The organism is Halomonas shengliensis, from assembly GCF_900104135.1.
Lineage (GTDB): Bacteria > Pseudomonadota > Gammaproteobacteria > Pseudomonadales > Halomonadaceae > Halomonas > Halomonas shengliensis.
Window position 1 is genome coordinate 112241 of sequence record NZ_FNIV01000006.1, and the last position, 54434, is coordinate 166674.

General features: G+C 69.4%; 51 protein-coding genes, 1 other RNA gene and 1 pseudogene (1 of these 53 cut by a window edge). 21 read left to right on the plus strand and 32 right to left on the minus strand.

Features of this window, described 5'->3' with window-relative positions:
• Positions 1-253: the beginning of a TIGR02444 family protein gene (locus tag BLP95_RS10640; protein ID WP_245678738.1), read on the minus strand. The gene continues 284 nt to the left of window position 1, outside the view; 253 of the gene's 537 nt are visible here — the first part of the coding sequence; the start codon lies at positions 251-253; its stop codon lies beyond the left edge, outside the window.
• 50 nt (positions 254-303) lie between these two features.
• Between BLP95_RS10640 and BLP95_RS10645 the strand changes: the two genes are divergently transcribed.
• Positions 304-2247, plus strand: coding sequence for an ABC-F family ATP-binding cassette domain-containing protein (locus BLP95_RS10645; protein ID WP_089679068.1), 1944 nt, complete (start codon positions 304-306; stop codon positions 2245-2247).
• Here the strand turns inward: BLP95_RS10645 and dtd are convergent.
• The 4 genes from dtd to thiD all read right to left on the minus strand — a co-directional run bounded on the left by dtd (position 2244) and on the right by thiD (position 5120).
• Positions 2244-2681 carry a D-aminoacyl-tRNA deacylase gene (gene dtd, locus BLP95_RS10650; RefSeq protein ID WP_089679070.1) on the minus strand — a complete coding sequence of 146 codons (438 nt, stop codon included), beginning with the start codon at positions 2679-2681 and terminating at the stop codon, positions 2244-2246. The genes BLP95_RS10645 and dtd overlap by 4 nt on opposite strands.
• 49 nt (positions 2682-2730) lie before the next feature.
• Entirely contained in the window at positions 2731-3291 is a 561-nt protein-coding gene (locus tag BLP95_RS10655) for a chalcone isomerase family protein (RefSeq protein ID WP_089679073.1), read from the minus strand.
• Between the two features lie 67 nt (positions 3292-3358).
• A complete protein-coding gene (locus BLP95_RS10660) occupies positions 3359-4204 on the minus strand; it encodes a universal stress protein (RefSeq protein ID WP_089679076.1) in 846 nt (281 codons plus the stop codon).
• A 91-nt stretch (positions 4205-4295) separates the two neighbouring features.
• Complete coding sequence (gene thiD, locus BLP95_RS10665) at positions 4296-5120, minus strand: bifunctional hydroxymethylpyrimidine kinase/phosphomethylpyrimidine kinase (protein ID WP_089679080.1); 825 nt, start codon at positions 5118-5120, stop codon at positions 4296-4298.
• A 66-nt stretch (positions 5121-5186) separates the two neighbouring features.
• Between thiD and BLP95_RS10670 the strand changes: the two genes are divergently transcribed.
• Entirely contained in the window at positions 5187-5621 is a 435-nt protein-coding gene (locus BLP95_RS10670) for a YqaA family protein (RefSeq protein WP_089679344.1), read from the plus strand.
• A gap of 64 nt (positions 5622-5685) precedes the next feature.
• Here the strand turns inward: BLP95_RS10670 and BLP95_RS10675 are convergent, their stop codons facing one another.
• The 6 genes from BLP95_RS10675 to BLP95_RS10700 form a co-directional block, all read right to left on the minus strand.
• A complete protein-coding gene (locus BLP95_RS10675) occupies positions 5686-6789 on the minus strand; it encodes a TRAP transporter substrate-binding protein (protein WP_089679083.1) in 1104 nt (367 codons plus the stop codon).
• A 97-nt stretch (positions 6790-6886) separates the two neighbouring features.
• Positions 6887-8290, minus strand: a complete 1404-nt coding sequence (locus BLP95_RS10680; RefSeq protein ID WP_089679086.1) for a TRAP transporter large permease — start codon at positions 8288-8290, stop codon at positions 6887-6889.
• Positions 8290-8850 carry a TRAP transporter small permease subunit gene (locus BLP95_RS10685; RefSeq protein ID WP_089679089.1) on the minus strand — a complete coding sequence of 187 codons (561 nt, stop codon included), beginning with the start codon at positions 8848-8850 and terminating at the stop codon, positions 8290-8292. Before BLP95_RS10685 ends, BLP95_RS10680 begins: the two co-directional genes overlap by 1 nt.
• A gap of 115 nt (positions 8851-8965) precedes the next feature.
• On the minus strand, positions 8966-9775 hold the full coding sequence (locus BLP95_RS10690; RefSeq protein WP_089679092.1) for an endonuclease/exonuclease/phosphatase family protein: 810 nt from the start codon (positions 9773-9775) through the stop codon (positions 8966-8968).
• A gap of 1 nt (position 9776) precedes the next feature.
• Positions 9777-10409, minus strand: a complete 633-nt coding sequence (locus BLP95_RS10695) for a thiol:disulfide interchange protein DsbA/DsbL (protein WP_089679095.1) — start codon at positions 10407-10409, stop codon at positions 9777-9779.
• Positions 10410-10568: 159 nt separating this feature from the next.
• The gene (locus BLP95_RS10700; protein ID WP_089679099.1) at positions 10569-11189 is read right to left on the minus strand and encodes a c-type cytochrome; all 621 of its coding nucleotides are present in this window, start codon (positions 11187-11189) and stop codon (positions 10569-10571) included.
• A gap of 233 nt (positions 11190-11422) precedes the next feature.
• On the opposite strand from BLP95_RS10700, the gene yihA reads away from it, so the two are divergent.
• Positions 11423-12040, plus strand: a complete 618-nt coding sequence (yihA, locus tag BLP95_RS10705) for a ribosome biogenesis GTP-binding protein YihA/YsxC (RefSeq protein ID WP_089679102.1) — start codon at positions 11423-11425, stop codon at positions 12038-12040.
• 64 nt (positions 12041-12104) lie between these two features.
• Here the strand turns inward: yihA and BLP95_RS10710 are convergent, their stop codons facing one another.
• The 7 genes and pseudogenes from BLP95_RS10710 to argH form a co-directional block, all read right to left on the minus strand.
• Positions 12105-12827: an HAD family hydrolase gene (locus BLP95_RS10710; protein WP_089679105.1), complete on the minus strand. Its 723-nt coding sequence runs from the start codon at positions 12825-12827 to the stop codon at positions 12105-12107.
• Positions 12824-13744 (minus strand): tyrosine recombinase XerC, encoded by a 921-nt coding sequence (locus BLP95_RS10715; protein WP_089679108.1) that lies wholly within the window; start codon positions 13742-13744, stop codon positions 12824-12826. The genes BLP95_RS10710 and BLP95_RS10715 overlap by 4 nt, the downstream gene beginning before the upstream one ends.
• Positions 13737-14453 carry a DUF484 family protein gene (locus BLP95_RS10720; RefSeq protein WP_089679111.1) on the minus strand — a complete coding sequence of 239 codons (717 nt, stop codon included), beginning with the start codon at positions 14451-14453 and terminating at the stop codon, positions 13737-13739. The genes BLP95_RS10715 and BLP95_RS10720 overlap by 8 nt, the downstream gene beginning before the upstream one ends.
• A 50-nt stretch (positions 14454-14503) precedes the next feature.
• The gene (gene dapF / locus BLP95_RS10725; RefSeq protein WP_089679114.1) at positions 14504-15352 is read right to left on the minus strand and encodes a diaminopimelate epimerase; all 849 of its coding nucleotides are present in this window, start codon (positions 15350-15352) and stop codon (positions 14504-14506) included.
• Positions 15352-16638, minus strand: a complete 1287-nt coding sequence (lysA, locus tag BLP95_RS10730; protein WP_089679117.1) for a diaminopimelate decarboxylase — start codon at positions 16636-16638, stop codon at positions 15352-15354. The genes dapF and lysA overlap by 1 nt, the downstream gene beginning before the upstream one ends.
• Before the next feature lie 77 nt (positions 16639-16715).
• Positions 16716-16832, minus strand: a pseudogene (gene lptM / locus BLP95_RS17240) (LPS translocon maturation chaperone LptM); the annotation flags it as partial.
• Positions 16832-18250: an argininosuccinate lyase gene (gene argH, locus BLP95_RS10740; protein WP_089679122.1), complete on the minus strand. Its 1419-nt coding sequence runs from the start codon at positions 18248-18250 to the stop codon at positions 16832-16834. The gene argH and the pseudogene lptM, both read right to left, overlap by 1 nt.
• A gap of 434 nt (positions 18251-18684) precedes the next feature.
• On the opposite strand from argH, the gene hemC reads away from it, so the two are divergent.
• Genes hemC through BLP95_RS10760 form a run of 4 tightly spaced genes read left to right on the plus strand, consistent with a single transcriptional unit; the run spans position 18685 to position 23162 of the window.
• Positions 18685-19626: a hydroxymethylbilane synthase gene (gene hemC / locus BLP95_RS10745; protein WP_089679126.1), complete on the plus strand. Its 942-nt coding sequence runs from the start codon at positions 18685-18687 to the stop codon at positions 19624-19626.
• A complete protein-coding gene (locus tag BLP95_RS10750; protein ID WP_089679130.1) occupies positions 19626-20423 on the plus strand; it encodes a uroporphyrinogen-III synthase in 798 nt (265 codons plus the stop codon). The genes hemC and BLP95_RS10750 overlap by 1 nt, the downstream gene beginning before the upstream one ends.
• A gap of 7 nt (positions 20424-20430) precedes the next feature.
• Positions 20431-21909, plus strand: coding sequence for a uroporphyrinogen-III C-methyltransferase (locus BLP95_RS10755; RefSeq protein ID WP_089679133.1), 1479 nt, complete (start codon positions 20431-20433; stop codon positions 21907-21909).
• Positions 21906-23162 (plus strand): heme biosynthesis HemY N-terminal domain-containing protein, encoded by a 1257-nt coding sequence (locus tag BLP95_RS10760; RefSeq protein WP_089679137.1) that lies wholly within the window; start codon positions 21906-21908, stop codon positions 23160-23162. The genes BLP95_RS10755 and BLP95_RS10760 overlap by 4 nt, the downstream gene beginning before the upstream one ends.
• Positions 23163-23544: 382 nt before the next feature.
• Here BLP95_RS10760 and ybiO read toward each other — a convergent pair whose 3' ends face one another.
• Positions 23545-25854, minus strand: coding sequence for a mechanosensitive channel protein (ybiO, locus tag BLP95_RS10765; RefSeq protein ID WP_089679139.1), 2310 nt, complete (start codon positions 25852-25854; stop codon positions 23545-23547).
• Positions 25855-26097: 243 nt separating this feature from the next.
• Between ybiO and BLP95_RS10770 the strand changes: the two genes are divergently transcribed.
• Together BLP95_RS10770 and BLP95_RS10775 are read left to right on the plus strand one after the other, a co-directional pair.
• The gene (locus BLP95_RS10770) at positions 26098-26490 is read left to right on the plus strand and encodes a CrcB family protein (RefSeq protein WP_089679142.1); all 393 of its coding nucleotides are present in this window, start codon (positions 26098-26100) and stop codon (positions 26488-26490) included.
• Positions 26487-26879, plus strand: coding sequence for a fluoride efflux transporter FluC (locus tag BLP95_RS10775; RefSeq protein ID WP_089679145.1), 393 nt, complete (start codon positions 26487-26489; stop codon positions 26877-26879). The genes BLP95_RS10770 and BLP95_RS10775 overlap by 4 nt, the downstream gene beginning before the upstream one ends.
• A gap of 15 nt (positions 26880-26894) precedes the next feature.
• Here the strand turns inward: BLP95_RS10775 and pgi are convergent, their stop codons facing one another.
• The 3 genes from pgi to pyk are packed head-to-tail and all read right to left on the minus strand — an operon-like array spanning position 26895 to position 30533.
• Positions 26895-28556 (minus strand): glucose-6-phosphate isomerase, encoded by a 1662-nt coding sequence (gene pgi / locus BLP95_RS10780; protein ID WP_089679148.1) that lies wholly within the window; start codon positions 28554-28556, stop codon positions 26895-26897.
• Positions 28557-28591: 35 nt separating this feature from the next.
• Positions 28592-29071, minus strand: coding sequence for a methylglyoxal synthase (locus tag BLP95_RS10785; RefSeq protein ID WP_089679150.1), 480 nt, complete (start codon positions 29069-29071; stop codon positions 28592-28594).
• Between the two features lie 4 nt (positions 29072-29075).
• Positions 29076-30533, minus strand: a complete 1458-nt coding sequence (gene pyk / locus BLP95_RS10790; protein WP_089679153.1) for a pyruvate kinase — start codon at positions 30531-30533, stop codon at positions 29076-29078.
• A gap of 375 nt (positions 30534-30908) precedes the next feature.
• Between pyk and gap the strand changes: the two genes are divergently transcribed.
• Positions 30909-31913 (plus strand): type I glyceraldehyde-3-phosphate dehydrogenase, encoded by a 1005-nt coding sequence (gene gap / locus BLP95_RS10795; protein ID WP_089679154.1) that lies wholly within the window; start codon positions 30909-30911, stop codon positions 31911-31913.
• Positions 31914-32027: 114 nt separating this feature from the next.
• Here the strand turns inward: gap and BLP95_RS10800 are convergent, their stop codons facing one another.
• From BLP95_RS10800 to BLP95_RS10820, 5 genes are all read right to left on the minus strand, one after another.
• Complete coding sequence (locus BLP95_RS10800) at positions 32028-33317, minus strand: aspartate kinase (protein ID WP_089679156.1); 1290 nt, start codon at positions 33315-33317, stop codon at positions 32028-32030.
• 128 nt (positions 33318-33445) lie between these two features.
• Complete coding sequence (gene nspC / locus BLP95_RS10805) at positions 33446-34624, minus strand: carboxynorspermidine decarboxylase (protein ID WP_089679159.1); 1179 nt, start codon at positions 34622-34624, stop codon at positions 33446-33448.
• A 3-nt stretch (positions 34625-34627) separates the two neighbouring features.
• Positions 34628-35827 (minus strand): saccharopine dehydrogenase family protein, encoded by a 1200-nt coding sequence (locus BLP95_RS10810; protein ID WP_089679163.1) that lies wholly within the window; start codon positions 35825-35827, stop codon positions 34628-34630.
• 263 nt (positions 35828-36090) lie between these two features.
• Complete coding sequence (locus tag BLP95_RS10815; protein ID WP_089679167.1) at positions 36091-37260, minus strand: M20 aminoacylase family protein; 1170 nt, start codon at positions 37258-37260, stop codon at positions 36091-36093.
• An 82-nt stretch (positions 37261-37342) separates the two neighbouring features.
• On the minus strand, positions 37343-38803 hold the full coding sequence (locus BLP95_RS10820; protein ID WP_089679170.1) for an MFS transporter: 1461 nt from the start codon (positions 38801-38803) through the stop codon (positions 37343-37345).
• 274 nt (positions 38804-39077) lie between these two features.
• On the opposite strand from BLP95_RS10820, the gene BLP95_RS10825 reads away from it, so the two are divergent.
• The 5 genes from BLP95_RS10825 to torD all read left to right on the plus strand — a co-directional run bounded on the left by BLP95_RS10825 (position 39078) and on the right by torD (position 44370).
• Complete coding sequence (locus tag BLP95_RS10825) at positions 39078-39569, plus strand: MarR family winged helix-turn-helix transcriptional regulator (protein ID WP_089679173.1); 492 nt, start codon at positions 39078-39080, stop codon at positions 39567-39569.
• Between the two features lie 209 nt (positions 39570-39778).
• Positions 39779-39955, plus strand: coding sequence for a periplasmic nitrate reductase, NapE protein (locus BLP95_RS10830; protein WP_089679176.1), 177 nt, complete (start codon positions 39779-39781; stop codon positions 39953-39955).
• 27 nt (positions 39956-39982) lie between these two features.
• Complete coding sequence (gene torC / locus BLP95_RS10835) at positions 39983-41167, plus strand: pentaheme c-type cytochrome TorC (protein ID WP_089679179.1); 1185 nt, start codon at positions 39983-39985, stop codon at positions 41165-41167.
• Positions 41168-41185: 18 nt separating this feature from the next.
• Complete coding sequence (torA, locus tag BLP95_RS10840; RefSeq protein ID WP_089679182.1) at positions 41186-43681, plus strand: trimethylamine-N-oxide reductase TorA; 2496 nt, start codon at positions 41186-41188, stop codon at positions 43679-43681.
• Positions 43678-44370, plus strand: coding sequence for a molecular chaperone TorD (torD, locus tag BLP95_RS10845; RefSeq protein ID WP_089679185.1), 693 nt, complete (start codon positions 43678-43680; stop codon positions 44368-44370). The genes torA and torD overlap by 4 nt, the downstream gene beginning before the upstream one ends.
• Positions 44371-44564: 194 nt before the next feature.
• Here torD and ssrA read toward each other — a convergent pair.
• Together ssrA and smpB are read right to left on the minus strand one after the other, a co-directional pair.
• Positions 44565-44945, minus strand: a transfer-messenger RNA (tmRNA) gene (ssrA, locus tag BLP95_RS10850).
• 40 nt (positions 44946-44985) lie between these two features.
• The gene (gene smpB, locus BLP95_RS10855) at positions 44986-45477 is read right to left on the minus strand and encodes an SsrA-binding protein SmpB (RefSeq protein ID WP_089679188.1); all 492 of its coding nucleotides are present in this window, start codon (positions 45475-45477) and stop codon (positions 44986-44988) included.
• A gap of 128 nt (positions 45478-45605) precedes the next feature.
• Between smpB and BLP95_RS10860 the strand changes: the two genes are divergently transcribed.
• Together BLP95_RS10860 and BLP95_RS10865 are read left to right on the plus strand one after the other, a co-directional pair.
• Positions 45606-46040 carry a type II toxin-antitoxin system RatA family toxin gene (locus tag BLP95_RS10860; RefSeq protein WP_089679191.1) on the plus strand — a complete coding sequence of 145 codons (435 nt, stop codon included), beginning with the start codon at positions 45606-45608 and terminating at the stop codon, positions 46038-46040.
• 3 nt (positions 46041-46043) lie between these two features.
• Positions 46044-46340, plus strand: coding sequence for an RnfH family protein (locus BLP95_RS10865; RefSeq protein WP_089679194.1), 297 nt, complete (start codon positions 46044-46046; stop codon positions 46338-46340).
• Between the two features lie 61 nt (positions 46341-46401).
• On the opposite strand, the gene BLP95_RS10870 is transcribed toward BLP95_RS10865, so the two are convergent.
• Positions 46402-46827, minus strand: a complete 426-nt coding sequence (locus BLP95_RS10870) for an outer membrane protein assembly factor BamE (protein ID WP_176760273.1) — start codon at positions 46825-46827, stop codon at positions 46402-46404.
• A gap of 72 nt (positions 46828-46899) precedes the next feature.
• Here BLP95_RS10870 and fur point away from each other — a divergent pair, with 72 nt between their 5' ends.
• Entirely contained in the window at positions 46900-47346 is a 447-nt protein-coding gene (gene fur, locus BLP95_RS10875) for a ferric iron uptake transcriptional regulator (RefSeq protein ID WP_023005325.1), read from the plus strand.
• A gap of 98 nt (positions 47347-47444) precedes the next feature.
• Here fur and recN read toward each other — a convergent pair whose 3' ends face one another.
• Positions 47445-49118 (minus strand): DNA repair protein RecN, encoded by a 1674-nt coding sequence (gene recN, locus BLP95_RS10880; RefSeq protein ID WP_089679200.1) that lies wholly within the window; start codon positions 49116-49118, stop codon positions 47445-47447.
• Positions 49119-49343: 225 nt separating this feature from the next.
• On the opposite strand from recN, the gene grpE reads away from it, so the two are divergent.
• The 3 genes from grpE (at position 49344) to dnaJ (ending at position 53264) form a co-directional block, all read left to right on the plus strand.
• Positions 49344-49970 (plus strand): nucleotide exchange factor GrpE, encoded by a 627-nt coding sequence (grpE, locus tag BLP95_RS10885; RefSeq protein ID WP_089679203.1) that lies wholly within the window; start codon positions 49344-49346, stop codon positions 49968-49970.
• 120 nt (positions 49971-50090) lie between these two features.
• Complete coding sequence (dnaK, locus tag BLP95_RS10890; protein ID WP_089679206.1) at positions 50091-52022, plus strand: molecular chaperone DnaK; 1932 nt, start codon at positions 50091-50093, stop codon at positions 52020-52022.
• A gap of 90 nt (positions 52023-52112) precedes the next feature.
• Complete coding sequence (gene dnaJ, locus BLP95_RS10895) at positions 52113-53264, plus strand: molecular chaperone DnaJ (protein WP_089679209.1); 1152 nt, start codon at positions 52113-52115, stop codon at positions 53262-53264.
• Positions 53265-53354: 90 nt separating this feature from the next.
• Here dnaJ and BLP95_RS10900 read toward each other — a convergent pair whose 3' ends face one another.
• On the minus strand, positions 53355-54311 hold the full coding sequence (locus BLP95_RS10900; RefSeq protein WP_089679212.1) for an HNH endonuclease: 957 nt from the start codon (positions 54309-54311) through the stop codon (positions 53355-53357).
• Positions 54312-54434 lie beyond the last annotated feature (123 nt).

Sequence of the window (54434 nt, forward strand, 5' to 3'; positions counted from 1 at the left end):
CGGTGACCTCGCGCTGCCAACGGTGCACCGCGGCGAGGCCGGCCTCGGCGGCCTGGCCCGGCAGGGCGCCGTGGGTCAGCAGCCAGCAGCGCCACAGCAGCTCGCAGACGTCGATACCGGCCTGGTCCTGGAGCCCGAGACAGGCGCCTTCCACTCCCGGGCGGGCGTAGAACGCGAGGGCGAACTCCCACAGGGGATCGCTGGCGAGCCGGGCCCGCAGATCGGCGTGCATTTCGGTAGAATCGTCGCTCATCGTCTTCCCGCCGTCGCCGCCCGCGGCGGCCGCACCCTCGTGGAGCCCGCATGATCGCACTGCGCCAAGTTTCCCTGCAACGCGGCACCCAGGCCCTGCTGGAGGGGGCCGACCTGACCCTGCACGCCGGCCACAAGGCGGGTATCGTCGGCCCCAACGGGGCCGGCAAGTCGAGCCTTTTCAAGCTGCTGCTGGGCGAGCTAGCCCTGGATCGCGGCGAGGTGGAGATGAGTGGCGGGCAGCGCATCGCCCATATGGCCCAGGAGGTGGAGGCGCTGGAGCGCTCGCTGCTCGATCATGTGCTCGACGGCCATGCCGAGCTGCGCCGCGCCGAGGCGGCCCTGGCGGCCGCCCGGGAGGCGGGCGACGACCACCGCGAGGCGGAGCTGCACGGGGTGATCGAGGCGCTGGACGGCTACAGCGCGCCGGCGCGGGCCGCCCAGCTGCTGGTGGGGCTGGGCTTCGACCAGGGGGACCTGGAGCGGCCGCTGTCGGCCTTCTCCGGCGGCTGGCGGATGCGCGTCAACCTGGCACGCACCCTGTTCATGCCCTCCGACCTGCTGCTGCTGGACGAGCCCACCAACCACCTGGACCTCGACGCCCTGCTGTGGCTCGAGCAGTGGCTGACCCGCTACCCGGGCACCCTGCTGCTGATCTCCCACGACCGCGACTTCCTCGACGCGGTGTGCGACCACATCGTCCACTTCGACCGCCGCCGCCTGGTGCTCTACCGCGGCAACTACTCCACCTTCGAGCGCACCCGGGCCGAGAAGCTGGCGCTGCAGCAGGCCGAGGCCGCCAAGCAGCAGGCGCGCCGCGAGGAGATCGAGCGCTTCGTGGCACGCTTCCGTGCCAAGGCCACCAAGGCCCGCGCCGCCCAGAGCCGCCTGAAGATGCTCGAGCGCATGGGCGACATCGCCGTGGCCCACGCCGACTCGCCCTTCCACTTCACCCTGCCCGCCGCGGACAAGACCTCGCACCCGCTGCTGGTGCTGGACGAGGCGCGGCTGGGCTATCGCCACGCGGACGGCGGCGAGACGGTGCAGCTCGACGACGTCAGGGTGACCCTGCAGCCGGGAAGCCGCATCGGCCTGCTGGGCCCCAACGGCGCCGGCAAGTCGACCCTGATCAAGTCGCTCACCGGCGAGCTGCCGCTGCTGGCCGGCAAGCGGGTGCCCGGCGAGCACCTGGCGATCGGCTACTTCGCCCAGCACCAGCTGGAGGGGCTCGACCTCGCGTCCACCCCCTTCATGCATGTGCAGCGCCTCTCGCCCACCGCCAGCGACCAGGCGATCCGCAACTTCCTGGGGGGCTTCGGCTTCCCCGGCGACGACGTCTTCGGCGAGGTGGGACGCTTCTCCGGCGGCGAGAAGGCGCGCCTGGCGCTGGCCCTGGTGGCCTGGCAGAAGCCCAACCTGCTGCTGCTGGACGAGCCCACCAACCACCTGGACCTGGAGATGCGCGAGGCGCTCACCGAGGCGCTGGCGGCCTTCGAGGGCACCGTGATCCTGGTCTCCCACGACCGCCACCTGCTGCGCGCCACCGTGGACGAGTTCTGGCGCGTCGCCGACCACCGCGTGGCGCCCTTCGACGGCGACCTGGAGGACTATCGCGCCTGGCTCAAGGCGCGCCTGGAGGGCGCACGCCGCGAGGCCCGCGACGACAAGGCGGAGCGCCAGGCGGAGCAGGGCGCGCCGAAGGAGGACCGCAAGGCGTCCCGCCGCGCCGCCGCCGAGCTGCGCGAGAAGCTACGCCCGCTGAAGAAGCGCCGCGACCGCGCCGAGCAGGCCATGGAGAAGATCCAGGCCGAACTCGCCGAGGTGGAGGAGGCGCTGGGCGAGGCCGAGCTCTACACCGACCCGGCACGTAAGGAGACCCTGACCTCGACCCTGGCGCGCCAGGGCGAGCTCAAGTCGCGCCTCGACGACCTGGAGGCGGAGTGGCTCGCCGCCGAGGAGGAGCTGGAGGCCAGGGAGGCCGAACTCGGTTCCTAACTTTCCAGCAGGAAGGTCACCGGTCCGTCGTTGACCAGCGCGACCTGCATGTCGGCGGCGAACTCGCCGCTGGCCACCTTCGGCCAGGTCGCCTCGGCACGTTCCAGCAGGAGGTGGAAGAGGCGGTCACCCTCGGCGGGTGGGGCCGCGCTGGAGAAGCTGGGACGCAGCCCCTTGCGGGTGTCGGCGGCCAGGGTGAACTGGGAGACCAGCAGCAGGCCGCCCTCCACCTGCTGCAGGTTGAGGTTCATCTTGCCTTCGGTGTCGCCGAACACCCGGTAGTGCAGCAGCTTGTGCAGCAGCCGCTCTACCGCGACTTCGTCGTCTCCCTTCTCCACCCCCACCAGGGCCAGCAGGCCATGGTCGATGGCGCCCACGGTTCGCCCCTCCACGGTCACGCTGGCGCGGGTCACGCGCTGGATCAGTGCCTTCATCCTCTCTCTCCCGGCGATCTGCAACGCGCGCAGGGTAGCATGTCGCGGCTCAGCGGCGCCCCAGCAGGTCGTCACGGAAGCCCGCCTTGAGCGGCGAGTCGCCGAGCCAGATGGCGAAGAGCGCCTCGGCCAGGGCCGGGTCGCCGCCTTCGAAGAGGGTCTCGCCGTTGAGCGCCAGGCTCAGTCCGGCCTCGCTCCAGGTCAGGGCGTAACGGTCGCCGGGCTCGACGCTGCGGTAGGCGCGGGTGAAGGCGTTGAGCCTCGGCAGCAGCTGGCGGTAGCCGGCCTCGCCGAGGTCCTCGCGGACCTGGTCACGGGTCACCCCGGTGAAGTCGTCGGCCTCGATGGCGTGGAAGTACTCGAGCTCCAGGCGCCGCGGGATCGCCTCCAGGGGCGCGGGCGTCGAGGCCCCGGGCGCCTGGTAGTAGGCGCCGGCGTAGGCGTCCCAGATCATGTAGCGGAACAGGCCGTGGCCGACCAGCTCGAAGGGCTGGCCGTCCGCCTCCAGGCTGGTGGCGAAGCGGGCGCCGTTGACCTCCACGCGCTCCGCGGCCGGGGCGGTGGCCGGGAGCGCCAGCAGGAGCAGCAGGGCGAGAATTCGGGGTCGCATGGCGAAGCCTCCTGACGGGATTCGCCTATACGGACACCGTTGTTTCGTACAGGTTCTGTCTGATGTCCTACCAGGCGCGGCACAGCATGATGTCGCAGTGGGGCTCGGCCAGCAGCGACTCGGTGATCTGGCTGTGGCGGCCCAGCTGGCCCCGGCTGCCCAGCGCCAGCAGGTCGGGCGGCTGGCGCCGCAGGCGGCGCATCAGCACCTCCAGGGGGGCACCCTGCTCCAGCACCAGCTCCACCTCCGGCACGTCGTCCAGCTCGGCCATCAGCCGTTCGACTTCGGCCTCCAGCTGGGTCTGCAGTCGTGCCACCTCGCGATCGCGCCAGCGGGCGAAGTCGCCGCGGGAGCCCAGCTCGCGCTCACCGGGGATGTCCCAGGCGTGGAGCAGGGTCAGGCGGGTGTCGGGGAAGCGGCGCAGGGTCTCGCGCAGGGTGTGGCGCGAGGTCAGCGAGAAGTCCATGGGCAGCAGGATCTCCTCCCAGCCCTGGCTGGCGGTGTGGCTCACCGAGAGCACCGGGCAGGGGGCGCTGCGCAGCACCCGGGCCAGGGTGGTGCCGGCCACCAGGTCGGGCTGGCCGCGCTTGCGGTGGGCCCCCAGCACGATCATGTCCACCTCGCGCTCATGGGCCTCGCGGATGATCTCGGCATAGGGAGCGCCGGTGGTCGTCTGCATCAGCACCGGCGGCTCGGGCAGGGCGTAGTCCTCGCGGATATCGGTGAGGGTCGCCTGCATGTCCGCCACCACCGCCTCCTCCAGGTCATGGAGCACGCGGCGTGGCAGGTAGGGATCGAGCACGTGGATGACGTCGAGGCGGGCGCCCTGCTCACCGGCCAGGCGCACCGCCCTGGCGAAGGCGGCGCGGTTCTCGGCCGAGAGGTCGCAGGCGAACAGCAGGGTCTGGGTCATGACGGCTCCTTGGCGTGGACGCCGCGGTGGGGGTGTCCTTCAGCATGGGAGGCCCCGCGCCGGGCTGCAAGGGCGAGATGCGCGACCCGCGCTACCACCAGGCGTGGAAGTGGTGCACCGGGCCATGACCCTGACCCACGTCAAGCCGCCGGCTCTCGGCGAGCGCCGTCCCCAGCCAGGCCTTGGCCGACGCCACCGCGGCGGTGAGGCTGTCGCCGCGTGCCAGGCGGGCGGTGATCGCCGAGGAGAGGGTGCAGCCGGTGCCGTGCAGGTTGGACGTGTCGACCCGGGCCCCCTCGACCCAGCTGGCCGCCTCGGCGGTGACCAGCAGGTCGGGGCATGCCTCGCCACGCAGGTGGCCTCCCTTGAGCAGGGTGGCCCCGGCGCCCAGCCCGCGCAGCGCCGGGGCCATGGCCAGCATGCCGGCGCGGTCCACCGGCGCCGGGGCGTCCAGCAGCACCGCCGCCTCGGGCAGGTTGGGGGTCACCAGGTCGGCCAGCGGCACCAGCACCTCGCGCACCGCGCGGATGCCGGCGTCGTCCACCAGCACGTCGCCGCTCTTGGCCACCATCACCGGGTCCAGCACCACCCAGCGTGGGCGGCGGCGGATCAGGGCCTCGCGGATCACCTCGGCGACCTCGCGGCTGGCCACCATGCCGATCTTGACGGCGTCGAGGCGCACGTCCGCCAGCAGGGCCTCGAGCTGGGCGGCGATGAAGTCGGCGGGCACCGGGTGCACCCCGGCCACGCCGCGGGTGTTCTGCGCGGTCAGCGCGGTGATCACGCTGGTACCATAGGCGCCGAGGGCCGAGAAGGTCTTGAGGTCGGCCTGGATGCCGGCGCCGCCGCTGGGGTCGGAGCCGGCGATGGTCAGGGCATTGGGGATGGGGTCGGAAATGGTGTCGGGGAGGGTCATCGCAGCCATGTCGTCGGTGGATCGAACGCCAGGCGCCAGCCTACTCCAGGTGCGGAGGGCGACGCCATCCTGAGCCTCTTCCTGGTGGCCCTGGCCAGCGCCACCCTGCTGCCGGGCGGCTCCGAGGTGTGGCTGGCCCGGCTGTGGTGCCAGGGGGAGGCGGCGGTCGCGCTGTGGGCGGTGGCCACCCTCGGCAACAGCCTGGGCAGCCTGGTCAACGTGGCCCTGGGGCGCTACGCGCGGCACTTCCAGGATCGCCGCTGGTTCCCCGTCTCGGCCGAGGGCCTGGCCCGGGCCGAGCGCTGGTACCTTCGCTTCGGGGAGTGGAGCCTGCTGGCCGCCTGGGCGCCGGTGGTAGGCGACCCGCTCACCGTGCTGGCCGGTATCTTCCGGCTGCCCTGGTGGCGCGCCGCCCTGCTGATCCTGGTGGCCAAGGGGGCGCGCTACGCCCTGGTGCTGTGGCTCGCCGAGGCGTGGCTGGCGCCGCTGTGCCAGCCATGATGGATGACCCGAGACGACGAAGGCCGCCCGAGGGCGGCCTTGCTGTCGACGGCGCGGGTCGGGCTCAGTCGGTGCTGGCGTCCGGGTTGCGCGCGTTGTAGTAGGCCTGCTCGGAGATGGTGTGGTAGTTGACCACCTTGTCCTGGAAGGCGCGGTAGGAGTCGTGGATGCGCGTGGCCAGCTCGCTCTCCTCGGCGAGCTCGGCGACGACATCCGCGGAGTGCTCCTTGGCCTGGGCCAGGACGTCGTCGGGCAGGCGGCGCAGCTCGACGCCATGCTCGTTGATCAGCGTCTCCAGGGCGTCGTTGTTGCGCGCCGTGTACTCGTCGAGCACGTCCTGGTTCACGTCGCGCACCGCGGTGCGCAGGATCGCCTGGAGGTCGGCGGGCAGCGCGGCGTAGGCCTCCTCGTTGATGATCGCCTCGAACATCACGGTGGGCTCGTGCCAGCCGGGGTAGTAGTAGTAGTCGGCGGCCTGGTGCAGGCCGAAGGCCAGGTCGTTGTAGGGGCCGATCCACTCGGTGGCGTCGATGGCGCCGGACTGCAGCGAGGTGAAGATCTCGCCGCCGGGCATGTTGACGATGGCCACGCCCATGCGCTGCATCACCTCGCCGCCGAGCCCCGGCATGCGCATCTTCAGCCCGTCCAGGTCGTCGACGGAGGTGATCTCCTTGTTGTACCAGCCGCCCATCTGCACGCCGGAGGCGCCGGCGGTGAGCACGTCGACGCCGAACGGGTCATAGAGCTCGTTCCACAGCTCCAGGCCGCCACCATAGTGCAGCCAGGCGTTCATCTCCTGGGCGTTCATGCCGAAGGGCACGGCGGCGAAGAACTGGGCGGCGGGCGCCTTGCCCTTCCAGTAGTAGGAGGCGGAGTGGCCCATCTCGGCGGTGCCCTCGGAGACGGCATCGAAGACCTCGAAGCCGGGCACCAGCTGGCCGGCGCCGAACACCTCGATGGTCAGGCGGCCGTCGGACATCTCGTCCACCAGCCGGGCCAGGCGCTCCGGCCCCTGGCCGACCCCCGGGAAGTTCTTGGGCCAGGAGGTGACCAGCTTCCACTCGAAGGTCTCCTGGGCCTGGGCGGTATTGTCCAGCGCGGAGACGGCGACCAGGCCGCCGCTGGCGACGGTCATGGCGATGGCGGTGGTAAGCGTTCTGAGCTTCATGCGTGGCCTCTTGTCGGTGTCATATTGATGTTGTGTTGGCCCGCAGACTATAGCCCCCCGACCAGCGGGGGGCATAACGCTGCACTCACGCTACGGTTCAGAACGCCTCGGGTAGCCAGGTGGCGAGCCCGGGGAACCAGGCGAGGGCCAGCAGCATGCCCAGCTGCAGCACGATGAAGGGGATCACCCCCTTGTAGATCGCCGAGGTGGGCACCGAGGCCGGTGCGACCCCGCGCAGGTAGAAGAGCGCGAAGCCGAAGGGCGGCGTCAGGAAGGAGGTCTGCAGGTTGATGGCGATCATGATCCCCAGCCAGATGGGGTCGAGCCCCATGGCCAGCAGGATCGGCCCGACGATGGGCACCACCACGAAGGTGATCTCGATGAAGTCGAGGATGAAGCCGAGCAGGAAGATCACCAGCATCACGATCAGCGTCGCCCCGACCACCCCGCCGGGCATGTTGTCGAACAGGTGGGTCACCAGCTCCTCGCCGCCGTAGGCACGGAACACCAGCGAGAACAGCGCCGCGCCGATCAGGATCAGGAACACCATGGTGGTCACGTGGACCGTGGAGCGCAGCACCTCGCGCAGGGTGGTGAGGCTCAGCCGGCGGTAGGCCAGGGCCAGCACCAGGGCACCGAAGGCGCCCACCGCCGAGGCCTCGGTGGGGGTGGCGAAGCCGCCGATGATCGAGCCCAGCACGGCGATGATCAGCACGATCGGGGGCACCAGGCCCTTGAGCAGCAGCAGCCCCAGGCCACCCTCGTGGTGCTTCTCGGCCATCAGCTCGCGGCGGTCGACGGCCGGTGCCGAGGCGGGACGCAGCCAGGCCACCAGCGAGACGTAGGCGATGTAGAGCACCACCAGGATCAGGCCCGGCACCAGGGCGCCCATGAAGAGATCGCCCACCGAGACGGTCTTGGGGCTGAAGATGCCCATGGAGAGCTGGGCCTGCTGATAGGCCGAGGAGAGCACGTCGCCGAGCAGCACCAGGGCGATGGAGGGCGGGATGATCTGGCCCAGGGTGCCGGTGGCGCAGATGGTGCCGGTGGCCAGGGGCACGCTGTAGCCGCGCTTGAGCATGGTGGGCAGCGACATCAGCCCCATGGTCACCACGGTGGCGCCGACGATGCCGGTGGAGGCGGCCAGCAGCATGCCCACCAGCGTCACCGAAATGCCCAGGCCACCGCGCAGAGAGCCGAACAGCAGCGCCATGGCGTCGAGCAGCGTCTCGGCCACCTTCGACTTCTCCAGCAGCACCCCCATCAGCACGAACAGCGGCACCGCCAGCAGTGTCTGGTTGGTGATGATGCCGAACAGGCGGTTGGGGAAGGCCGCGAGGTAGCCGGCGTCGAAGTGGGCGTCGATGCCCAGCGACTCCAGCCCCAGGCCCAGGCCGGCGAAGGCCAGGGCGGTGCCCGCCAGCGACAGGGCCACCGGGTAGCCGGCCATCAACACCAGGCAGATGACCAGGAACAGGATCAGCGGCATGTACTCCAGCATCACAGCTTCTCCTCGGGCTGGTCATCGTCATGGGCGGGGGGCGCGAGGCGGCCGGTCAGCACCAGGAAGTGGCGGGTCGCCTCCACCAGCCCCTGGAGGATCATCAGGCCGGCGAAGAGCGGGATCAGCGTCTTGAGCAGGAAGACCGCGGGGATGCCGCCGGAGTCCGGCGAGCCCTCGAGGATGCGCCACGACTTGCCCACGTACCCCAGGCTGACGAGGATCACGAAGACCATCACCGGCAGCAGTAGGAAGAGGGTGCCGGTGAGGTCCACCAGCGCCTGGCGTCGGGGCGACATGGCGCGGTAGAAGATGTCGACGCGCACATGGCCGTCGTGCTTGAGGGTCCAGGCCGCGGCCAGCATGAAGACGGTGGCGTGCATGTACATCACCGACTCCTGCATCGGGATGCTGTTGATGCTGAACAGGTAGCGCAGCACCACGATCAGGAACTGGATCAGCATCATGGCCAGCACCAGCCAGGAGAGGCTGCGGCCGAGCCGCTCCGAGGCGCGGTCGAGCCAGGCGATGAGGCCTGGCAGCTCGCGGGATTGGGGCATGGGGAAGGGTCTCGCGTGGTTTCCGGACGACGTCAGGCGTGCCATGGTCGCACGGCGGGGGCGCCTCGCCATGCGTTCGGGCAAACGCTGACTATACGGTAGTCGCGGTCTGGCGTCAGTGTCGCGGCTCGAGGCTCGCCAGGCAGGCCGCCGGCAGGCGCACGTCCACGGCGATCGGCAGATGGTCGGAGAACAGGTGGTCGAGCACCCGCACCTCGTCGGCCTCCAGGGAATTGGAGAGCAGGATATGGTCCAGGGCGCGACGCGGCTGCCAGGAGGGGTAGCTGAGCGGTGGGCGCACCGGGTGCAGCGGCAACGAGGCGCAGAAGCGCTGGTGGCCGTGGAGCTGCTCAGGGGTGCAGTTGAGGTCGCCCATCACTACCACGTGGCGCAGCGGCTGGATGACCTCGGAGAGGTAGTCGAGCTGGCGCACCCGGGTGCGGTGGCCCAGCGCCAGGTGGGCGACGAAGAGGTGCAGGGCGTCCGGCCCCTCGCCGAAGCGGGCGTGGATGGCGCCGCGTCCGGGCAGGGTGCCGGGCAGGCGGTGCTCCTCGATGCGCGCGGGAGTGAGGCGCGAGAGCAGGCCGTTGCTGTGCTGGGCGATGCGCCCCAGGTTGCGGTTGAGCTGCTGGAAGTGGTGGGGGAAGCCGCCGCGGGAAGCCAGGTACTCGACCTGGTTGACGTGGCTGGAGCGAAAGCTGCCGCCGTCCACCTCCTGTAGGCCGACGACGTCGAAGCGGCCCAGCACCTCGCTGACCATGTCCAGGCGACGCAGCCGCCGGGGGTGCGGCAGCAGGTGCTGCCAGCTACGGGTCAGGTAGTGGTGGTAGGCCGAGGTCTGGATGCCCACCTGCAGGTTGAAGGTGAGCAGCCGCAGGTGGCCGCCCTCTAGGGGCGGCCGTCTGGCGTCGGCCAGGTGGGTCATCTCAGCCGTCACGCTCCGTGCGGACCTTCTCCACCAGCGCCCCGGCGATCTGCGGCATGTTGGCCAGGCTGCCGGCGCTGCTCGGGGTGACCAGGTAGCGGCCGTCGACGATCAGTGCCGGCACGCCCATCAGCCGCATCTGGCGCATGCGGGCATGGGCCTGGTTGACCTCGCCCTTGACCCCGAAGGAGCCCAGCGCCTCCTTGGCGTCCTCCTCGCTGACGCCGTAGTCGCTGAAGAAGGCGGCGATCGCGTCGGCGTCGTTCAGGCTGCGCCCCTCCTCGTGGATGGCATGGAAGAAGTCGTCATGCAGGTCGTCGAGGATCCCCAGCTGCTGGGCGGCATAGAAGGCGAAGGCGTGGGTGTTCCAGTCGCCGCCCATGGTGGCCGGCATGCGCCGGAAGCTGACGTCCTCGGGTTGCTCGGCGACCCAGGCGTTGAGCGGCTCCTCGAGGTTGTAGCAGTGCGGGCAGCCATACCAGAAGGCCTCGGTGACGGCGATCTGGCCCTCATCGACCTGTGTCTCCAGCGGCTCGGGCAGCACCTCATAGTGCTCGCCCTCCACCAGGCTCTGGGCACTGGCCAGGCCCGGCAGGGCGAGGCCGGCGAGCACGAGCATCAGGGACTTCAACATGTACTTCTCTCCTTGGAATGTGAATGAGCCGGCACGATCCGGGCACCGCTGTCTTTGAGCCGCCGGGCGCCGGCGGGTTCCCTCGGCGCCGTGGGCGGAGACGACAGGGGCGGCCCGCAGGCCGCCCCATCAGGCTACATCGAGGATCCCGAGGCGACCTCAGTGCAGGCCCAGCACGTAGTTGGCCACGGCCTCCATGTCCGCGTCGCTCATCTTGCCGGCGATGTCGCGCATGATGGCGGCGGGGTCGTTGGCCCGCTCGCCGGCGGCGAAGGCCTGCAGGGTCGACAGGGTATACTCGGGGTGCTGGCCGGAGAGCGCCGGGTAGACGGCGGTGCCGATGCCCTGGCCGGTGGGGGTGTGGCAGGCGGCGCAGGCCGGGATGCCCTTGGCCATGTCGCCGGCGCGATAGAGTTCGCGGCCGCGGGCGACCAGCGCCTCGTCCGGGTCGGCCTGGCCCAGGGCCGCGTCCTTGTCGGCATAGTACTTGGCCACGTCCCAGGCGTCCTGGTCGGAGAAGTTGTCGACCTGGCCGGCCATCTGCGGCACCACACGATTGCCGTCGCGGATGTCCATGATCTGCTTGGCCAGATAGGAGGCCTGCTGGCCCGCCAGGTTGGGGAAGGCGCCGGTGGGGCTGATACCCTCCTGGCCGTGACACGCCGCGCAGGCGGTGGCCTTGTCGCGACCCGCGGCCGCATCGGCATCGGCCTCGAGGTCCGCGTGGGCGGCGCCGACGGCGCCCATGGTGATTGCCAGGCTTGCCAGTAACTTTCTCATCGCTAATCCACTATGCCGTTACGTTGTTGACCGGTACGTACCCTGGGTGCCGCCCGGATCGCGATACGGGCCAGCCTCTCCCTTGCCGAGCTGGCGAATCGCGGACGTCGAGGGCGCGGTGGTACACTAGCGTGCCCCGGGTCGCAGACAAAAGACACTGCATTATACCGAATCACCCTGGCGGCGGGAATGCAAGCCGCGGGGTCCTTGATCACTGTCAGGAAACCATGCCCATGGCGCGCCTCCACTACCCCGCTGCCCGCTTCCTCACCAGCGCCCCGACCCTGGCCCGCTGCCCCGACGACCGTGGTGCCGAGGTGGCCTTCGCCGGCCGCTCCAATGCGGGCAAGTCCAGCGCCATCAATGCCCTGACCCGCCAGAAGGCGCTGGCGCGGACCTCCAAGACCCCGGGGCGTACCCAGCTGATCAACTTCTTCGCCCTGGGCGAGGACCTCGAGCGGCGGTTGGTGGACCTGCCCGGCTACGGCTTCGCCAAGGTGCCGGAGAAGGTCAAGCTGGAGTGGCAGCGCCATCTCTCCGACTACCTGCAGCGCCGCGCCTCGCTCAAGGGGCTGGTGCTGGTGATGGACGTGCGCCACCCGCTCTCCGAGTTCGACCAGACCATGCTGGGCTGGGCCGACGACCAGTCGATGCCGGTGCATATCCTGCTGACCAAGGCCGACAAGCTGAAGCGCGGCGCGGCGGCCAGTGCCCTCCAGCAGGTGCGCTCGCGCCTGCGGGAGTGGGAGGACCTGGTGACCGTCCAGCTCTTCTCGGCCCTCAAGGGCCAGGGCATCGAGGAGCTCGAGGCCCGCCTGGATGCCTGGCTGCTAGGGCCCACAGAGGCGTAACGTCCGTTCGAGCTTTGCCGGGGACAGCCTTCATCGTCTCGTCCACGGTCCTCCTCGACGGCTTTCAGGCTTGTGCCTCCAGCCAGCGGACCAGCTCCGGCAGCTCGCGGACATGCGCTAGGCGGTGGATGCCGGGCGGCATCGGGCGGTCGTCGGGGCCGATCCACGCCGCCTGCATGCCGAGCCGGCGGGCGGGCAGGGCATCCTCCTCCCAGGCGTCGCCGACGTGCAGTGCCCGCGCCGGGTGGCTGCCGAGCCGCGACAGCGCCAGCAGGAAGGGGCGCGGGTCGGGCTTGGGGGCGAGCAGCTCGCCGGCGGCGATGGCCACCGGGAAGTGGCGCCCCAGCGGCAGGCGGGTGACCTCGACGTTGCCGTTGGTGATGCTGGCCAGCCGATAGCGCCGTCCCAGCGCCTCGAGTAGCGTCTCCACCTCCGGGTGCGGCTCCACCTCGTGCCTGAGCGCCATGAAGCGCTCCATGGCCCGGTCCGCCCAGTGGTTGGCGGGCTCGGCCGCCAGCCCGTGCTCGGCGAGCAGCTCGGCCAGCGCGCGATAGCGCAGCCAGGTGAAGTCGCCGCGACGCGGCGGGTGGGCGGCGGCCAGCGCCTGGCGGCGGGCGACGAAGGCCTCCAGCGGGAAGCGCTCGGCGAAGCGGCCGGCGGGGCCCTCGGCCGCGTCGGCCAGGGCCGCGTCGAGCCAGGCGTAGTGGCCCTGCTCGGTGCGCGCCATGACGCCGCGGTTGTCCCACAGGGTATCGTCCAGGTCGAAGGTGATCGCCTCGAGGGTCATGTCGGGGTGCCGTCGTCGTGGCGTCGCCGCGCCCGGGGGTGGGCGGCATCGTAGCTGGCCGCCAGGTGCTGCCAGTCGAGCCGGGTGTAGACCTGGGTGGTGGCGAGGTTGGCGTGGCCCAGCAGCTCCTGGACGGCGCGCAGGTCCTGGCTCGATTCCAGCAGGTGGCTGGCGAAGGAGTGGCGCAGGCGGTGGGGGTGCAGGTGTTCGTCGAGGCCGCGGCGCCTCGCCTCGCGGGCCAGGCGCTGCTGGATGGCGCGGTGGCCCAGGCGGTGGCCGCCGCGGCCCACGAAGAGCGCGCGCTCGCCGCTGGCGGCCAGGGTGGCGCGGACCCCCAGCCAGGCGGTCAGTGCGGCCCGGGCACGGCTCCCCACCGGCACCTGGCGCGGCTTGGCGCCCTTGCCCAGCACCCGGACCCGCTCGCCACGCAGGTCGGCCAGGTCGAGTCCGGCCAGCTCGGCGAGGCGCAGGCCGCTGGAGTAGAGCAGCTCCAGCATCGCCTGGTCGCGCACCGCCAGGGGCGAGCCGTCGTGGGGGGTGTCGAGGAAGCGCGCCAGGCGGTCGACGTCCACCGGGCTCGGCAGGTGGCGGGGCTGGCGGGGGGTGCGCACCAGCGCCACCGGGTTGTGGTCGAGAAGGCCCTCGGCCACCAGGTGGTCGGCCAGCCGCGAGCAGGCCGAGCGGCGTCGGGCCAGGCTGCGCGGCGCGAGCCCGCGGGCGCGCTCGCCGCCCAGGAAGCGGCGCACCAGGGCGGCGTCCAGGGCGTGCCAGTCGTGCACCCGCTGGGCGTCGAGGAAGTCGAGCAGGGCGCCGAGGTCGCGGCGGTAGGCGTCCAGGGTGGCGGGGCTGGCGGTGCGCGAAAGCGCCGCCAGGAAGGCCTCCACCGCGGCGGCCAGGGGGCTTGCGGCGTCAGTCATGGTGCGGGCCGAGGCGCATCAGCAGCCGCGCCACCACCTCGCCCACGTACTCGGTGAACAGGGTGTCCATGCTGGCGCGGAAGTGGTCCGGGTCGGGACTGGCCAGCACCAGGTAGCCCAGCGGCTCGCCCAGGGTCAGGCGGGTGATGGCGCAGCTGCCCGAGCGGCGCGGGGCACCGACATGGGGCAGCAGCCGCTTCCAGTCCGTGGGGGTCAGCCGCGTGCAGCGGCTGGCGCGGCCGTCGAGCAGGGCGGCGAGGCGCGAGCCAGCGTGCTCGTCGAGCACCTGGCGCGGCGCCTGGGGCGGGCGCGGCTCGTCGTCGGTGAGGCTGGCCGGGCACCACAGCGCCACCGCCGGGGTGGCGAAGTGCTCGGCGAGCTGGGTGGCCAGCGCCTGCCCGAGGGCGTCGCGGTCCGGCGCCTCCACCAGCGCCAGCACCAGCTCGCGGGTGCGCCGGTACTGCGCCTCGTTGTGGCGCGCCGACTCCAGCAGCTGCTCCAGGCGCCACTCGGCCTGCTCGGCGCGGGTGCGCAGGTCATGGACCAGCCGCTCGAGCAGCGAGGTGGCACCACGCGCCTCGGGGTGGGGCACGCGGAGCTGCTGCAGCAGCCCCTCGCGGCCGACGAAGAAGTCGGGGTGGGTGGCGAGCCATTCGGCGACCCGGTCCGGGTCGAGGGTCTTGCGCGGTTCTGGGGCGGCTCGTGACATGCCATCTCCTCGCGGGGGTCGCGGAATCGGATCTGCGCTTCAGCGGGTAATCAATAGAGTACCAGGCGGCCGTCGAAGACGCGCTCGGCGGGGCCGGTCATGAACAGGGGCCGGCCGGGGCCGGCCCACTCGATGGTCAGCTCCCCCCCGGGCAGGTGCACGGTGACCGGGCTCTCGAGCAGCCCCTGGCGGATGCCGCTGGCCACCGCGGCGCAGGCGCCGGTGCCGCAGGCCAGGGTCTCGCCGCTGCCGCGCTCGTACACTCTCAGGCGTATTTCATGAGCCGAGACGACCTGCATGAAGCCTGCGTTGACCCGCTTCGGGAAGCGCGGGTGGGCCTCGATGGCGGGCCCCAGGCGCCCGACGGGGGCCGTGTCGACGTCGTCGACCCGCAGCACCGCGTGGGGGTTGCCCATCGAGACCACGCCCACCTCCAGGCGCTCGCCGTCGACCTCCAGGGGGTGCAGCACGCGGTCCCCGTCCGCCTCGAAGGGCTCGGGGGTGAAGGGTAAGACCTCGGGCGCGAAGCGCGGCTCGCCCATGTCGACACGGATGCGGCCGTCGTCCTCCACCCTCAGCACCAGGGGACCGCCGGCGGTCTCCACGTGGATCTCGCGCTTGTGGGTGAGGCGCTGGTCGCGCACGAAGCGGGCGAAGCAGCGCGCGCCGTTGCCGCAGTTCTCCACCTCGCTGCCGTCGGCGTTGTAGATGCGGTAGCGGAAGTCCATCTCCGGGTCCCGGGGCGGCTCCACCACCAGCAGCTGGTCGAAGCCGACGCCGAAGCGGCGGTCGGCCAGGCGGCGCACCTGGTCGTCGGTGAAGCGGGCGCGCTGGGTCACCAGGTCGACCACCATGAAGTCGTTGCCGAGACCGTGCATCTTGGTGAAGTGCAGCAGCATCAGCGCGCACCCTCCGTCGCCTGGTCATCCGGCAGCAGGGCCTCGCCCGCCCAGAGCTCCTCGAGGCGCTCGCGGCGGCGTACCAGGTGGGCCTCGTCGCCGTCCACCATCACCTCGGCGGGGCGCGGGCGGCTGTTGTAGTTGGAGGCCATCACGAAGCCATAGGCCCCGGCGGAGCGCACCGCCAGCAGGTCGCCGGGAGCGATGGCCAGCTCGCGCTCCTTGCCCAGGAAGTCGCCGGTCTCGCACACCGGGCCCACCACGTCGTAGGTGGCGCTCTCCCGCGGGCGGCGGGTGTCCACCGGCAGGATCGCCTGCCACGCCTGGTAGAGGGCGGGTCGGATCAGGTCGTTCATGGCGGCGTCGACGATGGCGAAGTTCTTGGTCTCGCCGGGTTTGAGGAACTCCACCCGGGTCAGCAGCACCCCGGCGTTGGCGGCGATGGAGCGTCCCGGCTCGAAGAGCAGGGTCAGGCGCTCGCTGCCTTCCCAGTCGGCCAGGCGCTCGAGCAGGGCGGTGGCGTAGTCGAAGGGGGCCGGCGGGTGCTCGTCGCGGTAGGGCACGCCGAGGCCGCCGCCGAGGTCCAGGTGCTCCACCTCGATGCCGCGCTCGCGAAGCCGCTCGAGCAGCACCAGCAGGCGGTCGAGGGCGTCGAGGAAGGGAGCCAGCTCGGTGAGCTGGGAGCCGATATGGCAGTCCAGGCCGGTCACCTTCACATGGGGCAGCGAGGCGGCCAGCTCGTAGACCGCCAGCGCCTCGTCCACCGGGATGCCGAACTTGTTGTCCTTGAGCCCGGTGGAGATGTAGGGGTGGGTGCCGGCGTCGACGTCCGGGTTGACCCGCAGCGACACCGGGGCCACCTTACCCAGCCGCCCGGCCACCGCGTTGAGGCGCTCGAGCTCGGGGCGCGACTCGACGTTGAAGCACTTGATGCCCACCTCCAGCGCCCGAGCCATCTCGGCTTCCTGCTTGGCGACGCCGGAGAACACCACCCGGGCGGGGTCGCCGCCGGCGGCCAGCACCCGCTCCAGCTCGCCCACCGAGACGATGTCGAAGCCGGCGCCCAGCCGGGCGAGGAGCCCCAGCACGGCGAGGTTGGAGTTGGCCTTCACCGCATAACAGATCAGGTGGGGGTGGCTGCCCAGCGCCTCGGTGTAGGCGCGGAAGTGGCGGGCCAGGGTCGCCTTGGAGTAGACGTAGCAGGGCGTGCCGAATGCCTCGGCGATGCGGGTCAGCGGGACCTTCTCGCCGTAGAGCACACCGTCGCGGTAGTTGAAGTGGTCCATGGCTACTCCTCGCCCTCCTCGGCGTCGTCGTCCGCGTCGGTTTGCTCGTCACCCTGCGCGGCCTCGCGGGGGCCGTACTGCTCGGCGGCCTGCTCGTCACCGGGCAGGTAGAGCGGCCCCTTCTGGCCGCAACCGGCGAGCCCCAGGGCCAGGATCAGCGCCAGGCCGAACGCCGGGGTGGCAAGGCGAACCATCAGGCGCCTCCCGTCAGGCTGGCGAGGGCCTCGCGGGCCCGCTGGGCGGCGGCGCGCACCTGGTCGGGGGCGGTGCCGCCGATATGGTTGCGGGCGGCCACCGAGCCCTCCAGGGTCAGCACCTCGAAGACGTCCTGCTCGATGGTGTCGGAGAACTGGCGGAGCTCGTCGAGGGTCATCTCGGAGAGGTCCTTGCCCTCGCGGAGGCCGTAGGCCACCGACTCGCCGACGATCTCGTGGGCGTCGCGGAAGGCCACCCCCTTGCGCACCAGGTAGTCGGCCAGGTCGGTGGCGGTGGAGAAGCCGCGGCGGGCGGCCTCGGCCATCTGCGCCTTCTTGGGCTCGATGGCGGGGATCATGTCGGCGAAGGCCTTGAGGCAGTCCTTGACCGTGTCCACGGCGTCGAACAGCGGCTCCTTGTCCTCTTGGTTGTCCTTGTTGTAGGCCAGCGGCTGGGACTTCATCAGGGTCAGCAGGCCCATCAGGTGACCGTAGACCCGCCCGGACTTGCCGCGCACCAGTTCGGGCACGTCGGGGTTCTTCTTCTGCGGCATGATCGAGGAGCCGGTGCAGAAGCGGTCGGGCAGGTCGATGAAGTCGAACTGGGCGCTGGTCCACAGCACCAGCTCCTCGCTCATCCGCGACATGTGCATCAGCAGCAGGCTGGCGAAGGCGGTGAACTCGATGGCGAAGTCGCGATCGCTGACCGCGTCGAGGCTGTTCTCGGCGGGGCGCTCGAAGCCCAGCAGCTCGGCGGTGACGTGGCGGTCGATGGGGTAGGTGGTGCCGGCCAGCGCCGCGGCGCCCAGCGGCATCACGTTGACCCGGCGGCGGCAGTCCAGCAGCCGCTCGTGATCCCGGGCGAGCATCTCCTGCCAGGCCAGCAGGTGGTGGCCGAAGGTGACCGGCTGGGCGGTCTGCAGGTGGGTGAAGCCGGGCATGATGGTGTCGGCCTCGCGGTCGGCGAGCGTGATCAGCCCCTCACGCAGGCGGGCCAGCTCGGCGGCCACCTGGTCGATCTCGTCGCGCAGGAAGAGGCGGATGTCGGTGGCCACCTGGTCGTTGCGCGAGCGGCCGGTGTGCAGCTTCTTGCCGGTGATGCCGATCTTCGCCGTCAGCCGCGCCTCGATGTTCATGTGCACGTCCTCGAGCTCCACCGACCAGGGGAACTCGCCACGCTCGATCTCGCCGCGCACCTCATCGAGCCCGGCGATGATGGCGTCGCGCTCTTCGTCGCTGAGCACGCCGACCCGGGCCAGCATGGTGGCGTGGGCGATGGAGCCCTGGATGTCGTGGAAGGCCAGGCGGCGGTCGAAGGCCTCCGAGGCGGTGAAGCGGGCGACGAAGGCGTCGGTGGGCTCGCTGAAGCGGCCGCCCCAGGACTGGTTGGTGCCGGAGCTGGAAGGGGTCGAGGTCATCGGTCGGGATCCTGCCTGACGGGTTGCGGTTGGCTGGGGCATCGGCCCCCGCGGCCACCGCTCGCACGGCGGCCGACGCGATAGGGCAGGAGTGTACCAGAGTCGCCGGGCCAGGCGAGGGGCGCCCGGCAGGGCTATCGCAGATAGAAACAGCGCAAGGCTTTCCCGGCGACAGGCCTTCGAGGGGGCGCTGTAAACCCCTCCCTGGGCGCTACCGATGCCATCCCTGGCATAGGACCCCCTCTTCGACCTGTCCCCGGCGCCTTTCTATAATCACCGCACGGCCGACCGCGATGGCCCCGGGCGGGCGGAGCGTGGATTTTTCCTCCCCCGCCGGGTGCTTTATGATGAGGGCATCCGTGCGTCACGCATGCCACTTCGCCGGGCGCCGGCGCCTCCGCCGTCGACCAGGGAACCGGTACAGGGAGAACCTCGTGCAACCCATCACCAAGCTGCGTATCGCCACGCGCAAGAGCCAACTGGCCATGTGGCAGGCCGAACATGTCCGCGACCGCCTGCTGGCCCTGAACGAGGGGCTCGAGGTGGAGCTGGTGCCCATCGTCACCCGCGGCGACAAGATCCTCGACACCCCGCTGGCCAAGGTCGGCGGCAAGGGGCTGTTCGTCAAGGAGCTCGAGGAGGCGATGCTCGATGGCCGTGCCGACATCGCCGTGCACTCCATGAAGGACGTGCCCATGCACTTCCCCGAGGGGCTGGGCCTCTCAGTGATCCTCGAGGGTGCCGAGCCCACCGACGCCTTCGTCTCCAACCACTACGCCAGCTTCGACGCCCTGCCCGAGGGTGCTCGGGTGGGCACCTCCAGCCTGCGGCGCGCCCTGCAGGTGCGCGAGGCGCGCCCGGACCTGGAGGTGGAGAGCCTGCGCGGCAACGTCCAGACCCGCCTGGGCAAGCTCGACGACGGCGAGTTCGACGCCATCCTGCTGGCCACCTCGGGGCTCAAGCGTCTGGGGCTCGAGGCGCGCATCGCCCAGGAGCTGCCGGCGGAGGTGTGCCTGCCGGCCTGCGGCCAGGGGGCCCTGGGCATCGAGTGCCGGCTCCACGACCCCGAGCTGATCGGCCTGCTGGCCCCGCTGGACGACCCCACCACCGCCACCCGGGTGCGCGCCGAGCGGGCCATGAACACTCGCCTCGAGGGCGGCTGCCAGGTGCCCATCGGTGGCCATGCAGTGTTCGAGGACGACGGCCAGACCCTGTGGCTGCGTGCCCTGGTGGGCACCCCGGACGGCAGCCGCGTGCTGCGCGCCGAGGGCCGCGGCTCGATGCACGAGCCCGAGGCGCTGGGCATTCGCGTCGCCGAGGAGCTGCTCGAGATGGGCGCCGGCGAGATCCTCGACGAGGTCTACGGCGCCGGCTGATGGCCGCCTCGACGCCGGTGATCATCACCCGCCCCGGGGAGCGCGGCGACGTGCTCGCCACGGCGATCGAGGCCCGGGGCCATCCGGTGGCGCGCCTCGCGGCGATGCGTCTCGAGGCGCTGCCCGAGACCCCCGAGCAGCGCGCCGCCTGGCTCGACTTCGACCACTTCCGGCGGGTGGTGGTGGTGAGCCCCTTCGCCGCCGAGTGCCTGGCCGAGGCGCTCGACCGCTTCTGGCCCCAGCTGCCGCTGGGTATCGACTACTACGCCGTGGGGACGGCCACCGCCGAGGCCCTGCATCGTCGCCTCGGGGTGCGCGTCCATGTGCCGCCGACCGCGGCCGGCGAGGACACCAGCGAGGCGTTGCTGACCCTGGGCTCGCTGCGCACCCTCGACGACGAGAAGGTGCTGCTGGTGGCCGGTGAGGGCGGACGCCCCCTGCTCGCCGAGACCCTCGCCGGGCGTGGCGCCCGGGTGACCCGCCTGGCCCTCTACCGCCGCCGCCTCCTGCCCCCCACTCCCGCCCTGGCCGAGCGCCTGGCGGCGGGCGACTTCCGCGCGCTGGTGGTCAGCAGCGGAGAAATCCTCGAATATCTGGCAAGATGGTGCACGGGTGCCGCCTTGAACCAACCGCTAATCGTTTCCAGCGCCCGGTTGGCTACACTGGCCGGCAAGCTGGGGTTTCGTGCCCCCGTCGTGGCGCGCGGCGCCACCCCGACGGCGCTGGCGACGGCCGTGGCCGATGCCTGTGACCCGCAGGAAGCCGATGTCGATCAAGACGATCTCGAAAAGGGCTAGCGACAAGATGAGCAAGCAACCACACGAGCAGGAAGAGCAGAAGGCGTCTGACGGCGCACAATCGGCGACCTCGGGCGACGGGGCCGGCAAGGGAGGCACCGCCGGGCGGCGACGCTCCCGCCGTTACGACAAGGCCAACCAGGACAGGTCCCGCCAGGAGGGTACCAGCCAGACCGGCGCCCAGGGTGGCCAGGCGGCCGCCGCTTCGGCGACGAGTGGCTCCCACGACAAGGCCGACGCCAAGGCGGCGTCCGGCTCCGCCGGCGAGGCGGACAAGGGCAAGGAGACGGGCGGCAAGCCCGCCGCTTCCGGCGCCGATACCGCCGACAAGCCCGGCGCGAACGACAAGGCCGGTGCCAGCCAGTCATCCGCCAAGGCCGCTCCGTCTAACCGCGCCACCGGCGGCGGTAACGCCACCCCGGCCGCGCCAGCGGCAGGAGGCGGCGGCGGCAAGGGTGGCAAGGCCGGCGCCGTGGCCATCGCGCTGGTGATCCTGCTGGCCATCGCCGCGGCTCTGTTCGGCTGGCAGGCGTGGCAGAAGCTCGAGGCCCAGCAGGCGCGTATCGCGGAGCTTGAGACCCGCACCAGCCAGGCCGCCACCGCCAGCGACCTCGACGCCCTGCAGGCGCGCTTCGAGGAGGCCGAGGCCGAGCGCCAGGCCGCCCTGGAGGAGGCCATCGCCTCGCTGGAGAGCGACTTCAGCGACTACCGCGGCGAGGTCGACGAGACCCTCGACCGGGTGCTGGCCGAGCTCTCAAGCGAGCAGCAGACCGACGAGCGCGACTGGCTGCATGCCGAGGCCGCCTACCTGCTGCGCCTGGCCAACCAGCGCCTCCAACTGGAGCGCGACGTCGAGGGCGCCGCGGCGCTGCTGCGCACCGCCGACGCCCGCCTGAAGGAGGCCGACAACCCGGCGCTGGTGCCGGTGCGCCGCGAGATCGCCAGCGAGCTCGCCGCCCTGGAGTCGGTGCCCGAGGTCGACCGCACCGGCCTGTGGCTGGCGCTCAACGCTCAGCAGGAGCAGATCGCCGGCCAGCCGCTCTCCCAGGAGATCGAGGAGATCACCGCCCGCTCCAGCATGCAGGAGGCGCCCAGCGGCACCTGGCAGCAGCAGCTGTCGCGCTTCGGCCAGGAGCTCAAGGACCTGGTCACCGTGCGCCAGCACGACGAGGCGCTGGAGGCGCTGATCTCGCCGGAGCAGGAGTCCTACCTGCGCCAGAGCGTGCGCCTGGTGATCGAGCAGGCCCAGCTGGCGCTGCTCAAGGAGGAGCCGGAGCTCTACCAGGCCAGCCTCGAGAAGGCGATCACCCTGATCGAGGGCTACTACGACACTGGCGCCAGCGGTGTGCAGTCGGTGCTCGAGCGCCTCGCGGAGCTGAAGGGCGCGGCGGTGCGGCCCGAGCTGCCCGACATCAGCGCGTCCCAGCAGGCCCTGGCCGAATTCATCGAGCGGCGCTTCGAGTCGCGCCAGGGAGATGAGGCATGAGAAAGCTGATACTGATCATCGTCCTGGGGCTGGCCATCGGCGCGCTGTTCGGGCAGCTGATGATGTCGGTACCCGGCTACTGGCTGGTGCGGGTGGGCGACACCTCCTTCCAGACCTCCTTCTGGTTCGGCTTGGTCCTGCTGCTGGCGGCCTTCCTGGTGCTGCACTTCGCGCTGCGCCTGCTGATGCGTCTTAGCCGCCCGGTGTCGCGCTTCAAGGTGTGGAACAGCCGCACCCGCAACCGCAACGCCATGAAGCGCACCGTGCGCGGCCTGGTGGCCTTGGCCGAGGGGCGCTGGAAGCGGGCCGAGAAGTCGCTGGTCAAGGCGGCGGACGATTCCAGCACGCCGCTGGTCAACTACCTCTCCGCGGCCCTGGCGGCCCACTACCAGGGGCGCTTCGAGCAGGCCGACACCCTGCTCAAGCGCGCCCACCTCAGCACCGAGGGCGCCGACACCGCGGTGGGCATGATGCAGGCCCAGCTGATGCTGGACCGCCAGCAGTACGAGGAGGCCCTGGCCATCCTCACCCGCCTCGACCGCCAGCTGCCCAACCACCCCCAGGTGCTCAAGCAGCTCAAGCAGGCCTACCTCAGCGTCAGCGACTGGGACGGCCTGCGCCGCCTGATGCCGCGGCTGGGCGCCCAGCAGCTGATCTCCGCGGAGGAGCGCGACCAGCTGGAGCGGCGCGCCTACCGCGAGCTGATCGTGCGCGAGGCCCGCGAGGGCAGCGATATCGAGACGGTGCGCAGCCTGTGGGCGGACATGCCCGACCACCTGCGCGGCGACGTCGAGCTGATCGTGCTCTACGCCGAGGCGCTGGTGCGCGGCGGCCAGGAGCCCATCGCCGAGCGGCTGCTGCGCCACTCCCTCAAGGAGCACTGGGACAGCCGCCTGGTGCTGCGCTATGGCCTGCTCGGCGTGGATGCCTCGCGCCAGCTGGTCACCGCCGAGAAGTGGCTGCAGGAGCGCCCCAACGATCCCGACCTGCTGCTCACCCTGGGCCGCCTGGCACTGCGCAACGCCTACTGGGGCAAGGCCCAGGAGTACTTCGAGGCGAGCCAGCGCCAGCGTCCCAGCGGCGTGGTCTGCGCCGAGCTGGCGCGGCTCTTCGCCAACCTCGGCGAGCACCAGAAGAGCCAGCTCTACTACCGCCAGAGCGTCGAGCTGCTCGACAAGTCGCTGCCCTCCCTGCCCCAGCCCAGCGAGGACAAGGACGTGCTCGACGAGAAGCAGGCGAAGAAGGCCTCCTGACGGCGGTCCTAGCCTGCCACTCCACACTCCACCTCAAGGGGGCGCCTCGGCGCCCCCTTCGCGTATCCGACGCACGAAGACGGTGGAGCAGGAAAGAAAAGGGTAGCGTGAATGCAGCCTTGTGGGAGGCCGGCTCTGCCGGGCGAATGGCGCCGCCAGGCGCCCAGGCGATGTTGCCAATCGTTAAAGACATTACCGGGAGGCCCTTGGCCTCCATTCGCCCGGGGAACCCGGCCTCCCACCACTGCTGCCTGTCTGCCCGTGAAGTGCCGGCCGTTCATGGATCCTGTCGAACTGGCTCACGCCAGTCTGTGATGTATCGAAAAACAGCGGGGCCGCCCGAAGGCGGCCCCGCTGTGTGACGCCGGGTACTTGCCCCGGGTCAGGGCTCGTCCACGTCGTCACCGCTGGGCTTCTCGTGGTCCGCGTCGGCGGTCTGCTGAACCCCGTGACCGGGGTCGTCGTGGTGCGCCTCCCCGGCGGGCCTGCGCGCCGCCCGAGACTCCAGCACCCGCACGTTGGCGGCGGGCGAACGGCCCTCCTTGTCCTCGCCGAAGTAGAGGGTGGTATGCGGGAAGGGGATCTCGATGCCAGCCTCGTCGAAGCGCAGCTTGACCAGGCGGTTGTAGGCGCGGCCCACCGCCCACTGGTCGCCGGGGGTGGTCTTGATTACCACGCGGATGTTGACCGAGCTGTCGGCCAGGGCCACCACGCCGGCCACGTTGAGCGGCTCGAGCAGCTTGTGGCCGTGCTCCTCGCTGGCGCGCAGGTCCTCGAAGGCGAGCTGGAGCTGCTCGATCGCCTCGTCGATGCTCTCGCGGTAGGCGATGCCGTACTCGCCCACGTGGTTGCCGAACTCGCGCATGTAGTTGGAGACGGTGTCCACGCTGGAGAAGGGCACCAGGTGGTAGGTGCCGGAGAGGTCGCGGATGCCCACCGAGCGGATGCTGAGCTTCTCGGCGGTGCCGGTGACGCCGCCCACCGTGACCACGTCGCCGGTGTTCATGGCGTTCTCCACCTGGATGAAGATGCCGGTGATGATGTCCTGGACCAGCTTCTGGGCGCCGAAGCCGATGGCCAGGCCCAGCACCCCGGCACCGGCGATCAGCGGGCCGATGTTGATGCCGATCTCGGCCAGCACGATCATCGCCGTCATGGTCACCAGGGCGATGGCCAGGGCGTTGCGGAACAGCGATAGCAGGGTCTGGGCACGGGCCGAGGGCACGCCGCCGCCGGTCTCGGGGTTGAGCTTGTGCTCGATCAGGCTGGCCAGCGCCAGCCACACCATCACCGCGATGGCGAGGATCACCGCCACGCTGACCACCTTGCCGACCAGGCCGCGACCCGCCTCGGAGGCGTACCAGGCCGCCAGGTCGAAGGCACCCCAGGCGTTGAGCACCACCATCACCACCAGCACCACGATGACCGTGCGGATCACCCGCAGGGCATTGGGCACGTAGCTGTTGAGGCGCGGCTCGAGCAGCGGCAGCTTGCGCCGCAGGTCATCGGAGAGGCGGATGCGCCGGCCGATGGTCTGGGTCAGGAAGCTGGAGAGCAGCAGCCCCACCACCACCGCGGCGATGGTCTTGAGGGTGGCGAAGAGCACGAAGGGCAGGGCGTCCACCGGCCGCGTCAGGGTCACCGTCAGCACCATGACGAAGTAGGCCAGGGCGAAGAGGTGCCAGATGCGCGCGAACAGCTGCAGGGTGACGCGGCTCGCCGCCATGCTGGCCTGGCTCGCCTTGTGGTTGATGGCGTCACGCAGGCGCTTGCGGTTCCTGAGTACCACCACCACGGCATAGAGGAAGGCACCGACCATGATCAGAGTGCCCAGCCCCTGACCCACCGCGGGGGCCACGTAGGCGTTGACCAGCGGCACCACCACCATCAGGCCGTAGCCCACCAGGCCGATCAGCCGGGCGATCCAGCGGTTCCAGTAGGAGGCCTCGTCGGAGCCGATCGGCAGCAGGCGCAGCCCCTCGTAGCGCGAGGCGAACAGCATGCGCACGCCCGCCTTGAGCAGCTCGATCACCAGGAAGGCGTTGAGGAACAGCGAGGCGCGGGTGGAGAGCTCGCCGGTCTCGCCGATGGCGAAGGTGGCGATCAGGTTGCCGCCCAGGTAGGCGAAGGCCACCACCAGCACGTCCACCGCCGCGGCCAGGGCCACGCAGATCACCAGGCGCAGGATGGGGGTCAGTCCGCTACCGTTGAGGGACCACTGGCTGATGCCGGTGAACAGCGGCCGCGCCAGGCGGCGGAAGATCATGAACAGCGCCAGGGTGGCGAGGATCACCAGGCCGAGGTTGATGGCCGCCGTCATGAAGGCCGCGGTATCGAAGGTGCTCTCCAGGTCGCTCGAGAACATGCCGCCGATGGCGGAGACGATGGCATCGAACTGGGCGCCGACGTCGCCGGCCACGCGGCTGGTGACCTGGGCCAGCTGCCGCGGCAGCGAGGCCTCCTCCTCCACCGCCTCGGCGGGGACCGAGGCGGCGACGTCGCCGGCCATGCCGCGCAGCTGGTCGATCAGCTCCTGGCGGGTCTGCTCGTTCTCCAGCAGGTCGGCCAGGGTGGCGTAGGCCGGCGGGGCGTTCTCGCCGCCGTCCTGCTGGGCCTGGGCGGGAGCCGCCAGCGCCAGCAGGGCGAGCAGCAGCCAGCCGAGCATCAGGGGTAGGGCTCGCTTGGGATTCACGCGGTGACCTCCGTCTCTTGGCGTGTGGGGCGATGATGTGTCCAGCCGACATGATACGGGCTTTGCCGTGGTGCCACGACCCCGGGCCCGTGACGGCAGATTCATGTACATTAATTGTACATGCTGGGATTTATGTGTCATCTTTGTTCCATCGGCGGCGCCTCCTGCCGTCGATGCGGCAAGCATGCGATACTCTTTCGCCACCCTCGGGTGGCGTTTTTTTTGGTACGGGGAGCGGTGCGAATGCCGGAGTGGCTGGCGGTACTGGTCGGCGGGACCCTGGGTGGCATGGGGCGCCTGGCGCTCGGCAACCTGGTGGGACGCCGGCTAGGGAGCCACCTGCCCTGGGGCACCCTGGCGGTGAACGTCAGCGGCGCCCTGGCCATGGGTCTGCTGGCCGCCGCCCTCGGCCTGCCCGGCGACCCGCTCGGCGAGGTGACGCCGAGCACCACCTGGGCGCTGCTGGGGGCCGGCCTGCTGGGCGGCTACACCACGGTCTCCTCCTTCAGCCTGCAGACCCTGAGCCTGTGGCAGCAGGGGCGCGCCACGGCGGCCGCCGGCTATGTGTCGGCGACCCTGCTCGCCGGCCTCGCCGCCCTGGCGCTGGGCGCCTGGCTGGGCGGGGGCCTGCCGTGAGCGCCTGGCGTGGCTATGCGGTGGTGGGGCTGGGCAGCGGCCTAGGTAGCCTGTCCCGCCACCAGCTCGGCGTGTGGCTCGCCACCCCCGGCTTCCCCTGGGCGACCCTGGCGGTGAACCTGCTCGGCTCGGCGCTGATCGCGCTGTTCGCCGCCTGGGCCGCCCATCGCGAGCATGGCCGGGTGGCGCGCTGGCAGCCCTTCCTGGTGGCCGGGTTCTGCGGCGGCTTCACCACCTTCTCGCTGTTCGGCCTCGAGACCCTGGCCCTGATGGGCCAGGGCCGCGCGGCGGCGGCGCTGGGCTATGTGGCGCTGAGCCTGGTCGCCTGGCTGGGGGCCGCCTGGGCCGGCGACCACGCCGGCCGGCGGCAGGCCGCCCGGCGTCCCTGATCCCGTTGCCTCTCCTCAGCCACGCTCCTTGCCCTTGCGGCCCTTCTCGCCGGTGGCCTTGGCTTCGGCCTCGGTCGTGGTCGGCTCGCCGCGCGGGAAGTGCTCGCGCACCAGCGCCAGCAGCCCCTGGGTAGAGGGGTCGAAGTCGCCGGCGTTGGTGTCGATGCGCTCGCTGATCTCGCCGGCGATGCGCTTGCCCAGTTGCACGCCCCACTGGTCGAAGGAGTTGATGTTCCAGATCACCCCCTGGACGAACACCTTGTGCTCGTAGAGCGCGATCAGGGCGCCGAGGTTGCGGGGCGTCAGCTCGTCGAGCAGCAGGGTGCTGGAGGGGCGGTTGCCCGGGCAGCTGTAGGGGTCCAGGCGGCTGTCCTGCTGGCTGCCCTCCATGAAGGCGTTGGCCTGGGCCAGCATGTTGGTGAGCAGCGCGAAGTGGTGCTCCTCGACGCCGGGCTCGGGCTTTAGCGAGGCGATGAAGTCGATGGGCACATAGCGGGTGCCCTGGTGGAGCAGCTGGAAGAAGGCGTGCTGGCCGTTGGAGCCGGTCTGTCCCCAGACGATGGGCCCGGTCTTGTAGTCCACCGGGTGGCCGAAGATGTCCACCGACTTGCCGTTGGACTCCATGTCGAGCTGCTGGAGGAAGGCCGGCAGCTGATGCAGCGCCTGGTCGTAGGGGACGATCGCCTGGGTCTCGGCGCCCACGAAGTTGATGTACCAGATGCCGATCAGCGCCATCAGCACCGGCATGTTCTCCCGGAAGGGCGCGGTGAGGAAGTGCTGGTCCATCTCGTAGGCGCCTTCCAGCATCTCCATGAAGCCGTCGTAGCCGATGGACAGTGCGATGGGCAGGCCGATGGAGGACCACATGGAGTAGCGCCCGCCGACCCAGGCCCAGAACTCGAAGACATTCTCCTCGCGGATGCCGAACTCGGTGGCCGCCTTCTTGTTGGTGGAGGCGGCGACGAAGTGGGCGCCCACGTCGGCGTCCGGGCCGGCGTTCTCCAGGAACCAGCGGCGCGCCGTCTTGGCGTTGAGCAGGGTCTCCTGGGTGGAGAAGGTCTTGGTGGAGACGATGAACAGGGTGGTGGCCGGGTCGAGGCGGCGTAGCACCTTCTGGATATGGGTGCCGTCGACGTTGGAGACGAAGTGGAAGCTGAGCTCCGGGTGGCGGTACTTGAGCAGCGCCCGGCTGGCCATGTTGGGGCCCAGGTCCGAGCCGCCGATGCCGATGTTTACCACGTCCTTGATGCGCTCGCCGCTGTAGCCCTTCCACTCGCCGCTGCGCACCGCCTCGGAGAAGGTGCGGATCTGCTCGCGGGTGCTCTGGATCTCCGGCATCACGTCCTGGCCGTCCACCATCAGCGGCCCCTTGCCGAGATTGCGCAGGGCGGTGTGCAGCACCGGGCGGTCCTCGGTGACGTTGATGATGTCGCCGGAGAACATCTGGGCGCGACGCTGCACCAGCGCCGAGTGCTCGGCCAGCTCGATCAGCTTGTCGAGTACGGCATCGGAGAGCTGGTGCTTGGAGTAGTCGAGGAACAGGCCGCCCACGCGCAGGCTCATCCTGTCGAAGCGCTGCGAGTCGGCGGCGAAGTAGTCGCGGATGCGGTCGTTGGCGGTCTGCTCATGCAGGCGCTTCAGGGCCTGCCAGGTCACGCTGCGGGTCAGCTGGAACATCGTCGGCCTCGTGTCGTTGTCGGTGGTGGGGGGCTTCAGTCGGTGGTGCGGTCCGAGACCCAGGCCCCGGCGTCGGGGATGGTCATCGTGTAGGGTTGGTCGAGCCAGGGCGAGCCGAGCAGGAAGTCGGCGCTGGCGGCGTTGCAGGCCACCGGCAGGTTCCACAGGGCCGCCAGGCGCAGCAGCGCCTTGACGTCCGGGTCGTGGGGCTGGGGGGCGAAGGGGTCCCAGAAGAAGATCAGCAGGTCGAGGCGCTGCTCGCTGATCAGCGCACCGATCTGCTGGTCGCCGCCCAGCGGGCCGCTCATCAGCCCCTGCACCGGCAGCGACAGCGCCTTCGCTATCCGCCCGGCGGTGGTGCCGGTGCCGACGAGCTCGTGGCGGGCCAGGGTCTCGCGCCAGCGGCCGGCCCACTCGAGCAGCTCCGCCTTCTTGCCGTCGTGGGCGATCAGGGCGATGCGCTTCCTTGCCGGCAGGGTGCGGGTCACGGTGCGACGCGGTCGGGACTCGCTCATGGTGTCATACCCCCAGGATCTTCATGGTGTTGGTGCCGCCATGGGCGTTCATCTCGTCGCCGCGGGTGAGGATCACATGGTCGCCCGGCTCGGCGATGCCCTTCTCCACCAGCAGCGCCAGGGCGCAGTCGTTGAGCTCCTCGGCCGTCATCTCGCTGGTGTCGAAGGGCAGCGAGACCACCCCGCGGTAGAGCGCCATGCGCCGCTGGGCGATGGCGCTGTGGGCCAGCCCGACGATGGGCAGCCCCGAGCGGATGCGCGAGGCGATCAGCGGCGTGTAGCCGGTGGAGGTCATGCAGGCGATGGCCGCCACCCCGGAGAGGTGGTTGGCGGCGTACATGGCGGAGAGCGCGATGGTCTCGTCGATCTGGGTGAAGCCCTCGTGAATGCGGTGGCCCGACTCCTGGGCGACCTTCTCGCGCTCGGCGCCCAGGCAGACCCGGTCCATGGCCTCCACGGTCTCCACCGGGAAGTCGCCGGCGGCGGTCTCGGCGGAGAGCATCACCGCGTCGGTGCCGTCGAGCACGGCGTTGGCGACGTCGAACACCTCGGCACGAGTGGGCAGCGGCGCCTCGATCATCGACTCCATCATCTGGGTGGCGGTGATCACCGCACGGTTCAGGGTACGGGCGCGCTTGATGATGCGCTTCTGCATGCCGATCAGCTTCTCGTCGCCGATCTCCACGCCGAGATCGCCGCGCGCCACCATCACCGCCTCGCAGGACTGGATGATGCCGTCCAGGGTCGCCGCGTCGGCCACCGCCTCGGCGCGCTCGAGCTTGGCCACCAGGCCGATCTCGCGGCCGGCCTCGCCGAGCAGGTCGCGGGCCTCGGCCATGTCGGCGGCGCTGCGCGGGAAGGAGACGGCCAGGTAGTCGACGCCGATCTCGACCGCGGTGGCGAGGTCCGCGCGGTCCTTGTCGGTCAGCGCCGGGGCCGAGAGGCCGCCGCCCTGCTTGTTGATGCCCTTGTTGTTGGAGAGCCGCCCGCCCACCGTCACGGTGGTATGGATCTCGCGCCCCTCGACGCCGCTGACGTCGAGCACCACCCGGCCGTCGTCGAGCAGCAGGCGGTCGCCGGGGGCGACGTCGTCGATCAGTTGCTTGTAGTCGCAGCCGACCCGCTCGCGGGTGCCGGCGTCGCTGGCCAGCGCCATATCGAGGATAAAGGGTTCACCCTCGACCAGTTCCACGGCCCCCTCGGCGAAGCGAGCGATACGGATCTTGGGCCCCTGCAGGTCACCCAGGGCGGCGACGCTGCGCCCCTGGCGAGCGGCGATCTCGCGGACGCGGGTCAGGCGCTGGCGGTGGTCGTCGGCCGAGCCATGAGAGAAGTTGAGGCGCACCACGTCGACGCCGGCGGCGATCATCGCCTCGAGCACCCCGTTGCGGTCGCTGGCGGGGCCCAGGGTGGCGACGATCTTGGTGCGCCGGATGGGGTCGTGGATCGGCTGTGTCGACATCGAGTGCCTCCTTCGCTGCAGTTGTAGTGTGGCGACAAGGGTAGCGCCTTGTAGGTAACTTTACTACATTCAGGCCGGCCGGGCGTTGCCGGCACGGCCGCTCCGCAGGCCCCATGATCGTTAGGAAGTGAACCGATGTCATAGCTCGCGAGCGCATGGGTGGCGGGCATCCGGTGGCTCGATATGTTGTAAAGTTACTAAAAATTTCTTGAGCCCGTGATCACTTTGCGTCACATTATGGGCCATCGTCAGGCGCCGCAGGCTGCCATGCCGGCCTCGCCCCCTTCGCGAATCTCGTTCGTGAACCCCGGGCCGGATTCCCCGCCGGCGGGCTCGACCGGAGACTCACAGGACCCCACGGGAGGAGAGAGCACCATGCCGCTCAAGATCGCCATCAACGGCTTCGGCCGTATCGGCCGCAACGTGCTGCGGGCCCTTTTCGAGAACGGCTACCGCGATCGCGTGCAGGTCGTGGCCATCAACGACCTCGGCGACCCCGCCCTCAACGCCCACCTGCTGCGCCACGACACCGTGCACGGTCACTTCCCCTTCGCCGTCGACCACGACGAGGAGAGCCTGAGCGTGGATGGACAGCGCATCGCCACCCTCTCCGAGCGTGACCCTGCCGCCCTGCCCTGGGCGTCGCTGGGCGTCGACCTGGTGATGGAGTGCACCGGCCTGTTCACCAAGCGCGAGGCGGCGGCCAAGCACCTCGCGGCCGGCGCCGGCCGGGTGCTGATCTCCGCGCCGAGCCCCGATGCGGATGCCACCGTGGTGTATGGCGTCAACGAGGACGTGCTCACCGCCGAGCATCGGGTGGTCTCCAACGCCTCCTGCACCACCAACTGCCTGGCCCCGGTGGCCAAGGCGCTCAACGACGCGGTGGGCATCGAGAATGGCCTGATGACCACGGTGCATGCCTACACCAATGACCAGAACCTCTCCGACGTCTATCACAAGGACCCCTACCGGGCCCGCAGCGCCACGCACTCGATGATTCCCACCAAGACCGGCGCCGCCGCCGCGGTGGGCCTGGTGCTGCCGGAGCTCGCCGGCAAGTTCGACGGCCTCGCCGTGCGGGTGCCGGTGATCAACGTCTCGCTGGTGGACCTGACCTTCACCGCCGGTCGTGACACCAGCCGCGAGGAGATCAACGCCATCGTCGCCGAGGCGGCGAAGGCCTCCCCGGTGCTGGCGGTCAACGCCCGGCCGCTGGTCTCCATCGACTTCAACCATGACGCCCACTCCTCCACCTTCGACGCCAACCACACCCGGGTGAACGGTCGCCTGGTGAAGATCATGGCCTGGTACGACAACGAGTGGGGCTTCTCCAACCGCATGCTGGATACCGCCCTGGCGATGCAGGCCGCCGCCGGCTGAGATCGATCCGACGGTACCCGCAGAGCAACGCCGGGGCGGCTGCCGCCCCGGCGTTGGTGTTTCTGGCGCCCGCCAAGCGCCCTCGGCGCCTGTAATGCGCCTCGGCCCCGGGCGCTACGGCAGCCGCCAGCGCTCCGGGCAGGCATCGCTGGGCAGCAGCCACTGGGCGGTGCTGGCGGTGGCCTTCTCGGTGACCACGGGCAGGTCGCCGACCAGCGCCTGGCGCAGCGCGGCGTCGGGGTGGCGCAGGGTGAGCAGGGTCAGCCCGCAGGTCTCCTCGACCCGGTAGGCCTCCCCCAGGTCGTCGAGCAGTTCCCGGCACGCCCGGGGTCGGGCGTCGATGGCCAGGCGCAGGCGCATCGCCTCGCACTCGAGGAAGTTGGCATGCAGGCCGTGGCGGGCCAGGTGGCCAAGCACCTCGCCCAGGCACCCCTCGTCCATGAAGCGGAAGTCCGCCGGGCGGATGTCCAGCAGGCGCTGGTCGTCGCGCAGGATGCAGGCGGGGACGCGGTCGCCGTCGCCGGGCTCGGGGCCGATGCGGCTGGGGGTGGCCTCGGGCTCCAGGAAGGAGCGCACGGTGAGCGGGATCGCCTTGCGCTGCAGCGGCGCCAGGGTGCGCGGGTGGATCACCTTGGCGCCGTGCCAGCTCTGCTCCACCGCCTCGGCGTAGCTCAGGCGTTCGAGCTGTCGGGCGTTGTCGACCCGGCGCGGGTCGGCGTTGAAGACCCCGGGCACGTCCTTCCAGATGGTCAGCCCCTCGGCATCCAGGCAGTGGGCCAGGATGGCGGCGCTGAAGTCGGAGCCCTCGCGTCCCAGGGTGGTCATGGCGCCCGCCGCGGTGGCGCCGATAAAGCCCTGAGTGATCAGCAGCCTCTGGTCCCTCGTGGCGAGGGCGGTCAACCGTGCACAGGTCTCGTCCCAGACGATGCCGGCGGCCTGGTGGCGGTCGTCGGTGACGATCAGCTCGCGGGCGTCGCACCAGCGGGTGGCGAGGCCGATCTCGTCGAGCCAGGCGGCCACCAGGGTGGTGGAGAGCAGCTCGCCGAAGCCCACGGTGTGGTCGTAGTGGACGGGATAGGGGGCGTCGCGGTGGCGGCGGTGGGCGGCATCGAGCGCCGCCAGCAGCCGCTCCAGGTCGGCGGCGACGGGGGCGTCCGTGCCGAACAGCGCCGCCGCCACGCCCAGGTGGTCATCGCGGAGCGCCGCCAGCCGCTCGCGGTAGCCCCCGCTGTCGTCGCCCCGGGCGGCGTCGAGCAGCGCCTCCAGGGCGTTGGTGGTCTTGCCCATGGCGGAGACCACCAGGGCGCGGGGGGGCGGCACCTGGCGGGTCAGCAACTCTCCCAGGTGGCGGATGGCATCGGCGTCCCGGATCGAGGCGCCGCCGAACTTGTAGACCTCCGGCATCGCGGACTCCCTGTGCGGTGGCTTTCCTCCACCTTAGAGGCCGCGACGGCGGCGGTGAAGGGCCAGGGGTGTCGCGCCGGCACGAAAAAGCCCCCGAGTCGGGGGCTTCAGGCGGCGGGGGGCAGGGCTCAGCTGAGCCGCTGCATATAGTCCACGTAGCCGAAGGTCCTGACCGTGCGCACCTCGCGGCTCGCCTCGTCGATGCGACAGATCGACGGCAGGCGGATGCCGTTGAAGGTGGTGGTCTTGACCATGGTGTAGTGGGCCATGTCGGTGAACACCAGGCGGTCGCCGATCTCGAGCGGGGCGTCGAAGGAGTAGTCGCCGATCACGTCGCCGGCCAGGCAGGTCATGCCCCCCAGGCGGTAGGTGTGGGCCTTCTCCTGCGGCTCGCCGCCGCCGATGATCTGCGGCCGGTAGGGCATCTCCAGCACGTCGGGCATATGCGCGGTGGCGGAGGTGTCGAGGATGGCGATGGGGCCGTCATTGTCGACGATATCCAGCACCGAGCAGACCAGGTAGCCGGTATTCAGCGCGATCGCCTCGCCCGGCTCCAGGTAGACGGTGAGATGCGGATGGCGCTCCCGGAAACCGCGAATTACCCGCACCAGCCGCTCGACATCGTAGTCGTCGCGGGTGATATGGTGGCCGCCGCCGAAGTTGACCCACGCGAGGCCGGCCAGGTAGTGGCCGAAGCGCGCCTCGAAGGCCGCCAGGGTCGACTCCAGGTCGTCGCTGTTCTGCTCGCACAGGGTGTGGAAGTGCAGCCCCTCGAGGCCGTCCATCACCTCCGGGGTGAGGTCCCGGGCCCGGGTGCCGAGCCGTGAACCCGGGGCACAGGGGTCGTAGAGCGGCACCGCGCCGGTGGAGTGCTCCGGATTGACCCGCAGCCCGCAGGAGACCCGGCGGGGAGCGCCCGCGATGGTCTCGCGGAAGCGCCGCCACTGGCCCGGGGAGTTGAAGCTGAGGTGGTCGGCGTAGCGCAGCACCACCCGCATCTCCTCCTCGGTGAAGGCCGGCGAGTAGCAGTGAACCTCGCCGCCGAAGGTCTCGGCGCCGAGGCGTGCCTCGTCCTGGCCGCTGGCCGTGGTGCCCACCAGGTACCGGCGCACCAGCGGGAAGGTGTCCCACATGGCGAAGCCCTTCAGGGCCAGCAGGATGCGGGCCCCGCTGCGCGCCTGGACCTGCCCCAGCAGCTCCAGGTTCTTGCGCAGCAGGGCATCGTCCACCACATAGGCCGGTGAAGGGCAGGCCATAACGTCGAAATTGAGATCGAAGCCCAGGCCCTGCTCGCGTGCGTTCGCCATGGGTCAGGCCAGGGGGTCGTGGTCGGGGTCGAGCTCCACCACCTGCCACGGCAGGCCCATCTCGCCGATGCGCGCCATGAAGGGGTCGGGGTCGAGCTGCTCGACGTTGAACACGCCGTCACCCTTCCAGATGCCCTCCAGCATCAGCATGGCGCCGGTCACCGCCGGCACGCCGGTGGTGTAGGAGATCGCCTGGGACTGGACCTCCTCGTAGCACGCCTGGTGGTCGCAGATGTTGTAGATATGCACCTTGCGGCGCTTACCGTCCTTGATGCCGTCGGCGATGATGCCGATGTTGGTCTTGCCCTTGGTGCGCGGGCCCAGCGAGGCCGGATCGGGCAGCACCGCCTTGAGGAACTCCAGCGGGGCGATCTCGGCATCGCCCACCTTGATCGGCTCGATGGAGGTCATGCCGACGTTCTCGAGCACCTTGAGGTGGGTGATGTACTTGTCGGAGAAGGTCATCCAGAAGCGGATGCGCTCCAGGCCCTTGATGTTCTGGCTGAGGGACTCGAGCTCCTCGTGGTAGAGCAGGTAGAGGTCCTTCTCGCCGATGCCGTCGAAGTCGAAGGTGCGCTTCACCGCCAGCGGATCGGTCTCCTTCCACTCGCCCTTCTCCCAGTAGCGACCCTTCGCGGTGATCTCGCGAATATTGATCTCCGGGTTGAAGTTGGTGGCGAAGGGGTAGCCGTGGTCGCCGCCGTTGGCGTCCAGGATGTCGATGCGATGGATCTCGTCGAACAGGTTCTTCTGGGCGTAGGCGCAGTAGATGTTGGTCATGCCCGGATCGAAGCCGCAGCCCAGGGTGGCCATGTTGCCCGCCTTCTTGTAGCGCTCCTGGAAGGCCCACTGCTCCTTGTACTCGAACTTGGCCTCGTCGGGGTGCTCGTAGTTGGCGGTGTCCAGGTAGGGCACGCCGGTGCGCAGGCACGCCTCCATGATGGTCAGGTCCTGATAGGGCAGGGCCACGTGGATCAGCACGTCGGGCTTGAACGACTCGATCAGAGCGACCAGTGCCTCGACGTCGTCGGCATCCACCTGGGCGGTCTGGATCGGGCGATCCAGCTGATCGGCGATCGCCCGGCACTTGGCCTCGTTACGGCTGGCCAGCAGGATCTCGTCGAAGACCTCGGGATGCTGGGCGCACTTGTGGGTCACCACGCCGCCGACGCCGCCGGCGCCGATAATCAGGACTTTGCTCATGGGTAGGAATCCAGATCGGGTAGAGAGTAAGTGTCTTGGCCTCGCCCGGCCGCCCCGGCAGGGGGCCGGCGAGTGGGCGCTGATGATGGCGCCCCTTGAGGCTGGCCGCAAGGGATTTTCGCGTCAAGCCTGCGACCTTGGTCGTAGCGCTGCTGCCGATGCCTTCGAGGCCTCTCGGTCCCGCCGTTTAGAGTGAAAGGAGCCATTCACGGCAAGGCGCCACGGGGCGGAATCGCCCCGTGGCGCAGCGGCTTGCCGGGACCTCAGCCCTGCCTGGCCAGGTAGCCCTCGGTGAGCGCCACCCAGTAGGCCGCACCGATGGGCAGGATCTTCTGGTTGAAGACGTACTCGGGGTGGTGGACGAAGGGGGTGTCGCCGTTGCCGAGGAAGCAGTAGGTGCCCTTCTTCTGCTGCAGCATGAAGGCGAAGTCCTCGGAGCCGAGATAGGTCGGGCCCTCCTCGAACACGGTCTCTTCGCCGAAGGCCTCGCGGGCGATGGCAGCCGCCTTGCGGGTCTCCTCGGGGTCGTTGGTGAGCACCGCACCCGGCACGCCCTCGCGGATCTCCGAGGTGCAGCCGAAGGACTCGCTCTGCTGCTGCACCAGGCGGCGGATGTTGCCCAGCACCATCTCGCGATCCTCGGGGGTGGTGGTACGGATGGAGAGGCGCAGGATGGCGCTGTGGGCGATCACGTTGCCGGCCTGGCCGGCCTGGAAGGCGCCCACGGTGACCACGGCGCGGTGGGCCGGGGCCACGTTACGGGCGACCACGCTCTGCAGCGCCATCACCAGGGAGGAGCCGGCGACCACCGGGTCGATGGCGTGCTCCGGGAAGGCGCCATGGCCGCCCTTGCCGGTGATCTCCACCTCCCAGTTGTCCACCGCGGCCATGGTGTCGCCCTCGGTGAAGTAGAGCTTGCCGAGCTCCAGCCCCGGCATGTTGTGCATGCCGAACACCGCATCCATCGGGAAGCGCTCGAAGAGGCCGTCGGCGATCATCGCCGGGCTGCCCTCCATGGTCTCCTCGGCGGGCTGGAAGATCAGGTGCACGGTGCCGTCGAAGTTGCGAGTCTCGGCCAGGTGCCTGGCGGCCGCCAGCAGCATGGCGGTATGGCCGTCGTGGCCGCAGAGGTGCGAGACGCCGGCAGTTTCCGAGCGATAGTCCAGATCATTGCTTTCCTGGATCGGCAGGGCGTCGAAGTCGGCGCGCAGGCCGATGGCCTTGTCGCTGTCGCCGACCTTCAGCGAGGCGACGATGCCGTGCTTGCCGATGCCGGTCTCGATCTCGTAGGCGCCGAAGCTGCGCAGGGTCTCCTCGATGTACCTGGCGGTCTGCGACTCCTGCATGGAGAGCTCGGGGTGACGGTGGAGGTGTTCGAACCACTCACGGAGCTGGGTTTCGTTCTGTTGGAGTTCCTTGACGATGGCATTCATGTCGCTTTCCCCTTCAATCTATAGTCACTTGACTCACGAGTCGGTTGGCGGTTCGCCGGTCATCCGGCGAACCGGTGTGGCATCAGGCGTTGTCTGCCGGGCGGCCCTTGGGGATCGTCAGCACGATCGAGGCGATGGCGACCAGCAGCATGATCAGCATGAACAGCAGGGCGAAGAAGGCGCCTTCCCGAGAGGCCAGGTTGGTCTGGTTGCCGACGAAGCTGATCACCCCTTCGATCCAGCGCACGCCGGCGTTGTTACCGGCGATGGCGGTGTAGATCGCCGAGGAGATCGCCACGCCGAAGGAGGCGCCCATGGAGGAGGCCATCTTGTAGATGCCGGCGCCGGCGCCGGACTGGTCGGCGGGCAGGTTGGAGAGCGCCGCATCGGTGGAGGGAGTGGCGTAGAAGGCCAGGCCGACGCCGAACAGGGTGAAGGAGATGACGGCGAGGATCTTGTAGCTGCCCAGCATCAGGTTGGTGGGCATCAGCAGCATGATGGCCATGCCGACGATGTAGCAGCCCCACAGCATCGGCTTGCGCGGGCCGAAGCGCTGCAGCAGCTTCTCACCGACGCGGATGAAGGCGAGGATGGAGATCGCGTAGCCGAGCGTCAGCAGGCCAGCCTCCTGGGCCGAGATCCCGCCCCCCTGCTGCAGCACCAGCATGGCGACGATGATGATGCCGGCGGTGGCGTTGAGCAGCATGTTGGAGATGGTGGCGCCGGTGTAGGTGCTGTTGCGGAACAGGCGGAACTGCACGAAGGCGTTGGGGTTGCCGGATTCGACCTTGAAGAAGAGGGCGCCGAATACCAGGGCGATGGCCATCAGGCCCAGCGAGGCCATGCTGGTCCAGCCGAACTTGCTGCCCTGGGTGGCGAGCACCTGAAGGGCCACCATGGTCACCATGAAGGTGATGACACCCACCAGGTCGAACTTGTAGGCGCCCTTGTTCTCGGCCTTGGACTCAGGAGTGCCACGCACCATCAGCATGCCCACCACGGAGAGGCCGGCGGCGATGATGAAGATCCAGCGCCAGCCGACATTCTGGGCCATCAGGCCACCGAACAGCGCGGCGAAGCCGGAGCCGCCCCAGGAGCCCATGGACCACAGGGAGATGGCGCGCTGGCGGCCGGCGCCTTCCCAGTACTCCTTCACCAGCGCCAGGGACGCCGGCATGATGAAGGCGCCCGAGAGGCCCTGGCAGATGCGTCCCACCATCAGGAAGCTGCTGCCCAGCGAGCCCGTCGGGGCGAGGCCGATCAGCAGCGAGCCGACGATGGAGAAGATGAAGCCCCACATCACCGTCTTGACGCGGCCGATGCGGTCGGCGAGGCCGCCGACCACGACGATGAAGATACCCGAGAAGAGGGCCGTGATGGACACCGCGATGTTCATCAGCGTCTGGTCGACCCCCAGGTCGGCGGCCATGGTGGGGGCGATGTTGAGAGTGGTCTGGGCGAACAGCCAGAAGGCCAGGACGCCCAGGATGATGCCGTACAGCAGTCTGTCGGTACCCTGGTAGGTGGTAGCGGGTTGGGTCATGACGACGATCCTCGTTTGGCTCGCTCAAGGCCGCACCGGTGGCGGAACGGCCGCGAAGGAGCAGTGAAGGGAGCGAGTCGGATGCTTCGGCTCGAACCGGGCTGCTCTTGCGATCAGGCTAAGATAGTTGCATTTTGAGAACATTGACCAGGGTCAATAGTTGGTTTTCTGGTTTGACTATCATCGGGGCATGCCCTGCTGAGGACGCGGTGTCGCCGGCCGACGGCGGACTGGGTGCTGCCAACATCAGCATAGTCATGAGGAGGAGGGGGTGATGGCAAAACCGTTCAGTGGCGAGAGGTTGACCTTTCGCCTCGACATCCTGGCGCAGGAGGCGATCCGCGCCAACGACCATATCTTCCAGGAGAGGGTGGGACTCAAGGTACATGAGGTGCGGGTGCTGCGGATCATCGGCCAGAACCCGGGCATCACCTTCGTGGAGCTCTCCTGGCAGGCCCGCATGGAGCGCAGCCTGACCTCCCGCATCATCCAGCGGCTCATCAAGCAGGAGCTGGTGAGGCGGGAGAACGACCCGTCGGATGCGCGCCGCTTCCGGCTGTTCACCACGGCAGAGGGAGACGACAGGCGGGAGGTGGCCAGGCGGCTCTCGGACGACCTCGAGCAGGTGCTGCTGGCGCCTCTGGAAGAGGCCGAGGCGCATCAGCTGGATGCCCTGCTGGCGCGCCTGGCGGAGTGGATCCGCTCGGAGGAGTACGAACGCAAGCTGTCGGGCTTCGAGAGCGACAGTGGCTCGGCGCAGGAGTAGCCCGCGGGTGGCAAGGCATGGGGCCACTAGAGGAAAAAAGCGGTGACGTCATCGCCAAATATCATAAGGAAAGGCGGCAACCTTGATCAGTGTCATGGCCGCTCTCCGCCGCTTCGGTTACGCTTAGCAAACTAATTTATTAACGGTGCATTAAGGCGTGGGCGCTGACGCACGCCGATTCCGAGCCGTGTGACCGATGAGGGGGCGATATGGCAGAGGTCAAGAACGAATCAAGGGCCGGGGGCAAGCGGCGGGAGTGGCTTGCCTTCCTGTTTGTCACGGCGGTGGTGGTGCCGCTTCTCACCATCGCGGTCGTGGGCGGCTACGGCTTCGTGGTGTGGATGCTGCAGGTCTTCGTGCTGGGCCCACCCGGACACGGCGGTTGAGCCCCTGCTGACTGAGAGAGACGAGACATGAAGATCATCGCGACCCTGTGGAATACCCTGAAGAAGCCCCCGGTGCATATCAGCCTGGGAGTCATCATCATCGTCAGCTTCGTCGCCGGCATCGTGTTCTGGGGCGGCTTCAATACCGCCATGGAGTACACCAACACCGAGGAGTTCTGCGTCAGCTGCCACGAGATGGAGGACAACGTCTACCAGGAGTTGCAGACCACCGTGCACTGGTCGAACCGCACCGGGGTGCGGGCCATCTGCTCCGACTGCCATGTGCCCCATAACTGGACCTCCAAGATCGCCCGCAAGATGCAGGCGAGCAAGGAGGTCTGGGGCGCCATCTTCGGCACCATCGATACCCCCGAGAAGTTCGAGGCGAAGCGCCTGGAGCTGGCCCAGCACGAGTGGGCGCGCTTCAAGGCCAACGGCTCCCTGGAGTGCCGCAGCTGCCACGACTACAACAGCATGGACTGGGACAAGATGTCCGACGAGGCGCGGCGCTTCATGGAGCCCGCCGCGGAGCGCGACCAGAGCTGCATCGACTGCCACAAGGGGATCGCCCACAAGCTGCCCGAGCAGATGGGCAGCGAGGACCCGATGCTGGCTCGCCTGGTGCGGGAGGCCACCTCGGTCAGCCTGGACGAAGGGCAGCGGTACTACAGCGCCAAGTCCGTGGATCTCTTCACCGACCCGGAGCTCACCCAGCGTGCCGGCGTGCTGCAGGTGGCCACCGGGGTCAACATCGTCGACACCCAGGGCGACAGCGTGAAGCTGGAGATCCCCGCCTGGCGCAAGGAGAAGGGCTTCGGCCGGGTGCTCTACGAGGACTTCGGGCAGAACATCGGCAGCGCCGTGCTCAACAAGGACATCGCCCAGGATGACGCCCTGATCGAGGTCCAGGAGACCGATGTGGTCGACGAGATGACCGGCCTGCCCTGGGGCAGGGTGAACGTGGCGCTGTGGGCCGAGAAGGGGGTCTATCTCGAGAACCGTGAGGCGCTCTGGGAGACCGCCGGGCAGACCTACCGTGATGCCTGCAGTGTCTGCCACACCGAGCCGGCCCCCGAGCACTTCGATGCCAACACCTGGCCGGCGATGTTCTCCGGCATGGTGGGCTTCACCAACATGAGTGCAGGCACTCAGGAGCTGGTGCTCAAGTACCTGCAGATGCACTCCTCCGACTATGCCGAAGGCGCCCACTGATAGGCCCAAGGAGCTCCCATGACTATCAGCCGTAGAAGTTTCCTCAAGGGGGCCATGGCCGGCTCCGCCGCCTCGCTGATCGGCCCCGGGCTGCTCACCACCGCCGCGGCGGGGGTGACCGAGCAGGGCGTCTGGAAGACGGCCGGCTCCCACTGGGGGGCCATGAATGCCCTGGTGAAGGGGGGCAAGGTCGCCGAGGTGAAACCGTTCGGCGCCGACCAGTACCCCACCGAGATGCTCAATGGCATCAAGGGGCTGATCTACAACCCGTCGCGTGTCCGTTACCCGATGGTGCGCCTGGAGTGGCTCAAGAACCGCCACAACGGCGACCGCACCACCCGGGGCGACAACCGCTTCGTGCGCCTCACCTGGGACGCGGCCCTGGACCTCTTCCATGAGGAGCTCGAGCGTATCCAGACCGACTACGGTCCCTGGGCGCTCTACGCGGGGGCCACCGGCTGGCGCCAGACGGGCCAGGTGCACAGCTGCGGCAACCATATGCAGCGTGCGGTGGCCATGCATGGCCACTTCGTCAAGAAGGTGGGCGACTACTCCACCGGGGCCGGGCAGGTGATCCTGCCCTATGTGCTCGGCTCCACCGAGGTCTACAGCCAGGGCACCTCCTGGCCGCTGATACTCGAGAACAGCAAGACGGTGGTGCTGTGGGGCAACGACCCCTACAAGAACCTGCAGGTGGGGTGGAACTGCGAGACCCACGAATCCTATGCCTACCTGGAGCAGCTCAAGGCCAAGGTGGCGGAGGGCAGCATCCGGGTGATCAGCGTGGATCCGGTGCGCACCAAGACCCAGAAGTACCTTGGCTGCGAGCAGCTCTACATCAACCCGATGACCGACGTGGCCTTCATGCTGGGCATGGCGCATACCCTCTACAACGAGGGGCTCTACGATCAGGAGTTCATCGATGCCTATGCGCTGGGCTTCGACGACTTCATCGCCTATGTCCAGGGCGAGGCCGAGGATGGCGAGGTCAAGACGCCAGAGTGGGCCGAGGCGATCTGCGGCGTGCCCGCCGAGCGGATCCGCGAGTTCGCGCGCCTGCTGGCCGCCGACCGCACCCAGCTGCTGTTCGGCTGGGCGATCCAGCGCCAGCAGCACGGCGAGCAGCCCTACTGGATGGGGGCCGTGCTGGCCACCATGCTGGGGCAGATCGGCCTGCCCGGTGGCGGCATCAGCTACGGTCACCATTACAGCTCCATCGGTGTGCCCTCCTCCGGGGCGAGCGCCCCGGGTGCCTTCCCGCGCAACGTGGATGCCGGCAAGACCCCGGAGCATGACAACACCGACTTCCAGGGCGCCACCTCCACCATCCCGGTGGCGCGCTGGATCGACTGCCTGCTCAACCCCGGCCAGACGATCCAGTACAACGGCGCCGAGGTCACCTTCCCCGATATCCGCATGTGCGTCTTCAGCGGCTGTAACCCCTGGCACCATCACCAGGACCATAACCGCATGAAGAAGGCGTTCCACAAGCTGGAGACGGTGGTCACCATCGACTACGCCTGGAATGCCACCTGCCGCTTCTCCGACCTGGTGCTACCGGCCTGCACCCAGTTCGAGCGCAACGATATCGACATCTACGGCTCCTACTCCAACCGTGGCGTGCTGGCCATGCACAAGCTGGTGGACCCGCTGTTCCACTCGCGCAGCGACTTCGACATCTTCACCGACCTCTGCCGGCGCTTCGGGCGTGACGAGGAGTATCGCCAGGGCCTGGACGAGATGGGCTGGGTCAAGAAGCTCTACGACGAGTGCCGCGAGGCGAACAAGTCGTTCGTTCCCGCTCCCACCGGCGACCAGTCGACCTTCTCCATGCCCGAGTTCACCCAGTTCTGGAAGGAAGGCTATGTCGACTTCGGCCCCGGCGAGAACTGGGTGCGCCATGCCGACTTCCGCCAGGCCCCCGAAGTCAACGCCCTGGGGACCCCCTCCGGCTTCATCGAGGTCTCCAGCCGCAAGATCGACCGCTATGGCTACGATGATTGCCGCGGCTACCCGACCTGGATGGAGAAGGCGGAGCGCTCCCATGGGGGGCCCAACTCCGACCGCTACCCGTTGTGGTTGCAGTCGGTGCACCCCGACAAGCGGCTGCACTCCCAGATGTGCGAGTCCGAGGAGCTGCGCGCCACCTACGCGGTGCAGGGGCGTGAGCCGATCTACCTGAGCCCTCAGGATGCTGAGCAGCGTGGCATCCAGGACGGCGACCTGGTGCGGGTCTACAACGACCGCGGCCAGCTGCTGGCCGGGGCGGTGGTCTCCGACGACTTCCCCCCGGGGGTGGTGCGCCTCCAGGAGGGCGCCTGGTACGGCCCGGTAGGGCCGGAGATCGGGGCGCTGGACACCTATGGTGACCCCAACACCCTGACCCTCGACCTCGGTACCTCCAAGCTGGCCCAGGCACCGAGCGCCAACACCTGCGTGGTGGAGATCGAGCGCTTCGAGGGCGAGGCGCCCGCCGTCACCGCCTTCGGTGGCCCGACCCTGGTGGAGATATGAGGGAGTCACTGGCATCGTCCGCCGCCGCCGATTCGCAGACGGGGGGCGGCGCCCCGCTCGACGGGGCATCGGAGGGCCTGCTGTGCCGCTGGCTTTCGACCCTGCTGGGTGCCGAGCTGGATGAGCCGACCCTGGCGCGCTACCGCCAGGGCGAGGCCGCGCCCCTGCTGGGCTACCTGTGTGAGGCCCACGGGCTGGATGAACAGGCGGGTCGCATCGAGGCGGCGCTGTCCCGGCTGGTGATGTTCACCACGCCCCGGCTGGAGCTGGCGGCCGACTTCGCCGAGCTGTTCCTGGCCGATGCTCGCAGCGGGGCGCCGCCCTACGCTTCCCTGTATCTCGACGAGCGCCAGGGCTTCCTCGGTGCCCCGGCGGAGCGCATGGAGGCGCGACTGGCCGAGGCGGGTTTTGCGGTCAAGCGTGAGGTGGGCGAGCCCGCCGACCACCTGGCGGTGATGCTCGACTACCTGGGCCATCGCCTGGAGCGCCTCGCCGAGACCGAGGGCGCCGAGGCTCTGGCGCTGCGTCGGGAGCTCGCCACCTTCCTGGAACACGAGCTCTGCAGCTGGTTGCCCAGGCTGGTGGCCAGGAGCGCCGAGGTGAGGACCGCCAGCGACCTCTACCCGGCGCTGCTGGCGCTGACCGAGGCCTACTGTCGGCGCCTGGCCGAGCGCCTAAGGCTCGCGTGAGGATAGGTGCTGGCGTCTCGGGGGCGGGGCCTTGGGGGTACCGGGAGGTGGTGTCATCGATGTGCCCCCGGATGTACCCCCATTCACGCGGGGAAAGCGAAGGATGAGACGCTGGCTCCAGACACAAGAAAGGGGCCCTAAGGCCCCTGTTCATGCGGTTTCTGGCGTTCCTGAAAACTCCTGAAACCTGTAGGTGGTGGAGGCGGCGGGAATTGAACCCGCGTCCGCCAGCACGCGCCCATTGGCTCTACATGCTTAGATTCCGTCTTTTGCTTTAACGCCTCTGGCTCCGACGGTCAGGATCCAGCGACGCGATTCCTCTTAAGTTTAACGACCGGCATGAGGACGCTACCGATCGCGATCCCATCAGTCTTGGCTCGTATCCCCTCCGTGATGAATGGGCACATCACTTCGGGGCCGGGCTAGAAGCTAGCAGTTTTTACGCTGCCAGCGCGCCCTGAGCGTAGTTGTCGTCGTTTGCGACTATTTAGTCGTGATGTTGGATTTACGAGATACATCACGCTCTCGGCATGCACCGCAGGGGTTGTCACCGGCGTCGAAACCATGTCGCCCCCTCAATCGGCATCCTAACAGGATGTCGGAACTTATGACAGATCAGCCGCGGTTTTGTTCCCGCATGATGCGGCCCTTCTGACGCTGCCAGTCGCGGTCCTTCTCGGTGGCGCGCTTGTCGTGCAGCTTCTTGCCGGTCACCAGCGCCAGCTCGCACTTCACCCGGTTGCCCTTCCAGTAGAGCTTGAGTGGCACGCAGGTGTGCCCCTTGTCCTGGGTGCGCGAGAAGATCCTGGCGATCTCCTTGCGGTGCAGCAGCAGCTTGCGGGTCCGCGTCGGGTCGGCGACCTCATGGGTGCTGGCGGTGTTGAGCGGCATGATATGGCTGCCCAGCAGCCACGCCTCGCCGTTCTTGACCAGGATATAGGTGTCGGTGAGCTGGGCCTTGCCGGCGCGCAGGCTCTTGACCTCCCAGCCGGCCAGCACCAGGCCCGCCTCGAAGGTCTCGTCGATGTGGTACTCGAAGCGCGCCTTCTTGTTCAAGGCGATGACGTTGCTGCCGGGCCCCTTGCCCTTGCCTTTCTTGTTGGCCATGAAACCTCGTATCGTGTCCTTGCCCGTGGCGGCTCCCCTCCACATGGGGGGAAGCGTGGTACCATTCAAGGCCTGAAGATGACGGCTCATGATACGCCCTGGGCACCGTGAAGTCAGCGAGGAGCGCAATGCCAACGGTCAACCGAACCGCCATGGTGCGGCACACCCCCCAGGACATGTTCGACCTGGTCAACGACTTCGAACGCTATCCGGAGTTCCTGCCAGGCTGTCGCCGTGCGCGGCTGGTGGAGCGCGACGAAGCGCACCTGGTGGGGGAGATGACCCTGGGCCGCGCCGGCATCGAGCAGAGCATCATGACCCGCAACGACCTGATCGAGCCGGAGCGTATCGAGATGTCGCTGGTCAGCGGCCCCTTCAAGCGCCTGCGTGGCCGCTGGCTGTTCACGCCCATGGGCGAGAGCGCCTGCAAGGTGAGCCTGGAGATGGAGTTCGAGTTCGCCAACCGCCTGATCGGCATGGCCTTCGGCAAGCTCTTCCAGCAGGTCGCCGGCCAGCTGGTGGACGCCTTCACCCGCCGCGCCGACGAGCTCTACGGACGCTGAGCCATGGCCGAGATCGATATCGAGGTGGCCTTCGCCCTGCCCGGGCGCCAGCGGATCATACCCCTGCGGGTACCGCTGGGCACCTCCGCCCGCCAGGCCGTGGCGCAGGCCGACCTGCCGGGGCTCTTCCCCGAGGTGGACCCGGCGACCTTCGCCGAGGCCGACCTGGGTCTCTTCGGCCGGCGGCTGCGGGAGCCCGACACCCATCGGCTGCGCGCGGGAGACCGGGTCGAGGTCTACCGGCCGTTGATCATCGATCCCAAGGCCGCCCGCCAGGCGCGCGCTGCCGCCAGACGCTGACGCCCCGCCGGGCGTGGCCGCGGCGGGGCGTCAGGGTGGATTCAGGCTGGTGCGTCGAGGCTCAGCGCTGGTCGGCGGGGGCCGCATTGGGGGTGACCAGCGGGGTGGTGGTGGCCCCGTCGGGCAGCGGGGCGCCCTCGCTCGGCGTCATCTCGATCTCGCCCTCGAGCTCCCCCTCGCGCTGGATGTTGACCAGGCGATTGCCGTCGAAGGTCAGCGTGACCCGGCGCCGCTCGACGCCCGCGTAGGCCTTGTCCAGATAGAAGAGGTAGTCCCACTGGTCGGCGTCGAAGGGGGCCTCCAGCAGCGGGCGACCCATCACGTAGATGACGTCGTCGCGGGTCATGCCCGGGCGCAGCTGCTCGACCATTTCGGCGGTCACCAGGTTGCCCTGGGGAATGTCGCGCTTGTAGACGCCGAAGTAGCTGCAGCCGCTGGCCAGCACCAGGGCGGCGGTAAGGGTGACGATTCTGGTCAACTTTTGCATTTGCGCCTGTTCTTCACTATCGTGGTTTCGGTCGATCATACCCGACCCTACCCGATACTGCGAAGAGCGACCATGGCCGACCAGAACCATGAATTACGCAAGGCCGGTCTGAAGGTGACCCTGCCCCGCGTGAAGATCCTGCAGATCCTGGAGAACGCACAGGGCGAGCATCACATGAGCGCTGAGGACGTCTACAAGACGCTCCTCGATGCCGGCGAGGATGTGGGCCTGGCCACCGTCTACCGGGTCCTGACCCAGTTCGAGACCGCGGGCCTGGTGGTGCGTCACAATTTCGACGGCGGCCATGCCGTGTTCGAAATCTCCCAAGAGGAGCACCATGACCATATGGTGTGCCTGGAGAGCGGCGAGATCGTCGAGTTCTTCGACGAGCTGATCGAGCGCCGCCAGCAGGAGATCGCCGAGGAGCACGGCTACGAGCTCGTCGACCACGCCCTGGTGCTCTATGTGCGCCCGCGCGGCTCCAGCGTCACCCGCCAGGACGGCCCGCCCCGCAAGTAGCGGTCACCGCCCTGACTGGCCTGCACGACGGCCCCGATCATCGATCGGGGCCGTCGTCGTCTGGGGGCATCGCCAGGAGGGGGAGGGGGGCCTGGTGCCTAGTGGTGGGGGCGCTGGCTGGCGTCGAGCATCTCCCGCGCGTGGGCCAGGGTGCGGTCGGAGAGGTTGACCCCACCGAGCATCCGCGCCAGCTCGCCGACCCGGCCGGCCTCGTCGAGCAGCGCCATGCGGGTCAGGGTGGTATCGCCCTCGGCCTGCTTCTCGATATGCAGGTGGCGGTGGGCCTGGGCGGCCACCTGGGGCAGGTGGGTCACGGTCATCACCTGGCCCGTCTCGCCCAGGCGGCGCAGCAGCTGGCCGACGATCTCGGCGGTGGCGCCGGAGACCCCCACGTCGACCTCGTCGAACACCAGGCTGGGGATGGTGGAGTGGCGTGCCGCCACCACCTGGATCGCCAGGCTGATCCGCGACAGCTCGCCGCCGGAGGCGACCCGCGCCAAGGGGCGCGCCGGCTGCCCCGGGTTGGCGCTGATCAGGAAGCGCACGGCGTCGAGCCCCTCGGCGGCGGGCGCCTCGCGTTCGCTCACCGCGACCTCGAAGCGCGCCTTGCCCATGGCCAGGAAGGCGAGCTGCTCCTGCACCGCCTCGCCGAAGCGCCCGGCGGCCCGGCGACGCGCCTCGCTTACCTCACGGGCCAGGCGCTTCCAGCGCTCGCGCAGCGCCTCCACCTCGGCGGAGAGGGCGTCGAGGTCCTGGTCGCCCTCGTCCAGCTGTTCCAGCTCGGCATGCAGCGCCTGGTGGCGCGCGGTGAGCTCCTCGGGCATCACGTGGTGCTTGCGCGCCAGGCGATGCACCTCGCCCAGGCGCGCCTCCACCCAGGCCAGGCGCTCGGGGTCGAGCTCGGTGTCGGCGGCCAGGTGGGTGAGTTCCCGGGCCGCCTCCTCGACCTGGATGCGCGCCTCGCCCAGCATGGCCAGTGCCTCGCCCAGGCGCCCGCGCTCGCAGCCTGGCAGCGCCTCGAGCCGGCCGATCGCCCGGGTGAGCAGGCTGACCGCGCCGCCCTCGTCGTGGTCGCAGCACTCGGCGGCGGCCTGGGTCTCGCGCAGGCGCTCCTCGGCGTGGGCCAGCTCCTCCTGCTCCTCCTCCAGCGCCTTGAGCTCGCCCTCGGCCAGCGCCAGCTGGTCGAGTTCCTCGACCTGGTAGCGCACCAGCTGGCGGCGGGCGGCCTGCTCGTCGCCATCCTCCGCCAGGCGCTTGAGCCGGCGGCGGGTGGCCTGCCAGGCGCGGAAGGTCTCGGCCATCTCGGCCACCGCCTCGCGCTGGCCGGCGAAGTCGTCGAGCAGGCGCAGGTGGGTCTCCTCGCGCAGCAGCTGCTGGTGGGCGTGTTGGCCGTGCACCTCGATCAGGTGCTCGCCCAGTGCCTTGAGGTCGGCGACGGTGGCGGGCTGGCCGTTGATCCACGCCTTGGAACGGCCGTTGGCGCCCACCACCCGGCGCAGCAGGCAGTCGTCATCGGGCAGCTCGCGCTCGGCCAGCCACTCGCGGGCCCGGGGCAGGGCGGCGATGTCGAAGCGTGCGGTGAGGTCGGCGCGCTCGCACCCGTGGCGCACGCTGGCGGCATCGGCGCGTTCGCCCAGGCACAGGCCCAGGGCGCCGAGCAGGATCGACTTGCCGGCACCGGTCTCGCCGGTGATGGCGGTCATGCCGCCGGCAAGCTCCAGCTCGAGGTGATCGACGATGGCGAAGTCGCGTATGGCAAGTTCCGTCAGCATGCTGCCTCCCCGGTTCGGCCGCCTGGGATACCTGGTCATTCATACATGATGTGTGTGTTTATACAGTAGTCGATGCCCCCTCACAATGCACGAACGACGGGTCACCAATCGTCACGCCTTGAGTTCCGCGGCGGCGTCCCCATATAGCGGGCAGAACTGTCTTTCGACCCCCATTCACGTTGCACCGGCGGCCAGGGGCCGCCGCATCCCTTGCAGGAGAGACCCATGGCCAAAGATCCGCAGACCCCGCTGGACGACGAGCTCAAGCGCCAGGAGGAAGAGGCGGAGCCCCAGGTCGAGCCCGTGGAGGGCGAGCTTGCGGACGCCGCCGAGGCGGCCGACCAGGCGGAAGCGGCCGCCGTCGAGGGCGGCGACAACCCCGAGGCTGAGGTACTGGCGGCCAAGGTCGAGGAGCTCGAGCAGAGCCTCGCCGAGGCCAAGGACCAGGCCCTGCGCACCGCCGCCGAGGCCCAGAACGTGCGCCGCCGCGCCGAGCAGGAGGCGGAGAAGGCGCGCAAGTTCGCCCTGGAGAAGTTCGTCAAGGAGTTGCTGCCGGTGGTCGACAGCCTGGAGAAGGCGCTGGAGGCCATGGGTGAGGAGGCCAGCGAGGCTCACCGCGAGGGCGTCTCCATGACGCTGAAGATGCAGCTCGACGTGCTCGGCAAGTTCGGCGTCGAGGTGGTGGAGCCCGCCGGCGAGCCCTTCGACCCGCAGTACCACGAGGCCATGGCCATGGTGCCCAACCCGGATCTCGAGCCCAACAGCGTGATGGAGGTGGTCCAGAAGGGCTACCTGCTCAACGGCCGCCTGGTGCGCCCGGCCATGGTGGTGGTCAGCCAGGCCGCCGGCTGAGCAGCAACAAATCCCGGCCGCGGGGCTTGAAATGCGCGACGCGGCCCCCAGATAGACGGCAACCCCGCGGCGCAGGCCGCAACGACTCCGAATACACCACACGACTTTCGAGGATTTCCTATGGGACGCATCATCGGAATTGACCTGGGTACCACCAACTCCTGTGTCGCCGTGCTCGACGGCGACAGCGCCAAGGTCATCGAGAACGCCGAGGGCGCGCGCACCACGCCCTCCATCATCGCCTACACCGAGGACGGCGAGACCCTGGTGGGCCAGGCGGCCAAGCGCCAGGCGGTCACCAACCCGCAGAACACCCTCTACGCCATCAAGCGCCTGATCGGCCGTCGCTTCAAGGACGACGTCGTCCAGAAGGACATCAAGATGGTGCCCTACACCATCGCCGAGGCCGACAACGGCGACGCCTGGGTCGAGGTGAAGGGCAAGAAGCTGGCACCGCCGCAGGTCAGCGCCGAGGTGCTCAAGAAGATGAAGAAGACCGCGGAGGACTACCTGGGTGAGGAGGTCACCGAGGCGGTCATCACCGTGCCGGCCTACTTCAACGACAGCCAGCGCCAGGCCACCAAGGATGCCGGCCGCATCGCCGGCCTCGAGGTCAAGCGCATCATCAACGAGCCCACCGCGGCGGCGCTGGCCTACGGCATGGACAAGTCGCGCGGTGACAAGACCATCGCGGTCTACGACCTGGGCGGCGGCACCTTCGATATCTCCATCATCGAGGTGGCCGACGTCGACGGCGAGACCCAGTTCGAGGTGCTGGCCACCAACGGCGACACCTTCCTGGGCGGCGAGGACTTCGACCTGGCGCTGATCAACTACCTGGTCGACCAGTTCAAGAGCGACAGCGGCATCGACCTCTCCGGCGACAACCTGGCCATGCAGCGCCTCAAGGAAGCCGCCGAGAAGGCCAAGATCGAGCTCTCCAGCGCCCAGCAGACCGACGTCAACCTGCCCTACATCACGGCAGACAACACCGGTCCCAAGCACCTCAACGTCAAGGTGACCCGCGCCAAGCTGGAGTCGCTGGTCGAGGAGCTGGTCAAGCGCTCCCTCGAGCCGTGCAAGACCGCGCTCAAGGATGCCGGCCTCTCCGCCTCCGAGATCGACGACGTCATCCTGGTCGGCGGCCAGACCCGCATGCCCATGGTGCAGAAGTCCGTCGCCGACTTCTTCGGCAAGGACGCCCGCAAGGACGTCAACCCGGATGAGGCGGTGGCCGTGGGTGCCGCCATCCAGGGCGGTGTGCTGGGCGGCGACGTCAAGGACGTGCTGCTGCTCGACGTCACCCCGCTGACCCTGGGCATCGAGACCCTGGGCGGCGTGATGACCCCGCTGATCGAGAAGAATACCACCATCCCGACCAAGAAGACCCAGACCTTCTCGACCGCTGACGACAACCAGACCGCCGTGACCATCCACGTGCTGCAGGGCGAGCGCAAGCAGGCGGGCGGCAACAAGTCGCTGGGCCGCTTCGACCTGGCCGACATCCCGCCGGCGCCGCGCGGCGTGCCGCAGATCGAGGTCGCCTTCGACCTGGACGCCAACGGCATCCTCAACGTGTCCGCCAAGGACAAGGCCACCGGCAAGGAGCAGTCCATCGTCATCAAGGCCTCCAGCGGCCTCTCCGACGACGAGATCGAGCAGATGGTCCAGGACGCCGAGGCCCACGCCGACGAGGACAAGAAGTTCGAGGAGCTCGTCCAGCTGCGCAACCAGGCCGACGGCATGGTCCACGCCGCGCGCAAGACCGTGGAAGAGGCCGGCGAGCACGCCAGCGACGAGGAGAAGGAAGCCATCGAGAGCGCCGCCAAGGAGCTCGAGGAGGCCATCAAGGGGGATGACAAGGACGACATCCAGGCCAAGCTCGACAAGCTGACCGAGGCCTCCGGCAACCTGGCGCAGAAGATGTACGCCGCCCAGGCCGAGGCCGGCCAGCAGGCGGGTGGCGAGGCCGGCGACGCCGGTGCCAAGCCGGAAGATGACGTGGTCGACGCCGAGTACGAAGAAGTCAACGACGACCAGAAGAAGCAGTAACCACGCATCTGAACCACGGATGACGCCAGCGCGGGGGCCAGACTCCCGCGTTGGTGTTTCCGAGGGACCGCGACGGAGGCGGACAGACCCATGTCCAAGCGCGACTATTACGAGGTACTGGGCGTAGAGCGCGGTGCCGATACCAAGGAAATCAAGAAGGCCTACCGACGCCTGGCCCAGAAGTACCACCCCGACCGCAACCCGGACGATGACAGCGCGGCGGAGAAGTTCCGCGAGGTCTCCGAGGCCTACGAGGTGCTCTCCGACAGTGAGAAGCGCGCGGCCTACGACCAGTTCGGCCATGCCGGGGTCGACGGCCAGGCCGGCGGCTTCGGCGGCGGTGGCTTCGGTGGTGCCGGGGCCGGCGGCTTCAGCGACATCTTCGGCGATGTCTTCGGCGACATCTTCGGCGGCGGCGGTGGCCGGCGTCACCCCAACGCCCCGCAGCGCGGCAGCGACCTGCGCTACAACCTCGAGCTCGACCTCGAGGATGCCGTGGCCGGCACCAACGTGGACATCCGCGTGCCGCGCCATGTGGAGTGCGAGCGCTGCGACGGCGGCGGCGCCGAGCCGGGTTCCAGCAAGGAGACCTGCCCGACCTGTAACGGCATGGGCCAGGTGCGCATGCAGCAGGGCTTCTTCGCCGTGCAGCAGACCTGCCCGACCTGCCACGGCTCCGGCCAACACATCAAGGTGCCGTGCCACAAGTGCCACGGCGAGGGCCGGGTGCGCGAGACCCGCACCCTGTCGGTGAAGATCCCCGCCGGGGTGGATACCGGCGACCGCATCCGCCTGAATGGCGAGGGCGAGGCCGGCATCAACGGCGGCCCGCCGGGGGATCTCTACGTGCAGGTGCACCTCAAGCCGCACCCGATCTTCCAGCGCGACGGCCGCAACCTGCAGTGCGAGGTGCCGATCAACTTCGTCGACGCTGCACTCGGTGGCGAGCTCGAGGTGCCCACCCTGGGCGGCCGGGTCAAGCTCAAGATCCCGCCCGAGACCCAGACCGGCAAGCTCTTCCGCCTGCGTGGCAAGGGCGTCAAGCCGGTGCGCGGCGGCGCCCCGGGCGACCTGATCTGCAAGGTGGTGGTCGAGACCCCGGTGAAGCTCAACGAGGAGCAGAAGGAGCTGCTGCGCCAGTTCCAGGAGAGCCTGGGGGGCTCCAACAGCGCCCACCACTCGCCGAAGAAGAGCGGCTTCTTCGACGGCGTGAAGAAGTTCTTCGAGGACATGAAGCCCTAGGCGGCATCACCCCTCGAGGAGCACATGGCAGGGCCCCGGCATCAAACAGATGCCGGGGCCCTGTCGCGTTCAGGTGTGGATGCGGCGCACTCAGCGCCGCAGCTGGTCCAGCCGCCAGGCCAGGGCGTCGCGATCCGGCTGCCAGCGCGGGTCGCGGGGCAGCACCAGCGGCTGGCGATCCAGTTCGCACAGCCAGCGGCTGTCGGGCACCAGGGCATCCACGCTGGGGCTGACATGCCAGCGCTGGTCCGGGCCGGGGGCGATCAGCAGGTTGTCCATTGCCCAGTGCAGGTTGGGGGTCAGCGCGATGCCGTTCACCGGGCGGTCGTCCTGGCTCTCGGCGAAGGGCACCAGGTGGGCGGCCTCCACCAGGTAGCGGTAGTCGGGGGTGATATAGCGCAGCCGGCTCGCCGCGCAGCGGTAGTCGTAGGCCTCCAGCACCAGCGAACGGAAGGCGGCGGAGCGGGCCCTGGCCTGTCTCGGGGAGTCGCCTTCCGGGCCCTTGAGCCGTTCCGGCGCCTTTTCGTAGGCGCCGCTGGCGAAGGCGTCTTCGAGGTAGTCATGCAGCCTGGCCTGGGCATCCGGGCTCCAGGAGAAGTAGCGGGCGACCAGGTGGGCGCCAGCCTCGCGGGTGGCCTCCTCGCTGGCGAGGCGTGCGTACAGTTCCGGATGCAGGCTTGCCGTGTCGAAGCGCTTGAGCAACTGGTCGAGGGATCCGGGGGCGCCCAGCTGGTCGGCGACCTCCGCCAGGGCAGGGGAAAGCGCCGGTTGCCAGAGTGACCCTGCCTCGCCGTCAGGGCCCCTATCGCTGGCCAGGAACCACAGCGGCAGCCAGGGGCGCGCCTCGCGACGGACGCCGGCGGCGAGCTCATAGAGGTCGTGATAGCGAGCGACCAGTCGGTCATCGATGGCTACGCGAGGCGAGGTGATATGCCCCGCCTGGATCTCGCAGAGGATGGCCAGCAGCAGGCAGGGCTTGTTGGGAGCCGGCCTGCCCTTGCTGTGGCCCACCCTGAGTCTCGTCAGGCACGCCAGCGCCTTGTCCATCGGGTCCCTCCCTTTCCCGGGTGTCGGCGGTTCACGGTATCACGTCGCCAGTGCACGGTTGAAAGATGGTGCTTGGCGGCGGCAGTGCTGTCGTCATAGTCTGGAGGCCCGACATTCCTGCAG

What these genes read in the sequence shown, in the direction of transcription:
- BLP95_RS10715 (WP_089679108.1), bottom strand. Translation starts at nt 13,744, where the DNA reads ATGACTGACGCCGCAAGCCCCCTGGCCGCCGCGGTGGAGGCCTTCCTG.
- BLP95_RS10815 (WP_089679167.1), bottom strand. Translation starts at nt 37,260, where the DNA reads ATGAATGCCATCGTCAAGGAACTCCAACAGAACGAAACCCAGCTCCGT.
- yihA (WP_089679102.1), top strand. Translation starts at nt 11,423, where the DNA reads ATGGCGCGCCTCCACTACCCCGCTGCCCGCTTCCTCACCAGCGCCCCG.
- recN (WP_089679200.1), bottom strand. Translation starts at nt 49,118, where the DNA reads ATGCTGACGGAACTTGCCATACGCGACTTCGCCATCGTCGATCACCTC.
- BLP95_RS10785 (WP_089679150.1), bottom strand. Translation starts at nt 29,071, where the DNA reads ATGAGCGAGTCCCGACCGCGTCGCACCGTGACCCGCACCCTGCCGGCA.
- pyk (WP_089679153.1), bottom strand. Translation starts at nt 30,533, where the DNA reads ATGTCGACACAGCCGATCCACGACCCCATCCGGCGCACCAAGATCGTC.
- BLP95_RS10820 (WP_089679170.1), bottom strand. Translation starts at nt 38,803, where the DNA reads ATGACCCAACCCGCTACCACCTACCAGGGTACCGACAGACTGCTGTAC.
- BLP95_RS10690 (WP_089679092.1), bottom strand. Translation starts at nt 9,775, where the DNA reads ATGACCCACCTGGCCGACGCCAGACGGCCGCCCCTAGAGGGCGGCCAC.
- torC (WP_089679179.1), top strand. Translation starts at nt 39,983, where the DNA reads ATGAAGATCATCGCGACCCTGTGGAATACCCTGAAGAAGCCCCCGGTG.
- dapF (WP_089679114.1), bottom strand. Translation starts at nt 15,352, where the DNA reads ATGCTGCTGCACTTCACCAAGATGCACGGTCTCGGCAACGACTTCATG.
- BLP95_RS10810 (WP_089679163.1), bottom strand. Translation starts at nt 35,827, where the DNA reads ATGAGCAAAGTCCTGATTATCGGCGCCGGCGGCGTCGGCGGCGTGGTG.
- BLP95_RS10755 (WP_089679133.1), top strand. Translation starts at nt 20,431, where the DNA reads ATGAGCAAGCAACCACACGAGCAGGAAGAGCAGAAGGCGTCTGACGGC.
- BLP95_RS10825 (WP_089679173.1), top strand. Translation starts at nt 39,078, where the DNA reads ATGGCAAAACCGTTCAGTGGCGAGAGGTTGACCTTTCGCCTCGACATC.
- lysA (WP_089679117.1), bottom strand. Translation starts at nt 16,638, where the DNA reads ATGGACCACTTCAACTACCGCGACGGTGTGCTCTACGGCGAGAAGGTC.
- dnaK (WP_089679206.1), top strand. Translation starts at nt 50,091, where the DNA reads ATGGGACGCATCATCGGAATTGACCTGGGTACCACCAACTCCTGTGTC.
- BLP95_RS10660 (WP_089679076.1), bottom strand. Translation starts at nt 4,204, where the DNA reads ATGACCCAGACCCTGCTGTTCGCCTGCGACCTCTCGGCCGAGAACCGC.
- BLP95_RS10865 (WP_089679194.1), top strand. Translation starts at nt 46,044, where the DNA reads ATGGCCGAGATCGATATCGAGGTGGCCTTCGCCCTGCCCGGGCGCCAG.
- BLP95_RS10645 (WP_089679068.1), top strand. Translation starts at nt 304, where the DNA reads ATGATCGCACTGCGCCAAGTTTCCCTGCAACGCGGCACCCAGGCCCTG.
- thiD (WP_089679080.1), bottom strand. Translation starts at nt 5,120, where the DNA reads ATGACCCTCCCCGACACCATTTCCGACCCCATCCCCAATGCCCTGACC.
- pgi (WP_089679148.1), bottom strand. Translation starts at nt 28,556, where the DNA reads ATGTTCCAGCTGACCCGCAGCGTGACCTGGCAGGCCCTGAAGCGCCTG.
- BLP95_RS10830 (WP_089679176.1), top strand. Translation starts at nt 39,779, where the DNA reads ATGGCAGAGGTCAAGAACGAATCAAGGGCCGGGGGCAAGCGGCGGGAG.
- BLP95_RS10655 (WP_089679073.1), bottom strand. Translation starts at nt 3,291, where the DNA reads ATGCGACCCCGAATTCTCGCCCTGCTGCTCCTGCTGGCGCTCCCGGCC.
- nspC (WP_089679159.1), bottom strand. Translation starts at nt 34,624, where the DNA reads ATGGCGAACGCACGCGAGCAGGGCCTGGGCTTCGATCTCAATTTCGAC.
- smpB (WP_089679188.1), bottom strand. Translation starts at nt 45,477, where the DNA reads ATGGCCAACAAGAAAGGCAAGGGCAAGGGGCCCGGCAGCAACGTCATC.
- BLP95_RS10720 (WP_089679111.1), bottom strand. Translation starts at nt 14,453, where the DNA reads ATGTCACGAGCCGCCCCAGAACCGCGCAAGACCCTCGACCCGGACCGG.
- BLP95_RS10800 (WP_089679156.1), bottom strand. Translation starts at nt 33,317, where the DNA reads ATGCCGGAGGTCTACAAGTTCGGCGGCGCCTCGATCCGGGACGCCGAT.
- BLP95_RS10750 (WP_089679130.1), top strand. Translation starts at nt 19,626, where the DNA reads ATGGCCGCCTCGACGCCGGTGATCATCACCCGCCCCGGGGAGCGCGGC.
- torA (WP_089679182.1), top strand. Translation starts at nt 41,186, where the DNA reads ATGACTATCAGCCGTAGAAGTTTCCTCAAGGGGGCCATGGCCGGCTCC.
- BLP95_RS10685 (WP_089679089.1), bottom strand. Translation starts at nt 8,850, where the DNA reads ATGCCCCAATCCCGCGAGCTGCCAGGCCTCATCGCCTGGCTCGACCGC.
- dtd (WP_089679070.1), bottom strand. Translation starts at nt 2,681, where the DNA reads ATGAAGGCACTGATCCAGCGCGTGACCCGCGCCAGCGTGACCGTGGAG.
- grpE (WP_089679203.1), top strand. Translation starts at nt 49,344, where the DNA reads ATGGCCAAAGATCCGCAGACCCCGCTGGACGACGAGCTCAAGCGCCAG.
- BLP95_RS10900 (WP_089679212.1), bottom strand. Translation starts at nt 54,311, where the DNA reads ATGGACAAGGCGCTGGCGTGCCTGACGAGACTCAGGGTGGGCCACAGC.
- BLP95_RS10680 (WP_089679086.1), bottom strand. Translation starts at nt 8,290, where the DNA reads ATGCTGGAGTACATGCCGCTGATCCTGTTCCTGGTCATCTGCCTGGTG.
- BLP95_RS10870 (WP_176760273.1), bottom strand. Translation starts at nt 46,827, where the DNA reads ATGCAAAAGTTGACCAGAATCGTCACCCTTACCGCCGCCCTGGTGCTG.
- dnaJ (WP_089679209.1), top strand. Translation starts at nt 52,113, where the DNA reads ATGTCCAAGCGCGACTATTACGAGGTACTGGGCGTAGAGCGCGGTGCC.
- BLP95_RS10675 (WP_089679083.1), bottom strand. Translation starts at nt 6,789, where the DNA reads ATGAAGCTCAGAACGCTTACCACCGCCATCGCCATGACCGTCGCCAGC.
- BLP95_RS10760 (WP_089679137.1), top strand. Translation starts at nt 21,906, where the DNA reads ATGAGAAAGCTGATACTGATCATCGTCCTGGGGCTGGCCATCGGCGCG.
- torD (WP_089679185.1), top strand. Translation starts at nt 43,678, where the DNA reads ATGAGGGAGTCACTGGCATCGTCCGCCGCCGCCGATTCGCAGACGGGG.
- fur (WP_023005325.1), top strand. Translation starts at nt 46,900, where the DNA reads ATGGCCGACCAGAACCATGAATTACGCAAGGCCGGTCTGAAGGTGACC.
- BLP95_RS10710 (WP_089679105.1), bottom strand. Translation starts at nt 12,827, where the DNA reads ATGACCCTCGAGGCGATCACCTTCGACCTGGACGATACCCTGTGGGAC.
- BLP95_RS10700 (WP_089679099.1), bottom strand. Translation starts at nt 11,189, where the DNA reads ATGAGAAAGTTACTGGCAAGCCTGGCAATCACCATGGGCGCCGTCGGC.
- argH (WP_089679122.1), bottom strand. Translation starts at nt 18,250, where the DNA reads ATGACCTCGACCCCTTCCAGCTCCGGCACCAACCAGTCCTGGGGCGGC.
- BLP95_RS10695 (WP_089679095.1), bottom strand. Translation starts at nt 10,409, where the DNA reads ATGTTGAAGTCCCTGATGCTCGTGCTCGCCGGCCTCGCCCTGCCGGGC.
- BLP95_RS10770 (WP_089679142.1), top strand. Translation starts at nt 26,098, where the DNA reads ATGCCGGAGTGGCTGGCGGTACTGGTCGGCGGGACCCTGGGTGGCATG.
- BLP95_RS10860 (WP_089679191.1), top strand. Translation starts at nt 45,606, where the DNA reads ATGCCAACGGTCAACCGAACCGCCATGGTGCGGCACACCCCCCAGGAC.
- gap (WP_089679154.1), top strand. Translation starts at nt 30,909, where the DNA reads ATGCCGCTCAAGATCGCCATCAACGGCTTCGGCCGTATCGGCCGCAAC.